Source organism: Priestia koreensis (assembly GCF_001274935.1).
Classification (GTDB): domain Bacteria; phylum Bacillota; class Bacilli; order Bacillales; family Bacillaceae_H; genus Bacillus_AG; species Bacillus_AG koreensis.
In genome coordinates this window covers 1-57,671 of sequence record NZ_LILC01000015.1, presented here as the reverse complement: position 1 = coordinate 57,671, position 57,671 = coordinate 1, and the positions used below count along the sequence as shown (strand labels likewise).

The window sequence follows — 57,671 nt, the reverse complement described above, 5'->3', positions numbered from 1 at the left end:
GAGCTTTTTCAAACGCGGTGGCTATAAGAAACTTAATGAAGAGCAGCAAAGAGGTTTATATGGGGAATTATGGTTTATGAGAGAATGGATGAAACAAAACCCTGATAAGCCCCCTCTCCTTTTGAATGGTTGGGGAGGTCCTCTTAGTGATCGAATTGACTTTCGAACTAGTGGCTGGGGAGTAGAAATAAAAACAGTTAAGGATCAATTAAACAAAAAAATTCGAATTTCTAATGAGAATCAATTAAAACTTACAGATGCTGTTTCAAGCATATATATATATGTTTGTTATTTAGAAACAAGCCGCAACTTTGGGCAAACTCTTCAGCAATTAGTGGATGACTTGCGTAATAAATTTAATACTTTCTCCCTCCAGTTGCTATTAAAATTTAATGATTCACTGTTGAAAGCTGGCTTTCAAGATAACGAATATACAGATATCTATATGAATGTTTTAGAAGAAGAAGTGTACAAAGTAAACGAAGAATTCCCAGTAATATTAAAAGAAAAATTGCCAATTGCTATCTCTCATATCTCTTATTCCATTGATTTAACACACTGTATAAAATTTAAAGTGGAATTAGATGAAATACTTAAATAGGTGGTTGATTTAGTTGAGCGTTAAATATGAGTTGCAAACTTTTTATCAGGAACTAATGAATGAAATTGAAAAACAGACGTCAAAAACATCTCCTTTTGAAGCTTTTCTCGAAGAATATCTTACATATATGGAAACTCCTCATTCTCCTACTTATGTAGAGTTCTATCGTCCAAACTTAAATATCCAAGTTGATGCTTATTCTTATGATGAAGACGAAAATGAGCTTAACCTCTATATCATGGATTTTGATGAATTTATGGAAGTACCCGAAGAAATATCAATGACTACTTTAAAAGATTTAGCTAACAAAGCCAAAAGATTCTTTAGTCAGTATTCAAGCATTCCGATCGACCCTTCTCATCCAATAATGGATCTAATAAAACTTTTAGACGATAATAGCATTGAAATTGAAAAGTTAACTATTACTATCTTCTCGAATAGATACTATAGATCGAATAAACTTATCGATATAACCTCAACAAAAGGAATTGAAACAGATGTACAGGTTTGGGATGTAGATCGAATTTATCAAGTAACTTCTTCCGATCAAGAATCTTCTAGTATTGTTATCGATTTTCAAAAGGAATTTGAGCAGGCATTTGAATTGATGTATGTTCCACAGCCAAAACAAACAAACTCGAACGGTACTTTTGACTGTTACATAGGGTTCATTTCTGCTGAGCTATTGGCTAAAGCCTACGATAAGTGGGGACCTAAACTAGTTGAAAGAAACGTAAGGTCATTTTTACAAGCTAAAGGATCAACAAATAAAGGTATCAGAGATACTTTAAAAAATGATAATGAAAAAGAAATGTTTGTTGTATATAATAATGGAATTTCTAGTGTAGCTCACAATGGTGATATTATTTCATCTCCAGATAGTAACTTAGTAAAAGTTCATTCATTGGAAGGTTGGCAAATTGTAAATGGAGGGCAAACTACAGCTTCCATTCATCAAGCTTATAAATCTGGAGTTGATTTGAGTGACGTATACGTTCAAACAAAACTTACCATTCTACGTGTTGAAGAAAACAGTGATAACGCTAGGCTAATCGAAGAAGATATGGTATCTAAGATCTCCAAATACGCCAATACTCAAAATAAAATTAATCAATCAGACCTTTTAGCAAACACAAGATTTATGTCTTCCTTAGAGCATTTTTCTAGATCTGTTTGGATTCCTTCACAAGATAAAAGAAAATCTGAATCTAAATGGTACTTCGAAAGAGCTCGCGGCCAATATATGGTAGATTTAAACCGTAGAAAAAAAGGAAAAGAACAGACAGAGTTCAAGAAAGAGTTTCCTAAAGACTTTTTGTTAAACAAAGTTGACTTGGCAAAAAATTTCATGTCATGGGAAGGTTTCCCTCATGTTTCAAGCAAGGGTGGAGAAGAAGCCTTTAAAAAATTTATGGAGTTCAACAAGTCTTATTGGAAATACGAACAAGGATCTGAAGATGACTTAAAGGAGTTAACAGGAAGCTTATATAAAGAGCTTATAGCACGAGTAATTATTAATAGAAAAGTACAGGATATAGTAAACGCTCTAGGTTTAAAAGGCTATAAAGCAAATGTCGTATATTATACTACAGCTATGCTTAAACTAGTTTATGGTGACTCAATTAATCTAACAGAAACTTGGGATAAACAGGGTCTTTCTGATAAGTGGGATGATGTAATTAAAGAAATTGCCCAGACAACCCTTGAATTCTTAAGAGATTCTGCTGGTGAACAAAACGTGACGCAGTGGGCTAAAAAGGAACAATGTTGGATTCAATTTCATAACAAATGTAAAAAACAACTACAATCAATTGTATAACCTAGTGGTTCTTACTTTAGTAAGAACCCTTTTTAATCATTCCTACACATCTTAAAAATAATATTTATTTCTTATTCTAATAAAATTTTTCAACTTTCTGATACATTTCATGCTACTATAATTATCAAAAACATATTTGAAAGGAATTATTCATATGCAACGAACACAAGGATATGCTTCAAACACAAAGACATTTGATTTAATTATTACGGCGATGCTAATTGCGCTTGTATTTGTGGCGACATTTTTTATAAATATTAGGCTGCCCATTACCGCAAATGGTGGATTGGTTCACTTAGGAACTGGGATGTTGTTTATTGCTTCGATCATGTTTGGCCCTAAAAAAGGAGCCATTTCAGGAGCAGTAGGAATGGCGCTATTTGATTATCTTAGCGGCTGGACGCTATGGGCACCATTTAGCTTTGTAACACGTGGCTTACAGGGGTATATTGTTGGGAAAATTGCCTGGTCAAACGGTCGCAGAGGTACAAGCTTTGCCTTTAATTTAATAGCTACGATCGTTTCTGTGCCTGTTATGCTAGCGGGTTACTATATTTGTGAGGGTATTCTATTCCATAACTGGATTTCCCCAGTAGCATCTATTACGGGTAATATCGTTCAAAACGTAGTCGGCATGGTGATTGCTATTCCTGTTTGTACTGCACTTAAAAGATCTTCCATTTTCCGATAATAAAAAAGGAGAAAATCGGTGTCGATTTTCTCCTTTTTTTGTTACGTAAACGTTTTAACTATATACTTCAGTTCCTACCTTATTCGAATGATCGGAAGTCTCTTTTTTTTTCACCAAACCAAGTGTTTCTGCTGTTGATTGATGAAGTTCTCGGAAAAGCTCAGGCTGGTCAGAAAGTGACAGTCCGTAAGATGGGATCATCTCTTTCACTTTTCCCTGCCAGTTTTTCATGTTTTTCGGGAAGCATTTTTCTAATACTTCAAGCATAACGTGAACCGCTGTAGAAGCACCTGGAGACGCACCTAGTAGGGCTGCGATCGTTCCATCTGAAGCTGTAACAACTTCTGTACCGAATTGTAGCGTTCCTTTTCCGCCTGCTTCTGTGTCTTTGATAACCTGAACGCGTTGACCTGCTATAACCACGTCCCAGTCCTCAAGCTTAGCTGTTGGAATGAATTCTCGTAGCTCTTCAAGGCGCTTTTCATTCGACAACAGTACTTGCTGAATAAGATATTTTGTTAATGACATTTCTTTCATACCTGCTGCTAACATCGTGAACAGGTTATTTGGTTTCACAGAACCAATTAAATCTAAATTTGATCCTGTTTTTAAGAATTTCGGCGAGAAGCCCGCAAATGGACCAAATAGGAGTGATTTTTTATTATCAATAAATCGTGTATCTAAATGTGGAACAGACATCGGAGGAGCTCCTACCTTTGCCTTTCCATATACTTTTGCGTGATGTCTTTCAATGACTTCAGGATTGTTACATACCATAAACAATCCGCTTACAGGAAATCCGCCAATCTGCTTAGATTCAGGAATACCTGTTTTTTGTAGTAGAGGTAGGCTTGCACCACCTGCACCAATGAATACAAACTTGGCCGTATGGTTTTCAATTTTACCGCTGTTCATGTCATGAACTTTAACTTCCCAAAGCCCATTGCTTGTGCGCTTAATGTCTTTTACACCATGGTTATAGTTCATTTCGACATTTTTTGTTTTTAAATAGTCAAATAACATACGTGTTAGTGCGCCGAAATTCACGTCAGTTCCTGAATCAATTTTTGTGGCTGCCATCGGTTCAGTAGAAGTACGTTCTTCCATGATTAAAGGCATCCATTCCTTCAACTTTTCAGGATTCTCTGAGTATTCCATACCTTGGAATAGCGGACTTTTTGATAACGCTTCCAACCGTTTTTTTAAGAACGTTACATCTTTTTCCCCTTGAACCAAGCTCATATGTGGAATGGGCATAATGAAATCTTCAGGATTGCGAATTAAGTTACTTTTTACTAAGTAGGACCAGAACTGTCTGGATAATTGAAACTGCTCATTGATTTTAACTGCTTTCGAAATATCGATCGATCCGTCCGACTTTTCTGTTGTATAGTTTAATTCACATAGCGCTGAGTGACCTGTACCTGCATTGTTCCATTCATTGGAGCTTTCTTCTCCAGCACTTGTGAGCTTTTCAAACACTTTAATTTCCCATTCTGGAGCTAATTCTTTCAGTAATGCCCCTAGTGTTGCACTCATTACTCCGGCACCAATTAAAATTACGTCTGTTTTGTTCGGTAGTTTACTCATGATAACCTTCCTCATCCCCTGTATTGGCAAAAAAGGAATTTTTGTTCTTTCTAGAATGTGAAAAAAGCTAGCCCCACATCCCCTTGGAACACACCTTTTCTGTCTCACTGATCTAACTAACTATATTATAAACCATTTTAATTATTTGGAGCTTAAAATATTTACTATTATCTGATAATTATAAACTATTTAAAGCGTTTTAAAAAGGGAGAAGTCTTGATTAATTTTTTAAAAAACATATGGGTTTCTCTGCTTTTATTGAAATGAAGCGAATTATCGCCCTTCATAGGTAAAATATCTTTATATAATTTTTTCGACTTTAAATGCACTAAGTTCCGTTCTTCACATGTAGTATACGTTATTTCTATTCGAAGATGACTGTTCCTATGTCTAGAATCATCAAATGGAAATTTTCTATGCGCCCACACAATACCTATTTACCCTAAATTATAGAAAAAACAGACGAAAAAAGAAAGAACGTATTGGTTACTGCAAATTTAACTCATATATTGATTTATTTTACTTTTTAAATTTAATTTGGAAAAAACTATCGCCTTTTTTCCTAGATTATTTTAATATAAAAAATGGATATTTCGGGTAAATAAGAATTTGTCATTATTTCTATGTTTATTTTACGACCCGTAATTTAATATTTAAGAGGAGTTATACAATATGAAAGTTACACTTACAAAAACTGGTGGTTTAAAAAAAGAAGTTAAAGTAGGATTTAGCTGGACTACTTTCTTTTTTGGTTTCTTCCCGGCATTATTCCGTGGGGATTTAAAATGGGCTGTTATTATGTTCGTCATTGAGGTAATCGTAGGAACCTTTACAGTTGGAATTGGATCATTTATTACGGGTATCATATTCGCATTTGTCTACAACAAAATCTATATTAAAGAACTAATTGAAAAGGGCTATCAACCTGCTACTGAAGAAGGTCGCGCCGTGTTACAAGATCGACAAATTATTTCTCATATTGCTTAAAATAAAAAGCCGCTACAAGATTTTATCTTGTAGCGGCTTTTTTCAACTTCATCTTAGACCTTGAGGAAAACGGAATACGTTATACGGATCGTATCTACGGTTTATCCGTTCTAATCGTTCAGCATTCTCTCCAAAGTATTCACGCTCATAATTTTGAAGGTTGCTGATGGGGAAATTAACATAGGAACCTTCTGTAATGCTTTTAATGTATTCAAAGCGTTCTCGTACCCACTTTTGATTGGCTGAGGCAGCGCTATTTTTGACCCAAACTGACTGAAATCCTAGGATATACCGCGCGTTTCTATAATAAAAGGCTGTGTCGGTGCTTCCAACTTCCTTTATTGCTCCTCCAAGAGCGTAAAAGGAAATCGCAGCATAGACAGATCCTTTAGCAGGTTGTTGGATGAGCTCTGTAATTGCTTGAAGTTCTTGTTTCGAATAATGTCGTTGCACAAACCGTCCGGTGGATTTAAATTTTTCAGACGGTGGATAGGTTTCCTCAATCTTTTTAACAGCATCAAGAAAAGGAAGCTCTTCTAATTCGAGTCGAAAACCTTCTACTTTCATAAAAGGCTCTAAAAGCTTCCTCGCTCTATTTGGTGAACCATAAAAGAAGCCGTTAGCGAAAATACCCAACCCTTCTCCGTCTGCACTATAAAAGCTTGTGACGAGCGTCATACGTTTGTCCAAGGTAGGCAACCACTTTTGCCAGATGTCCATTACCTTCTCTTGCTTTTTCTTCGTTGTTCCGACATAGAAGAATCGAACGAGGGTGATCGGTTTTGTTCGCGGTTTTGGTAACTGAAAGGTCATGCTTACGACTACACCAAAGTTTCCGCCACCAGCACCGCAACAAGCCCAGAAAAGATCTGGATGACAGTACCTACTGGCTTTGATGATGCCTCCTTCATAGTTGATTAGCTCTATTTCTAGCAATCTATCGCACCCCAAACCATAGCGTCTGCTAGAAAGTCCCCAGCCTCCTCCAAGCGTGAATCCTGACACACCAACCGTCGGACACGTTCCGCCTGGAAACACATAGCCTTTTGAACCAACAAAGTGATATACTTCTGTATTTTTAGCTCCTGCCTCCATTGTTAGGCGGTGGTGCTTCTTGTCCAGTGTTAGTCCATTTAGTCGACTAATATCAATCACCAGCACAAGATCACCTATCGAATACCCTTCATAATGATGGCCTCCTGAACGGATACGAATGCCTACACGACGTCTTTGCGCCCAACAAATCGCATTCACAACATCCTGTTTTCGTTCACAGTACACAATTACTAACGGGTACTTTTGAATAGCTCGATTCCATTCCTGACGAGAGGATTCGTAGTTAGGATCGTTTATCGTGACTACTTCACCTGTTAAACCCTTTAAAAAGAATGAGCTCATTTAGATAATCCCTACCTCTATTTTCAAATCAAAAGTAATCGTTTTTGTACTATTCTATTCCTAAAATAGAGATTGGTTCGGGTTTATTCAATGTCACACTCTTTTAGCACATACCCCATCTCAATCCGAACTTCCCTATTTTGGATGTCGTGATTGGCATAAGAAATGGTGTTCAAACCGACTGGTTCAAATCCATTTCTTATATAAAATTGGATCGCAGGATAATTAGACGTTTGAGTTTCCAATATGATCGACCTCACTCCTAGCGTAATAGCTCGCTGCTTTGCGAATTGGATCAGGCTTTGACCGATTCCGAGCCTTTTAAACGCAGACTCTACATACAAATCATGAATTAGCAATGTATGATTCCATTCCATTTCTTGAATAACCATAATAGCTGCTTCCTTACCTTCAAAAAAAGCGATGTAGACCTCTGAACCATCTTTATGAGGTTGAAAAATGTCTTCTTCTAGCTCTTTTACGAAAGGGGCAGAAAATCTTTTTTCCTGCATCGAAAAACACCATCCGTTTCCTATTTTTTCAACCTTCACTTCATAATACTGATCTGATGTATACTTATAATGAACGTTCTTTCCTTGAGGATAATGTTCTTTATGAATTTGTTGAATTGTAATCATGTTTTTCTCCCCTTGTTTATTTAGCGGGGTAGATGGATATTTTGTTAAAGAGTAGCGATCAAAACAAGTCGTCCACTTGCACTTTTTGGTTAATACTATTAAAGTATATACTGGTTGAAATTCATTCTAAAAGAGAATGGATAGGACTACAGATTTTTTCACTTTTTAATTTTGGGAACCTGTTTCCCTTAAAGAGAGGGTTTACTATATTATGAAAGATAATTTTTGGCATGAGTTGCCTCGGCCGTTCTTTATTCTGGCACCGATGGAAGCCGTGACCGATGTGGTTTTTCGTCATGTCGTGAGTAAAGCAGCGAGACCTGACGTATTCTTCACAGAATTTACGAATACAGAAAGCTATTGTCATCCAAAAGGACGAAATAGCGTACGTGGACGCTTAACGTTCACAGAAGATGAACAACCAATGGTTGCGCATATTTGGGGAGACAAGCCCGAATACTTCCGTGAGATGAGCATTGGGATGGCTGAGATGGGATTCCGCGGAATTGACATTAACATGGGTTGCCCCGTACAGAACGTGGCGGCAAATGGTAGAGGTTCTGGACTAATCCGTCGCCCTGATGTGGCTGCTGAAATCATTCAAGCTGCTAAAGCAGGCGGTCTTCCTGTAAGTGTGAAAACTCGTCTTGGATATACAGAAGTAGAAGAATGGCATGCATGGTTACGACACATTTTAGAACAAGATGTTGCGAACCTTTCCATCCACCTTCGCACGCGTAAAGAAATGAGTAACGTTGATGCTCACTGGGAGCTTATTCCTGAGATTAAGAAGCTTCGTGATGAAATTGCTCCTCAGACGCTTCTGACGATTAATGGAGATATTCCTGACCGTGAGAAAGGCCTTGAGCTAGCAGAGAAATACGGAGTAGATGGGATTATGATTGGACGCGGCATCTTCCACAATCCGTTTGCATTTGAAAAAGAGAAGAAAGAGCACGGTAGCCAAGAACTTCTAGATCTTCTAAGACTACAGCTTGATCTTCACGATAAATACTCAAACGAATTAGAGCCTCGTCAATTCAAACCACTGCGCCGCTTCTTTAAAATTTACGTTCGTGGATTCCGCGGAGCTGGTGAACTAAGAAACCTTCTAATGGAAACGAATTCCACAGATGAAGTTCGTACTCTTTTAGACGAATTCACCGAGAAATATGGCGTAAAAGAAGAAGAAGGATTTTCTGTTTCATAAATAAGAAAGCGAGAAGAGCATACAGGCTCTCCTCGCTTTTTTGCATTTAGATCAGTAAATGATCTTGTTTATTCAAATATTTTATATATAAAGTTTCCAGCCATCTTTTTAGGATTGTCCCGCCATCATTTCTTTAATTAATGCTCGGTTTCTCTTTTTGAAAACTTCATTATGCGAAGATACCATGGCGAACTTTTGAGCCGTTGGTTGAATGTACTGCTTTGCTTTATTGATGGCGCTGGCAGCATCTTGGAAACATCCTGCAATTAAGTGTAATTTGCCTTCATAACTGAGAATGTCACCAGCTGCATAAATACCTTCGATAGAGGACTCGCTATTAGAATTACCAGCGATATAATAATCGTTTGCCATCTTTATCTGTAACTCACTATTTTGGAGCAAGCTTGTATCTTGTTCGTAGCCATGATTGATAATCACATCGTCAATATCAAGGTAAGTAGTCTCACCCGTTTGTTGATCCGTCAGCTCCACTTTTTTAATTTCTTCGTGATTCTCGCAGGCGATGAGCTTTGTAATGCTCGTTTGTGGGAGACAATGGATTGAGCTATTTACTAACTTTGTGACCTGTGCCTCATGACCAGATAGATTTTCTTTTCGATAGGTAATGTATACCTTTTTAGCAACCGCCTCTAGCTCATTTGCCCAGTCAATAGCCGTGTTTCCACCCCCTGAAATAATCACGGTTTTATCCTTAAATTTCATAAGTGACGTAATTGTATAATGAATGTTCGTGACCTCAAATCGCTCAGCTCCTTCAATTTCAAGCTTCTTAGGATTTAAAATGCCACTTCCTACAGCAATAACCACTGTTTTTGTATAATGTTTTCGGCCAGATGTTGCTTGTAACAAGAAAGTTCCGTCTTGATTACGGGATATTGACTCTATTTTCTCATTTAGCACAACTGTCGGATCAAAGGTCAAGCCTTGCTTGACTAGATTCTCCATTAGCTTTGCGCCTGAAATAGGCGTTACTCCTCCAACATCCCAAATCATTTTTTCTGGGTAAACGTGAATTTTCCCACCAAGTTGGGGCTGATATTCGATCAACTTTGTCTTCATCTCTCTTAATCCGCTATAAAAAGTAGAATATAGCCCTGCTGGCCCTCCACCAATAACCGTCACATCAAATAAGTCCTGTTGGTGCATTCGCGTTCACTCCCTAATTTAATTCTCAAATGATTATCATTATCAATTGTAAGTGATTAGTCTTGTTTTCACAATAGCTATTTTTCTAAAAACCGCTTCCCCTTTATTACAAGCTACAAAAAATGTTATAGCGAAATCATATTAAACTTCCTCTCCTGCCTTACATTTTTCGTCATTTATTTTTATTGACAACTGTAAAAGTTAACTATATATTTAGATAGATAACTGATATCGATAATCATTCTCACTTATGATGTAATATATATTTTTCAATTATGGGGGGTCATAAGAAATGCTTCGCCTGTTAACGAATGACTTGAGTGTTGGCTATGGAGAACGTTTAATTGTTAACAACCTTAGTGTAACGATTCCAGATAAAAAAATCACAACCATCATTGGATCCAATGGTTGCGGAAAATCAACCTTATTAAAGGCTATTACGCGCATTATTCCACATCAATCAGGCTCAGTACTTCTAGATGGAAAAGACATTGCTAAAGAACAGACAAAAGCTTTGGCGAAGAAAATTGCCATTCTCCCACAAACTCCTGAAGGTGCTGCTGGGTTAACAGTCGGTGAATTAATATCATATGGACGTTTTCCGCATCAGACTGGGTTAGGTCGGTTGACGAAGAAAGATTACGAAGTTATTGATTGGGCGCTAGAGGTCACTGGTACCTCAGACTATAAATATCGTCCAATCGATGCCCTGTCAGGAGGTCAACGTCAACGTGTTTGGATTGCCATGGCTCTGGCCCAAGAAACAGAGATTATTTTTCTTGATGAACCAACAACGTATTTAGATATGGCTCATCAACTAGAAGTTTTAGAATTACTACAAACTCTAAACAAGGAACAGAATAGAACCATCATTATGGTTCTACATGATTTAAATCAAGCTGCTCGTTTTGCTGACTACATCATTGCCCTAAAAGACGGTGAGGTTGCAAAAGCGGGAACTTGTGAAGAAGTCATCGTTCCTGAAGTACTGCGAGATGTTTTTCAAATCGATGCTGTAATTGGGCGTGATCCAAGAACAGATAAACCAATGTGTGTTACCTACAATTTATTACGAGGAGAAAATGATGATGAAGAAACTATTAGCCCCACTCTTTCTACTGCTCATTCTTATTGTTAGTGCATGTGGCAACGACAACATAAAAACAGAAGATAACGGATCTAAAGATAAAGAATCAAAAACCATTACATATCAATCAGAAACAGGACCAGTCAAAGTCCCCGCTCATCCAAAGAGAGTAGTTGTGCTATCAGGCTATACTGGAGATGTTTTAGATTTAGGCGTTAACGTTGTCGGTGTAGATACTTGGTCTAAAAACAATCCAACCTTTAAAAAACAGTTGAAAGACGTTGAAGAGGTTTCAGAGGATAACCTTGAAAAAATTATTGAGTTAAATCCTGATTTAATCATTGCATTATCAACGGTCAAAAATGTAGATAAGTTAAAAGAAATTGCACCTACCGTTACGTATACATGGGGAAAAGTAGATTATTTAACTCAGCATGTTGAAATCGGAAAGCTGCTAAACAAGGAAAAAGAAGCTAAAGCGTGGACAGAAGACTTTAAGAAGCGTGCAGAAACAATCGGGAATGATATTCGAGCAAAAATTGGCGAAAAATCAACGGTATCTGTTATTGAAGCATATGGAAAAGATCTTTATGTGTACGGAAACAACTGGGCACGTGGCACAGAAATCTTATATCAAACAATGAAGTTAAATATGCCTGAAAAGGTAAAAAAAGATGCATTAAAAGCTGGGTATTACACACTATCATCTGAAGTCCTTCCAGAATACGCAGGAGATTATGTCATTTTAAGTAAGTACTCTGATTCCAACACATCGTTCCAAAATACAGACACATATAAAAACATTCCTGCTGTTAAAAATGGACACGTTTTTGAGATGCAGGGTGAAGGTGCTTCCTTTACTGATCCCATCACTCTTGAAAAGCAACTTACATTCTTTAAAAAAGCATTTTTAGAAAACTAACATTTTAAAAACAGCGTCTTGAAAGGGATGACCGAAAAAGGATCTTATTTCCTTTTTGGCCATCCCTTTTCTCATGCTAGGAAAGGAGAGTAATGAGCTCAATGACAAATAAAACTCGATCTTCTACTTCATTTATCATTACTTTTTTCATGGGAATTATCATTTTTATCGGCATGTTTTTTATCGCAATGGCCTTTGGAGCGGCAGATGTAGGAATGAAGGATGTATGGTTGGCGCTTACGTCTTCTGCCACTAGTGATCATATCTCCATTATCCGTGATATTCGATTGCCCCGGGAAATAGCTGCTATTTTTGTCGGCGCGGCTCTAGCGGTTTCTGGTGCAATTATGCAAGGAATGACAAGAAATCCACTTGCCGATCCTGGCTTATTAGGTTTATCTGCCGGCGCTTACGTTGCCCTGGCAGTTACAATTGCCTTTATGCCATCTGCTAATTACTTTTTGACCATGGTTGCTTGTTTTATTGGGGCGACAATTGGAGCTCTTTTGGTTTTTGGAATTGGGTCCATGAAAAGAGGCGGATTTTCCCCCCTTCGTATCGTTCTAGCAGGTTCAGCTGTTTCTGCCTTTTTATATGCGATTGCAGAAGGACTTGGCCTTTACTTTAAAATTTCGAAGGATATCTCAATGTGGACAGCTGGAGGAATGGTTGGAACGACCTGGACTCAGCTAAAAATTATTGTTCCTTTTATCGTGATTGGAATGATCATAGCCATTTTTCTGTCCAGACAGCTTACCATCCTAAGTCTAAATGAAGAAGTTGCGGTTGGATTAGGTCAGAACATCATAAAAATTAAAATCCTTCTCTTTATTGTTATCATCATTCTCTCAGGATCTTCTGTTGCTCTTGTTGGGAATATGACGTTTATTGGACTAATGATTCCTCATATCGTTCGAGCCATTGTTGGAACCGATTATCGCTTTATTTTGCCCATGTCCGCAACTGCTGGGGCTACTTTTATGCTATTTGCTGATACCATTGGCCGTACATTGAATGCGCCTTATGAAACACCTGTTGTAGCAATTGTGGCTATGTTAGGCTTGCCATTCTTATTGGTTATTGTTCGAAAGGGAGGAAACGCGCTCTCATGATACATCCATCATTAATTAAAAAACAGCGGATGATCTTATTGATTTCTCTACTCCTCATTATAGCTACGATGATTGTGAGTATGGGAATAGGATCTGCTAGTTTAGCATTTGATCGACTCATTCAAACTCTAATAGGTCACGGAACCTTTAAAGAAGAATTTATCTTATATTCGATCCGATTGCCTCGAATACTCATTACTCTGCTAGCTGGGATGGCACTTGCTTTATCAGGTTCTATTTTGCAGGGAATTACCCGAAATGATTTAGCTGATCCTGGTATTATTGGCATCAACTCCGGCGCTGGGGTTGCTATTGCCGTTTTCTTTTTATTCTTTCCGGTTGAGGCTGGTTCATTTGTGTATATGATTCCTGCTGTTGGATTCGTAGGTGCAATTATAACGAGTATTCTCATTTATTTATTGGCCTATAAACGAAATAGTGGACTGCAGCCTGTAAGTCTAATCCTTATTGGCGTTGGCTTCTCCACAGCGCTGTCTGGGGCTATGATTGTCATCATCTCCTCCGCTGATCGGACAAAAGTTGACTTTATTGCTAAATGGTTAGCAGGAAACATTTGGGGAACAGACTGGCCGTTCATTTGGGCGCTTCTTCCTTGGTTAGTCATTCTTATTCCATTCACCTTATACAAAGCAAACCGACTAAATCTTTTAGGATTAAGCGAATCTGTTGCTGTTGGAGTTGGGGTTTCTATCGAAAGAGAGCGAATAACTCTACTTCTAACAGCTGTTGCATTAGCCGCTGCATCCGTTTCTGTCACGGGAGGCATTACGTTTATTGGACTAATGGCACCACATATCGCAAAAGCATTAGTCGGGCCAAGAAACCAGCTATTTATCCCGGTTGCCATTTTACTTGGCGGTTGGTTATTATTAGTCGCCGATACCATCGGACGAAACATTATTGACACCACCATACCTGCTGGAATTATGGTTTCGTTGATTGGCGCACCTTATTTTGTTTATTTGTTGTTGAAAAAGTAACCTCACTGAAGGGAAGAAACGACAGACGTTTCTTCCCTTTTTATAGTGGTTTTTTCTGCTTACTTTATTGAAGTTGTTTATTATCTACATAACTAATAAAATCTCGTGCTTTAGCAAATTCACTTTGTAAATTTGAAGGGATATTTTCAGTGTCGTTATTGCTTTTTGCTAATATTGTTTCATACGTCATAAGTGCATGAATATAGTTCTCATATTCTTTAGATGTTAAGACTTCTTTACTTGATTTTAGCCCGTTCAATTGGTCAAAATATGGCTGTATTTCAAACATTACTTTCTTAATTTCATCGATCTTTGTAGAAGGAACTTGAGAATAATCGATATTACCATACTTATTTCCGTATTCAACTTTAGAAGCAGTAACTACTTTTAGTAACTCTTTGAATTGGTGAAACTCTTTCTGCTTCATGTCCCCCTTCGCTTGAGTTAATTTAGCATCTACCAGCAAATATTTCTCCATCGTGACGCTAGATATATGTTTTTTTACTTGTTCAAATGAACCATAAAATTCATCTGTAATAAGTGTTTGATAAGCAAAGGCACTTGTTGGAACAAGTAAGCAAGCTGCTAAAATGGCTGATACTAAACGTTTCTTTACGTATACTTTTATTTTAGCTTCCATTTCAGACTTTGCTTTTTTCACACCTAGTTTACTTCTTTCATGAAGCTCCACAGGAATGTCTATTTGTGCTAACTCTTGTTTTAGATTGTTACTCATAGTTACCAACCTCCTTAAAATTTTTACGAAGTTTATTTAATGCACGATATAACGTAGATTTCGCCGTTCCCAGTGGGATTTGTAGTAATTCGGATATTTCTTTTAAGGTATGGTCATGGTAAAACTTTAACAAAATAACGCTTTTCTCCTCTTCCTGCAAAGTGTTCATGAGTTCTTGTAATGATAATGAAAGTGAAAGATCTTCTTCCTCTGAAGTAATAAGCACTTCAAATTCTGGTTTTAGTTGAATAACCTTTTGGTTCTTTTTTATTACGTTTATTGCACAATTGATCGCTATTTTCATTAGCCACGTTTTAAAATATTCTGGCTTTTGCAATGTATCGATCTTTTTAAATGACTGATACGCTACTTCTTGAACGATATCTAAAGCATCGTCTTTATTCTTTACGTAAACATAAGCCGTTCGATAAATATCCTCTTCGTATTGTTGGAATAACTTCAAAAATGCTTTGTCATTACCTTTTTGAGCTTTTATCACTAAACGTCTAATAGTCATTCACCCTCTCTTGTTTGTCCTCTACCTATTAGACAAACAAAAGTTTAGTTTGGCTCAAATTTTTTTCTTATAAATAAAAAAACGTCCAAATCTTGGACAATTTTGGCGTGCTGGTTGTATTCATTCGACATTTCCTATTACATAAACTGCTTGAAATTACCTATGTACGTATTTATATAAGTCTCACCAGAATGGTTCAAAGTAAAAAAAGGCATTGCAAATTAACCCCTACCAACGCCTTTTTACTAAAAAATACTTATCTTAGGATAATATTCTCCTGTCCCCACAGTCGCCTAAACCCAACCAACGTAAACTCAGAATCAATGGTCAGTTTATATATATCTGGTTTTGTCGTGCTGTGCCAAAAATCAACGTCATATTTTTGATCAAAATAGCTAAGGATACACGTCATGATATTACCGTGTATACCGACAGCCACTCTTTTCCCTTTATACGTTGAAACAAGATCTCTTAACCCGCTTATTCCGCGCTCTTGAACCTCTCTGTTAGATTCCCTACCAGGATATTTAAACTCGGGATGATCAAATACATATTTGACTACTTCTAAATGGTTGTCAAAATGATAATCTCTTGCTGCTAAATCTCGTTCTCTAAACCGTGTATCTACTTCTATTTTCTTATGTATATGTTTTGATAATCCTTCTACTGTTTGGATGGCTCTTACATATGAGCTTGAAACAATATGGTCAATATCCTCTTTTACAAGGATTTCCGTAATTTTTTCTGCGTCTTCCCAACCCTTTTCAGATAACTCCCTCGTTTCTTCGTTTTCTAACGAAAAAACAGAATGAGCGTGCCTTACAAAATAGATCTCCGTTTCCATCTCTCCACACACCTATTGCTAAGACCTCTTGCAGTATTTTTCAATCAACATCATCCCTTAATAAATGAAAGGAAGCTTTATTCTTATAACTAAGTATGAAAGTCACTTCTGTCTATACTACTTCATAACTTTTTAGTGAGTTCCAATGCTTGTATTACCCTAGAGACATGTAAATCATCTTCCATCGATTCAAGCGAGTGCCATTTTACCTCAGATAACGTTTGGTGATCTTCAGCTTCCGGATCATAGCCAAGTACAGGCAAATTATCGTTAACTATGCGTGCTAAAAAACACTTTTCTTCTCCCAAACTGTATGTTCCTGTGAACAAATATCTGCTTATTTCTACATCCAAATTAACTTCTTCTTTTACCTCTCTTACAGCTGCATCTTCAAATGTTTCCCCGTCTTCTAAACCACCACCAGGTAAAGTCCAAAACGTTTTATCTGGATATACCTCTTTAACCATTAGGATGTGTTCATCTTTAATAATTGCTGCGCATGCTCTTTGTCTATTCATTGGATAGCTCCCTCTCCTTGTGTATGAAATTACTTCTGTTTTTAACAACTTCAATTGCTATGTTTTATTAATAAAATTGAGCCTACATTTGCTTTTTTATTGATATGAAAGTATCTAAAATTAGTTCTACAAACTGGTATAAAAATCCTTTTAAATGCCCTTTTCTAAACTCTCTCCTAGATGGAATGGTCGCTAATGGAGAATATTGAACAAAAAAGAAGCGTCAAAGATATTTGGGTATCTTTAACGCTTCTTAGAATACTAACTATGTGTTTATTTATGATACGGTTCCCCACGATTAATCCGAAATGCACGATATACCTGCTCGAGCAGGATCAGTCTCATGAGTTGGTGTGGGAAGGTCATGCGGGAGAAGGAGAGGGCTGCGTTTGAGCGCTTCATAACTTGGTCGCTTAGGCCTAGGGAACCGCCAATGATAAATGCAACCTTACTCTTTCCATATGTAGCAAGCTGGTCGAGGTCTTTGGCTAGTTCCTCTGAGGATTTAAGCTTTCCTTCAATGGCTAGGGCGATTACGTGTGTGTCATCGCTGATCTTCGCAAGAATGCGTTCTCCCTCTTTTTGCTTTACCTGCTCCATTTCTGCTTCACTTAAATTTTCTGGTGCTTTTTCGTCTGAAAGTTCAATCACTTCGACTTTTGCATAGGTAGACAGTCTTTTTAGGTATTCGGAAATACCTTGTTTTAAATATTTCTCTTTTAATTTCCCGATCGTAATAATGGAGATATTCACAATCCACACCCTTTAAAAATTGATTTACAAACACGTTATCCACAGTCTTTATCCACATATCCACAGAACATATCCACATCTTGTGTTCGAATGTTAGTTCCCTACAATATATACAGATTTATTGTCGCAATATTCACATGTGGATATCTCATCTTCTCCTGTTTTCTCTAGGGTCGGGAACGTTTCGCTTTCATCAACCATTACATCTAACGCTAGTTCTACGTGTTCTTCGCAGCATAAAATTTTCACTTTTTTCACCTCACTTATCCACAGTACTTTTAGCCTTATCCAGAAAGAAAGAACCGTTCAGCCAATATGCTGAAGAACGGTTCTTCATTTTTACATTCTAACTTATAGTGACTCTTTGATTAACTTCATTGTGGTGGTTTGTTTTTTACCATCACGATAATACGTCACTTTGAGTTTATCTCCAACTTCTTTTTGATTATACAGGACTTTTCGTAAATCAATAATGTTCGAAATTGGTTTGCCGTCTAGCTCAACAATGACATCATATTGTTTCAAACCTGCTTTTGCAGCTGGTGAAGAAGGTTCGACATCGATGACTGCTACACCCTTGACCACGTCTTTCGGCAATTTCAATGTTTCACTTAGGTGATAACTTGAGATTTCATCCAATGAACGAGAGGAAATTCCCATATACGGGCGACGTACTTCCCCAAATCGTTCTAAGTCATTAATCACTGGTCGAACGGAATTCGCTGGAATGGCGAGACCAATTCCCTCAACTTCCTCCTGAGCAATTTTCATCGAGTTAATTCCTACCACATCACCTTCAATGTTCACAAGTGCTCCACCGCTGTTACCAGGGTTGATGGCTGCATCCGTTTGAATAACCTCTGACTGCCAATCCGCTACCCCGTCACCGTTCAAATCTTGCGGGATAGCGCGGTTTGTACCAGATACAACACCTTGTGTGACAGATCCAGCAAATTCAAGACCTAATGGGTTCCCAATCGCTACGACTGGTTCACCGCGCTTTAGTGAATCAGAGTTGCCAAACGTCGCTACCTGTTTCACATGTTTGGCATCAATTTCTAATACTGCTAAATCAGTCAGTTCATCTGTTCCTAGCAAACGTGCTTTTACGCGAGTACCGTCGCTCATGCTTACCTCGATTTCGCTTGCACCTTCTACTACGTGGTTATTGGTCGCAATAAATGCTTTATTACCAGACTTTTTATAAATAACACCAGATCCCGTACCCGCTTCAGAAGATTTCCCACTATCCCAGAAGCTGCTTGATTTCTGTATATTTACTACGCCGACAACTGCATTATCGACCTTCGACACGGCCTTTGTGATATCACTCGTGACGTTCACAGAAACCGTCTTTTGAACGCCTGCTACTGTATTATCGCTTTGTTGAAGATCATTTTCTGAAGAAGTAGAAGGTAAAATTCCCCGATCTACTAGTGCTGGATACACCAATAAAATAATTAATGCACCGATAATTGCGCCGATCAAACCTGAGAAAAAGGCCCCTCTTTTTCTACGTGGTCGTCTTTGCTCTTGGTATTCGTCGTCATAATAGCCCACTCGTCTCATCCATCCTTTCCCTATACTGCGTTGTATTATAAGATCATGTAATAAGCTGAGCCCTCTATTATAGACTATTATACCCAATTCACTTTAAAATTCTAATTTTTAGCACAATGAACGTCCAAATTTTTTATCTGCTAGATGTAAACGAGCGGCGAAGCATTTTTCGGGTCTGTATCATACAGCTCAATTTGCTCACCGATTTCGAATCCTCTTTCTGTTAGGACTTGTTCCACTGACATGCGGGCTAGATCCTTCATGTTATTATCCTGACTAAGATGAGCCAAATAAATGCGCTTTGTCTGGTCACCAATAACGTCCGCTAAAGCAAGTGCCGCATCTTCATTTGATACGTGTCCCACATCGCTTAAGATACGACGCTTGATGCTCCACGGGTACCTTCCCATTCGAAGCATCTCAACGTCATGATTGCTTTCAAAAATGAACATATCGCTATCTTTAATAACGCCTTTCATGCGGTCACTCACATAACCGGTATCTGTGATTAACGTAAGTTTTTTACCATCTTGATGAAAGGAAAAAAACATTGGCTCTGCTGCATCATGAGAGACACCGAAGGACTCTACGTCCAAACCGTTGAATGATTTTGCCTCTCCAACATTAAAAACGAACTTTTGATCCGGATGAACCGTACCAATTAGTCCTTCCATCGCCTGCCACGTTTTCTCGTTCGCATAAATCGGTAAATCATATTTGCGTGCTAACACACCTAATCCCTTAATATGATCACTATGCTCGTGCGTAACTAAAATCCCTGAGAGATCTTTGATGTTGCGATCAATTTGTTGGAACAAGCCTTCCATGCCTTTACCGCTTAGTCCAGCATCGACAAGAATCGAGCCCTTCTCATTTCCGACAAATGTTGCGTTACCCGTGCTTCCGCTTGCGAGCACACTAAAGTGCAAGCTCATGTTACTCACTCCAATAATTAATTAGTCTTTCCTTTTACAATGTCTCCTTCAAAAGCGTTCATGAAATATTGGTCCTTCTTGTTCACAACGATGTGCCAAGCCGGAATTAAAATTTGCATTTGCGCCTCATCAGAATTTGCGATCACTGGGGAGAAATTGTAGTATCCTAATTTAACAGTGGTTATGTTGCTGTCAGGTTCAATTTCTTTATTTAAGTACAGGTTTTCAAGCACCTTAATCGGCTGCAGGATATCCTTATCAACCTCGATCTTATCCTTTACATCTAATAAAGTTTGCTCATAACCTGTCATTTCATTCTTATCATTAAGGTGAATAATGAGCTTCCCACCTTCATTGTTATAAATCGTGGCATCACCGATTTTTTGATAGCAAATAATCTGTTTTAAATCTTTATCCACATTCCATCGAATATAGGAAGAGCCCTTATAAATGTAATCTTTTAAAAATTGATTAAAGCGAAACGTTGCATTTGATCCGGAAATTGGAATCGACTTATTGAACGTCCCTTGAAGATGTGTCGCATCTAGCAACATGATCTTTTGATCCTTAAGACCATCTAGTTTGGTGTTCGTAAAATTATAATTGGTCACTCCTACGTAGCTTTCCTTAGAAGGTGGTGTCGGAAGATCTCCATATGTAATGTGATCATCCGCTAACAGCTCCTCAATACTTGCTTCCGTAATTGGATCAAGCTGACTACGTTCCTTTTTTTGATAAAGCTGAAAGCCAAGAAAAAGATTGAGAATCAGGAAAGTAATAATGAATGTATTTTTCGTTTTATTCCAATCCATTCGATGCACCTCCTGATTCCTTCAGACTTTCAACCTTGTTCCATTTGCCTTTGTATAAATAGAACCAAGCCGGTTGCAGGGCAATGCGACGCACCCCTAAACTGTCATTCTGTTGCTGAGGAACCAGTTCGTAACCAATCGCAATGTCTTGCAGCTGTGATCTATCTAGGTTTGGAATCTTCTCCACAGACTTAATAATATCTAAGCCAGATGAGAGTTTTACGGGAAAACTACCTGACGATGTACGGGAAATTTTATAAATAGGCCGGCGGTATTTGGCAACCTCTGCTTTCCCCCACTTCTCGTAGATCTCCGTTGTTGTTGGCGCACTCGTTGAAAAGACGGGATAATTATTCTCATGAAGCTGATACATAACCTCGCGCTTATCCGGATTCCATTTTGAAAAATAATAGGCGTCTGTCCAACCGCCATGATCATTAACAAAGTTGAAGCTCCGTTTTAAAATGCTCGTTACTTCAATAGCCTCGCTGTTAGATGTCCCTAAATTCGCCCAGTTGGCGTATTCAATTACGTCTTGATTACCGACGAACGCGAGAACGCTTGTCCCGTCGGTGTAAAATTCTTCGTTCGATACTTTTTCTTTCTTTACGTACGTTGGATTACCGAATAAAACGTTTTTGAACTTATCCACATCTAGAGGACTGCTATAATACATCAGGCTATCAAGCGTAACGGACTGCTTCGGAAGATAGATGTACTTTCCGTCACGAATTTTATACTTCGTATAAGGGGCGTACAGACTTTGCATTTTCTCTGCCTTTTTGTCAAAATCATGTTGCAAAAAGTTAGAGACAATCGCAACAAAGATTTGATGTGTCTTTGTATCCACAAAATAGGCATTAATAGCGGACTGTCCTCTTTTTTCTTTAAGAAAAATACGATTAAAATAAAAGTCAGGAACTGATTTACCCTCGACTTGAAACATATCCTTGAAGGCTTTCATGGAGATATTATCTGGATAAATCAATTCAATCGCGTTATCCATATGTAAAAAAGAGTCGAAGTCATTTGATGGAACATTTGACGTATAGTTATAGACATTCGCAAACTTCCATGTTTTGACTTCGTTTAGCCAATTATCGATGTTTTTTTCGATCGTTGCACCATAGTCCGAACCATTTCCATGATAAACGACTTGTGAAAACTTAATATGATCGATCAACTCTTTTTTTGATGCACTTTTCACTGGACTTACATACGTTTCATTTTGTAAGTATTTATTTTTTTCAAGTATTTTGTAATGAGGCTGGTACGTCCAGAGATTCCACGTTAAGACCAAGCTTAGTACTACCAAAAACAACAAAAGGAACGTTTTAAGCTTTTCGTATCTTATTCCCATTCGTCTTCGCGCTCACTTTCGACAGGAAGTGTGAAGAATATAATGGTTCCTTGCCCATCCTTACTCTTCGCCCAGATTCTTCCACCATGGGCTTGTACAATTTCCTTCGCGATGGCAAGACCAAGTCCTGTTCCGCCAAGCTGTCTTGATCGAGCCTTATCCACACGGTAAAAGCGATCAAAGATCTTCGAAATATTCTTCTTCGGAATTCCCACACCTTCATCTTGAACGCTTAAAATAACGGTCTCATCTTTTAATTTCAATGAGAACGTAATCGTACCGCCTTCTGGTGAGTACTTAATTGCGTTGGAAATAATGTTATCTAGAACCTGTGTAATTTTATCTTGATCAATTGATACATAGATTGATTGCTTCGGAAGCTTGCGAATAAACTTGATCTTCTGTTCTTTCGCCATTTCAAATCGATCAATAGTGTAATTGTATAACTTCACTAAATCGATGATATCCGTCTTAAAGCGATAATCCTTGCTATCAAGTTTTGACAACTGAAGAAGATCGTTTACGAGGCGAATCATTCGTTCCGTCTCTGTTTGTGTTACTTGTAGAAATCTCGGTGCAATATCTTGATCCTGCCAAGCACCTTCAGCTAATGCTTCTAAGTAACTTCGCATTGTTGTAAGTGGCGTACGCAGCTCATGTGATACGTTCGCAACGAATTCGCGGCGTTCTTGGTCAATTTTCTCCTGCTCAGTAATATCGTGTAGTACGATAATTAATCCGTTTACGAAGCCCGTATCCTTTTGAATAGAGGAAATCGTTGCACGGAGAATAAAATATTTATCCTTGTTACTAAAATCCAAAATGAGCGATTCTTGATTTTCAAGGAGACTTTCGAACGTATGCGTTCCCTCGAGATTCAATAACGAAATGATCGGTTCAGACAGTACCGTTTCACGGGAAACATCTAACATCTCACTCGCAGGGTCGTTAATAAGAATGACGCGGCCTTTTCGATCTGTTGCAATTACGCCGTCTGTCATATGGGCAAGCACCGAGCTTAACTTCCGTCTCTCCCCTTCTGTCGTCGCCTGGGCTTCTTGAAGCTTTCTCGTTAAGTTGTTAAACGTAAGAGCCAGCTGACCAATTTCATCATAGCCATATACTTTAGCTTTCCGAGAGAAGTTACCTTTTGCCATTTCAAGGGCTTGTCGGCGCATATCAGACATAGGTCTTGTGATCGTCTGTGCCAGGAAAATACCGAGTAATGCCGTAATCACAAGGGCGATCATCGTTCCTGTTGTGAAGATGCTATTAACCTCTTTTATTTGAGCGTATACGGGCTCCATGTTGGCCGTAAGGTATATTGCCCCTACAATTTCATCCTGTGACTTTATAGGCGCAATAAACTCCCTTACACGCATTCCTTTTGCTACTCTTGTTCGTTCTTCTGTAGCACCATACAGAAGTGCCCTCTTAATGGACACATCCGTTGTTTTTTTTCCAACTACGTATTCAGGGTGATCACTTGAACTTCCTAAAATTCGGCGGTTTGGATCAATTACCCGTATTTCCGTAATATCTTTTGATAGAGAATCTTTTAGCACATCGCTAATATCACTCTCAAGCGGGGGAGAATTCTCGTCTCGCTTCTTTTGCATTTCCTGGTCAATACTATATGAAAGTAAGTTGACGCGCTCATTAACAGAGGTCGAGAAGTTATTAATTAACTCCTTTTCTAATTCGCGTACAAAATACACGCTCATAATCTGCATGGCTAATAAAATAAGCAATACATAAATTAACACGAACTTAAAATGAATTGATTGAAAAAAGCGTACTTTCTTCATTTGCTCTACTCCTGTTCAGGATTTCGCAGGTAATAACCTACTCCTCGTCTTGTTACAATCCACGTAGGATGACTAGGATTATCCTCTATTTTCTCACGAAGTCGTCGTACGGTTACATCTACTGTGCGAACATCTCCAAAATAGTCATAGCCCCATACTGTTTGCAGCAAATGCTCACGTGTCATTACTTGACCGATATGCTTCGCCAAATAATGAAGCAATTCAAATTCACGGTGAGTCAGCTCAATTAAATCGCCGCGCTTTGAAACAATATACGCATCAGGATGAATGACCAATGAACCGATTGTAATTTCATTTGTTTCATTCTCATCTTCTGCTGTTGCCACCTGTTGATGACGACGAAGATTCGCTTTGACACGCGCGAGTAGTTCACGTGTGCTAAAAGGCTTCGTTACGTAATCATCAGCACCTAGCTCTAGCCCCAATACTTTGTCAATTTCAGAATCCTTAGCTGTCAGCATAATAATTGGCATATCATATTTCTTACGAATTTCACGGCAAACTTCCATTCCGTCACGCTGAGGAAGCATGATATCTAATAACACCAATTCTGGTTGAATTTCTTCTAATTTCTCTAATGCTTCAACGCCGTCATATGCGCAAAACACTTCGTAACCTTCTTTTTGTAAATTGAACTTCAAAATATCAGCAATTGGTTTTTCGTCGTCAACCACTAATATACGTTTATCCATGTTATCGTTCTCCTTTATCTTTTAAACGAAGAATTTTTGGTACTCATCCTATCTATTATACTTGAAAAGAAAAGAAAGTTCATGATTCTACTTTATAACATATATAGGTAAATCTGAAAAACCTCTACCAACGTGCTAGCGGTTATTATGGATTGTACAATTAATTATCTCGTTAAGCAAAGTAAATTCCAGTCTTTAGGCAAAATAAAAACTAGAGTTCTAAAACGAACTCTAGTTTTTTTGGATGGCTCGGGACGGAATCGAACCGCCGACACAAGGATTTTCAGTCCTTTGCTCTACCGACTGAGCTACCGAGCCATAGTTATGCGTGACTATGTCTATTATTTACTATACCATAACTTTCTTTTAAATCAATAAAAGAAATAAATGGCGGTCCCGACCGGGATCGAACCGGCGATCTCCTGCGTGACAGGCAGGCATGTTAACCGCTACACCACGGGACCTTAAACATCATTAAGCTATTAAAATAACATGGTGACCCGTACGGGATTCGAACCCGTGTTACCGCCGTGAAAGGGCGGTGTCTTAACCGCTTGACCAACGGGCCAGTTAAATTTAAAAGTGAGCCATAGAGGATTCGAACCTCTGACCCTCTGATTAAAAGTCAGATGCTCTACCAGCTGAGCTAATGGCTCATATGTATCTTAACGACGTTTTTTATAATAGCAGATATTTTTTTATTGGGCAATAGTTTTTTCAAAAAATGTTTAAAAAAAGAATTTTTTGAAAAAACATAAAAAATGCTTAAAGCTGACTGATGGTGTTTGTACCTGATGTCGAGTCGCAGCTTTAAGCATTTTATGATTATACAAAATCCATTTTACCCTACAATTATACGCGGTATACGTTACGGATTACGTTTGTTTGAGAACGATCTGGTCCTACCGAGAACACAGAAAGTGGAATACCTGTTAATTGAGATACGCGCTCTAGATAATGGCGAGCATTATCAGGAAGTTCATCAAGAGTTTTCATACCTGTAACGTCTTCTGTCCATCCTGGAAGCTCTTCGTATACTGGCTCACATTGAGCTAATACTTTTAAGCTAGCTGGGAACTCTTCTAGGATTTCCCCTTTATAACGATATGCAACACAGATTTTTAACGTTTCAATACCTGTTAATACGTCAATTGAGTTTAGAGATAAATCTGTAATTCCACTCACGCGACGAGCATGACGAACCACAACACTGTCAAACCAACCTACACGGCGTGGACGACCAGTTGTTGTACCATACTCACGTCCTACTTCACGAATTTGATGACCAATTTCATCGTTTAATTCCGTTGGGAACGGACCATCACCAACACGTGTTGTATAAGCTTTTGACACACCCACAACATGGTGAATTTTCGTAGGACCAACACCAGAACCAATTGTTACGCCACCTGCTACAGGGTTTGAAGATGTAACGAATGGATATGTTCCTTGGTCGATGTCGAGCATAACGCCCTGTGCACCTTCGAATAAAACGCGTTTTCCTTCATCAAGAGCATCGTTTAAGACAACGGACGTATCGCACACATACTTCGCAATTTGTTGCCCGTATTCATAGTACTCATCAAGAATGTCTTCAATTTTAAAGCCTTCTACTTCATAGAACTTTTCTAAAAGACGGTTCTTTTCTTCTAAATTACGCTCTAATTTTTCTTTGAACACTTCACGGTCTAATAAGTCTGCAATACGAATTCCCATACGTGCTGCTTTATCCATATATGCAGGACCGATACCTTTTTTTGTTGTTCCGATCTTGTTGGCACCTTTGCGCTCTTCTTCTACTTCATCTAATTTTAAATGATACGGAAGAATAACGTGTGCACGGTTACTGATTCGAAGATTATCTGTTGTAACATCACGCTCATGCAAACCACCTAATTCTTTTACAAGCGCTTTTGGATCTACGACCATTCCGTTTCCGATAACAGAAATTTTATCTTTATAGAAAATCCCGGAAGGAATTAAATGCAATTTATACGTTTCGCCATTAAATTTGATTGTATGACCTGCATTGTTACCACCTTGATAACGAGCAATCACCTCTGCATTTTCAGATAGAAAATCAGTGATTTTCCCTTTACCTTCATCTCCCCATTGAGTTCCAACAACAACAACTGAAGACATTCTAAAAGCACCTCCGCTTAGTAAACTACTGCTTACTACTTCATGTTTTCAACGTTATTAAGTGTATCAATTCACTACAGTAAAGTCAACCAAAATCCGAACAATTAATTAATAATTAATATATACGTTCGTATTATTATGATTATTATTTCCTAAACGGGTGCAGAATACACTCGTTTTTCACCATCAAAAAAAAAGCGACCTCCTGTGAAAAGAAGGTCGCTTTCTCTATGCACCTGGTGGTGGCATACTGGCGTCATCAAAACGCCGCTCAAGGTTAACGAATTTATTGTATTCCTTAACGAAGGCCAACTGTACAGTACCAACAGGGCCGTTACGTTGCTTGGCGATAATAATCTCAATGATATTTTTATTTTCACTTTCTTTATCATAATAGTCATCACGATATAAGAAAGCAACAATATCCGCATCCTGCTCAATACTCCCCGATTCACGGATATCTGACATCATCGGACGCTTGTCTTGACGTTGTTCTACGCCACGAGATAGCTGTGATAAGGCGATAACCGGCACTTTCAATTCACGCGCGAGCGCTTTAAGAGAGCGGGAAATTTCCGATACTTCCTGCTGACGGTTTTCACCGCTGCGGCCGCTACCTTGAATCAATTGTAGATAATCAATTAAGATCATTCCTAAACCGTGCTCTTGCTGAAGACGACGGCATTTAGAACGAATTTCACTAATACGAACCCCTGGCGTATCATCAATGAAAATACCTGAGTTTGATAGGGAACCCATTGCCATCGTAAGTTTTCCCCAATCTTCATCTGTTAATGAACCTGTACGAAGATTTTGTGCATTAATGTTTCCCTCTGCACAAAGCATCCTCATGACAAGCTGCTCAGCACCCATCTCCAGACTGAAGATCGCCACGTTCTCATCCGTTTTGGTTGCAACGTTTTGCGCGATATTCAAGGCAAAGGCGGTTTTACCTACTGATGGACGAGCTGCTACGATAATTAAGTCATTTCGTTGAAACCCAGCAGTCATTCGGTCTAGCTCAGTGAACCCAGTCGGAATTCCTGTGATGTCACCTTTTCGATTATGAAGCTGCTCAATATTATCGTAGGTTTGTACTAAAACATCTTTAATGTTCTGAAAGGAGCCCGTATTTTTCCGCTGAGAAACCTCTAAAATACTTTTTTCAGCTTCATTTAGTAACGCATCTACCTCATCTTCTCTTGCATAGCCCTCAGAAGCAATATCTGTTGCTGTTCGGATTAGACGACGAAGAATGGACTTCTCCTCAACGATTTTGGCGTAATATTCGATGTTGGCTGCAGTTGGAACAGCGCTCGCCAGATCACTTAAATAGGATACGCCTCCAATCTCCTCAAGAAGCTTCTGATCCGCTAATTCAGAGGTAACCGTGACAAGGTCAACCGGCTCCCCCTTGTCTGATAAGCGAAGCATATAGTTAAAAATCTTCTGGTGAGCAGCTCGGTAAAAATCTTCTGGAATAAGCATTTCAGAAGCCTGCGTCAGTGAAGATGGTTCAAGAAAAATAGCCCCTAAAACTGCTTGTTCTGCTTCTATATTCTGGGGCGGTAGACGATCAGAAAAAACATCACTCATATCGATAACGCCCCTTTACTGAAATTATTATTGCTCTGATACATGAACTTTAACTGTCGCCGTTACTTCAGGATGAAGCTTAACAGGAACGTTTGTGAATCCCAATGCGCGAATTGCATCATCCATTTCAATTTTGCGTTTATCTACTTTGATATTGTGCGTTTTCTTTAATTCTTCTGCGATTTGCTTACTTGTGATTGATCCGAATAGACGGCCGCCTTCACCAGATTTTGCTTTAAGCTCAACCGTTAGCTTTTCTAACGTTTCTTTTAGCTGTTTGCTTTGCTCAAGCTCTTCAACTGCTTCTTTTTTCTCTTTATTCTTTTGGCCTTCTAAAGCTTTGATGCTTGCGTTTGTTGCTTCTACAGCAAGGTTTTGTTTTAGTAAGAAGTTTTGAGCATAGCCGTCTGATACATTTTTAACTTCGCCTTTTTTACCTTTACCTTTAACGTCTTTTAAGAAAATAACTTTCATGATTTTTTTCCTCCCTCTAAATACTCATCAATGACTTGTTTTAATCTCTCTTCTGCTTCATCTAATGTTATATTTTGAAGCTGTGTAGCGGCATTTGTCAAATGTCCTCCGCCTTGTAAGCTCTCCATGATAACCTGAACATTCACGTCTCCGAGAGAACGTGCGCTAATCCCGATTCGATTATCATTTCGTTTTGAAATAACAAACGAAGCGACTACTCCGCTAATCGAGAGCAGTGTATCTGCCGCCTGTGCAAGCAGTACTTGATCATAGCTTTCAGACTCTTCCCCTCTAGAGATCGCAATGCCCGTTTTGTAAATATGCGCTTTTTCAATGAAACGTGCTCTCCTCACGTACTGATTAACATCTTCTTTAAGGAATTTTTGCACGAGCACTGTATCAGCACCTTGAGAACGTAAAAACGATGCTGCATCAAACGTACGTGATCCTGTGCGCAATGTGAAGCTCTTCGTATCGACAATAATTCCTGCAAGTAAAGCTGTCGCTTCAAGCATATCGATTTTAAATCGCTTTGGCTGATATTCAAGCAGCTCTGTCACAAGCTCTGCGGTTGAAGAGGCATAAGGCTCCATATATACGAGTAAAGGATCCTCAATAAACTCCTCAGCGCGACGGTGATGGTCGATAACAACAACATTTTCTACTTTGTTCAGTAATCGATCTTCAATAACTAATGAAGGCTTGTGAGTATCTACTACTACAAGCAGCGTATCTTCACTCACTAGATTCAGCGCCTCATCAGGTGAAATAATACGCGACCATAGATCAGAGTCTTTTTTAATCTCTGCTAATAAGCGCTTCACACCCTCATCAAGCTGCTCCGTATCTAGTACGATATAGCCATCTTTTTGGTTAACCTGGGCTACTTTTAAAATCCCAATGGAAGAACCGATTGCATCCATATCAGGATATTTGTGACCCATTACCATGACTTTGCTGCTTTCAGACACAAGCTCTTTTAAGGCATGAGAGATCACACGAGCACGAACCCTCGTACGTTTCTCCATCGGATTCGTTTTTCCACCATAAAACTTTACTTTCCCGTTTGTTTGTTTGATGGCTACTTGGTCTCCTCCCCTACCTAGGGCCAAATCTAAACTAGATTGAGCAAGGGCACCTAGTTCAGGTAAATTAGAAGATCCAATTCCAATCCCAACACTTAAGGTTAAGGGAATATTGTATTTTGACGTCTCTTCACGTACTCGATCTAAAATAGAAAACTTACTCTTCTCCAAATGAATCAAAATTTGTTCATTTAAAATCGCAATAAATCGGTCAGATGACGTACGCTTAATAAACAACCCATACTCTTGACCCCAGCTATTAACAAGAGACGTCACTTTGCTATTTAAATTACTTTTTAACTGATCGTCCATTCCCTGCGTAAGTTCATCATAGTTATCTAAAAAGATAACGCCTAAAACTGTCCGTTCATCTTCGTATAGCTTTTCGATTTCTACTTTTTCTGTTACGTCGAAAAAGTAGACCAATCGCTCCTCACGCTTTAAAATCACATTAAATTTGCGTTCATGAAGCGTAAAAACATCATTATCTACTTCTTGCTTAATAAGAGGAATGAGGCTTTCAGCGACATCATAGAGAGAACGCCCAACTAACGTATCTTCATTAAAACAGGATGCAAGGAATGGATTCGTCCATTCAATCTGATAGTCATCATTGAACAGCATAATTCCAATAGGCATTTCCATCAATGCCTCTTCCCCAACCTTTTTCAAGCGATGAGAGAGCATCGAAATATACGATTCTAATTCATCTGACATTAACCGTTCCAATTTTATATATAATACTAACGCTCCTATTAGTAGGACCACACCCACCACTCCAATGATCCAGTGATGGTACGCGACGATAGCTACTAAAAGAACCGCAAAACCGTACAGCAAATAAAATGGATAGCGAATAATGTTCTTTTTTGTAAAGACAGGCATCCATTTCAGCTCCTACTCTTCAAGTTAGCAATGTTCTTATGCTACTAAATATGTTGGTTTATTTAGGACTGTGTCTACGACGTAAATTAAACCCTAAATCAATTATACCCAATATGCGGACGATTTGAAGAAGTAAAGGGATGAAAAATGAGAAAAACATCAAAATAATCGGAATAAAAATCGGCATCTTTTTCTGCTTAAAAAATGAAAAGATTACCGCAAATCCCTGTAACAAAATTAAAATCTGTAATAAAAAGGCCACGTTATTAATAGCCATAAACATAAAGGACCCATCAGGAAATTGAATAAATGACAATAAGATTGAGATCAGATAAAACCATAGAATAATTCTTGGAAGCTGAAACTCCGAAAAAGGTCCCATTCGCGGAACGTCATGCTTTAAACGCTTTAAAATAGGACGAGCAACTATATGGTTCAAGAAAGTTAAAAGCATTCCGAACAGCAACATCATGGATGGCAAGATATATTTCATATCATTGAACTGTTTTTTCAACATGGCAATCTGCTTTTCTTCTTCTGAACGAATTTGCCCTGGTCCAATCTGACCGATAAGTCGCTGTGACTGATTAATGGATTGGTCTAAAGACTTGTCCATCAATGCTTGAAAATCAACATGAAAAAGCGACTTTGCAACAATAAAAAACAAAACTAGGTTTAAGCAGTATACAACCGTTCCATTCACTAAAGCTGCATAGCCACTTTCTTTCTTCTGATAAAAATATCCGAGCGTAATTCCACCTGTACCAGCCATAAACGTCACCGGTAGCGACAGAGGTGAAAGTAATACAGTCAGCAACAAGCTTGCGACTAACAATAGCAACGATTTCTTCCAATGATGGCGCATCGTATAGAAGATAAACGGTAGCGGTAATAGCAACATCACTATAATATTAATTACAGGTATGTATAAAGATATAAGAAGCATACACATATAGATTGCAAGCATTAGCGCACCTTCGGTTAAATAACGCATTCCCTTCACATTTCCACCTCATACATTCATTAGACTATTTCCTATTTTATCTATTCCAGACCTTATAATCAAATGTTACAGAAACTCGTCAAGAAAACGTCAATCTTATGCGTAAAAATGACGTATGAGGAGGATATATATTGATTCATGATCATATTCTATAAGGGAGAATAAAAAAAGACACTCATGTAAGAGTGTCTTTTTATAAACTATTATTCGCCTGAAACATATGGCAATAATGCCATTTGACGAGCGCGTTTAATAGCAATTGTTAATTTACGTTGGTATTTAGCGCTAGTACCTGTTACACGACGAGGTAAGATTTTACCACGTTCTGAAACGAACTTTTTAAGTAAATCTACATCTTTATAGTCGATGCGAGTAATACCGTTCGCTGTGAAGTAACAAACCTTACGGCGTTTTGCGCGTCCACCTCTGCGTCCTCCAGCCATTATAATACCTCCCTTTTATTTGTTATTTCAAAGATATACTCATACGTATAAGATCGATTCTTAGAATGGTAGATCGTCATCAGAGATGTCGATTGGCTTACCATCGTTTGCAAATGGATCATCATCCACACGTGTATAACCTTGGTTGTTTGAATTACGGTTCTGATCTTGTCCACCAAATGGATATCCACCTGAACCACCTTGATTTCCACTAGCAGCGTAATTATTATTACGTGGTGCTTCGTTTCCACCAGTTCTTGGTTCAAGGAATTGTACGCTTTCTGCTACAATCTCAGTGATGTAGACTCTTTTACCATCTTGACCTTCAAAGTTTCGAGTCTGTACACGACCGTCTACTCCAGCCAAGCTACCTTTTTTCAAAAAGTTTGCGACGTTTTCAGCAGGGCGACGCCATACCACACAGTTGATAAAGTCTGCTTCACGCTCACCTTGTTGGTTAGTAAAAGTACGATTCACTGCTAACGTGAAAGTTGCTACAGCTACTCCATTTGGGGTATAGCGTAATTCAGGATCTTTTGTTAATCGCCCAACTAGAATTACGCGATTCATCATCAGAACCACTCCTTCAGGAATTTAAAACTCTATTTATTTAAACGATTATTTATTAAGCTTCTTCACGTACTACGATATGACGAATGATGTCTTCGTTGATCTTAGCAAGACGGTCGAATTCTTGAATCGCTTCGTTACCAGCCTCTACTTTTAAGATCATGTAGTAACCGTCACGGAAATCGTTAATTTCGTAAGCTAAACGACGTTTACCCCACTCTTTAACGTTTTCGATTGTTGCACCGTTATCTGTTAAGATACCGCCGAAACGATCTACTACAGCTTTTTTAGCTTCATCCTCAATGTTTGGACGGATGATATACATAACTTCGTATTTTTTCATCCTTGTCACCTCCTTTTGGTCTAAACGGCCCTTAATGGGCAAGGAGCAATATAACTATTACTCACAAGTAAGAAGTATATCACACCTATATATCGAAATCAATATTAGTTACAGTAAGAATTAGACATTAAAGCGGAAGTGCATAACATCTCCGTCTTTTACTAAATATTCTTTACCTTCTAGACGGACTTTTCCTGCTTCTTTCGCTGCTGTCATGCTACCACTCGTTACTAGATCGTCATAAGCAACCGTTTCTGCACGAATGAATCCACGTTCGAAATCTGTATGAATAACTCCTGCACATTGTGGAGCCTTCATGCCTTTACGGAACGTCCATGCGCGCACTTCTTGCTCACCTGCTGTGAAATACGTTGCTAGACCTAATAAATGATAAGAAGCACGAATTAATTGATCTAATCCAGACTCTTCGATTCCTAACTCTTCTAGGAACATTTCTTTTTCTTCGCCTTCAAGCTCAGCAATTTCAGATTCAATCTTCGCACATACGACGATAACTTCTGAGCTGTCTTTTTCAGCGTATTCACGCACTTTTTGTACATATGGATTGTTTGAAGCATCTGCTACTTCATCTTCTCCAACGTTTGCTACATAAAGCATTGGCTTCACTGTTAAAAGGTGAAGACCTTTTACAATGCGCATTTGCTCATCTGTAAACTCTAATGCACGAGCTGGTTGCTCTGCTTCTAAGCCAGCTTTTACTTTTACAAGCACTTCATGCTCATAAACAGCATCTTTGTCTTTTTGTTTTGCTAATTTCGCCACGCGATCAACGCGCTTATCAACTGTTTCCAAATCAGCTAAAATTAACTCTAAATTAATCGTTTCAATATCAGCGATTGGATCTACTTTACCAGATACGTGTGTAATGTTATCATCTGCAAAACAACGTACTACTTGACAGATCGCATCCACTTGACGAATGTGTGATAAGAATTTGTTTCCTAGTCCCTCACCTTTACTTGCACCTTTTACAATTCCCGCAATGTCTGTAAATTCAAATGCTGTAGGGACCGTTTTTTTCGGGTTTACAAGCTCCGTTAATTTCTGAAGACGTTCGTCTGGTACTTCTACAATTCCAACGTTCGGATCGATCGTACAGAACGGATAGTTCGCAGATTCAGCCCCCGCTTGTGTAATTGCATTAAATAAAGTTGACTTTCCGACGTTTGGAAGTCCGACAATTCCAGCTGTTAATGCCATATATATTCCACTCCTCTATGTTTACCGTAAACAATTTAACCTTTCCCAATTATAGTGAGTCAAGGTTGAAAAAACAAGCCTAATCAATTCCTAATTATTAACACTTACACTCTCTACTTTTTTAATTCCCACTAAACAATCGTACAACGTGCTCCCTAACCCATTATCTGATTCTCCGTTCGGTGTAAGTAGATTCACACTTCCCCCGAACCGCTTCCATTGACCTTCGTCTACATTGATCGTTCCTGGATGAGCAATCTTCATGATCTTTACTTTCCCTTTGAGCGTTCCTCGGTCATTGAACAATTGTGCCGTATCTCCTTCTTCTAGACCCACATCAGTAGCCACGTCTTGAGATACTTCAATCTTTACTTCCTGCAATCCTTTGATAACAGGGTAATGCTGTGAATGATTTGAGCGCATCGGATGAATCGATAATAATTGATAAGGAAACTTACGTGCTAACTCCATGTTAGAAGCGGAAGATTCCTCGGGAAATAATAGCTGTAATTTCCCATTGTATCCCTTTTTTTCTCCTAACGTTGAAGTGAATTCATACTTACCACTCGGTGTCTTAAATTCGTAGGTAGACCACGGAACATCTTTAATAGGTAGTAAAAGGTGCTTTTCTTCTTTTAGTCTGTCGAGCGTAATGCCGTGATCCTTCAGCTTACTAAGACCCATCTCTAAAAACTCATCGACTGTGTAATCAAACACCTCTCCAAATCCAAGGCGCTTGGCAAGTTCTGTCCAAATCCATCGATCGGACTTTGCTTCACCTGGAGGCGTTACAGCCGCTTCCCCGTAGTTCATATAGCCGTGATACATAGATGCATAATAAATGTCTGTTTCCTCAAATACAGTCGTTGTCGGAAGAACATAATCAGCGAGCGCTGCTGTATCTGTCATAAACTGATCAATCACCACAAGCGTATTTACTGATGAGAAGGCTTTTTCGACAAGGTTCGTGTTCGGCACTTGCGTAACGGGATTTCCACATGTCACCATGATCATTTGAATTTCCGGATCGACCGCCTCTAATATCCCTTCCGCCTGCTTCATCATGGTAAAACTGCGCTTCTTTTGTTTTCTTTCAGGTAGTGTTAACGCATTTGAGTTAAAGCTTTGACCAACTTGAAGGTTACCAAAGTTCGCTCCCCCACCTTGAATGCCGATGTTACCACTCACTGCAATAAGCGCATCAATTAAACGAATCGTATTTCCACCATTTTTGTAGCGTTGCATACCAAGCCCTAGATAAGTAGTCACTGGACGTTCTGCATAGAGCTCTGCTAATCCCGTGATTCGGTCGTGTGGAATCTCCGTCATGTTCACGATCTCTTCCATACTAATCTCATCTACTAGAGCAACAAGATCTTCATAGCCGATGGAATACTGCTCGATAAAATGATGATTCTCCAAACCTAGGCGCCTTAGTTCCTTTATAATACCGATCGCTAAAATACCATCCATACCTGGTTTAATTGAAATATAATCGTGGGCAATCTTCGCTGTCGCATTATAGATAGGATCAATGACCGTTAGATGGATTCCGTGCTTTTTCGCTTCTTGAAGGTGTTGAAAGAGGTGCATGTTCGTTCTCGCAACATTCCGACCCCAGATGACAACGTGCTTACTGTGATAAATATCGTGCGGAGAATGGCTGTAGGAATCCCCAAAGTCCCATACCTGCGCCTCAATGCCCGCTCCCCAGCAAATACTACCTGTCAGTTCTGTCACGCCACCATAGCTGTTAAAAAAGCGTTGATCTAAATTTTTGAGCAGGCCGTTATTTGCATAATCATGGCTGTGCAGGACAGCTTGACTACCATATTTCTTTTTAATATCCGCCATCTTTTCTGCAATTTCCGCCAGTGCTTGCTCCCAAGAAATTTGCACAAATTGGCCGTTGATTTTTTTCAATGGATGAAGAAGACGATCAGAAGAATTCGCACGTGTTTCTAACGCCCTTCCCCTTCCGCAAATTTTCCCCTGCGTGATGGGATGGTTGGCATCCCCGTCCACTTTTATTACTTTATTATTTTCAACTGTTACATGAAAACCACAGCTGTCCCAGCAGTTCAAAGGACAAGACGATATAACCTCTTTTTTCACTATGCTCACCTCAACTATATATCACATGGATTATTCATTTTAATTTAGTATAAGTGAAAGCAAAAAAAAATGCATGAGGTTATTCCTCATGCTTAACTAACACCTTTTTCATTTTTCTCGCAAATTCTCGGCGTGGAATCATTACGCTATGTCCACAACCTTCACACTTAATTCGAATGTCCATTCCCATTCGAATAATTTGCCAGCGATTTACTCCACAAGGATGCGCCTTTTTCATTTCCACTACATCTTTTATACCGAATTCTTTTTCAATCATCATGATCTCCCTTTCAATCCTCTATCTAGCCATTATCTTTTACGTTAGGGGCATACTGCTCTTGGCCTGGTTTGTTATACATAGCCATACGCGGAATTGGAATTTCAATTCCATGCTCATCAAGACGCATTTTAATTTCTTTCCGAATTTCCCTTGCCATATAAAAATGACGCATTGGTTTAACTTCACTTACGACACGCATGACTACTTCCGACGGACCAAAGCTTTGAATACCTAAAAGTTCTGGAGGTTTCACCATATCTTCATATTTGTCTGGTAACTCTACAAGTAAGTCTTTAATAATTTGTTCAGCACGTTCGATATCTTCGTCATAGGAGATATTTACATCAACAAAAGCGGTGCTATTATGGAGCGAAAAGTTAGTGACTTCGTTAATATTCCCATTTGGTAATATATGTAATTCTCCTGTCCAACTTTTAATCTTTGTTGTGCGTAAACCAATTTCTTCGACCGTTCCTTCAAAATTCGTGATACGAACGTAATCTCCTACTGAGAATTGATCCTCAAAGATAATAAAAAATCCAGTGATGATATCGCGCACTAAGTTTTGGGCACCAAATCCGACCGCTAATCCGACAATTCCCGCACCAGCAAGTAGAGCTTGCACCTTAATACCAAGCGCTTCTAAGATCATCATGAGAGCAACAAAATATACGATGTACGACAAAACATTGTGAAGTAGCCGAATAAGAGTCGTCTCTCTCCGTTCAGAAATACGCAAAGGGCTTTTGCTTCTCATTTCAAAGATTTTCTGAAGGGCACTCTTTCCGACTTTAATACAAACACTGGCTAAAATGATAATCAGTAAAATCTTTAAAGCTCCTTCTCCTATTTTCGACCAAAGAGCTTCATTTAAAAATTTCTTCTGTAAGGACTCCATGACTCCTAGACTAAGTAGCAACATCATTCTGACCTACTTTTCAATATTTTTTAATTATAGAGCTTATTTTAACAAGATTTATGCATAATTTGTAGTTATTCATAATAGCATGATAAAAAAGAGAGGTTGTCCACCTTTCGTTTACTTAGTTATTCGATGAAAAAGGTTCAACTATGCGAAAATCGGTTATAACAAGCAGTAAGAGTAAAAGAACTTGTACGTATAATATTAGAATAACTCATTTCTCATAAAATTCATTCCATTCTTTTTTGGGCATATACATAGTGGATTGCTCATGCTCTTTCAATCGATCTCAGGGTCAATCTCTACCTTCTTAAATTTTCTCACTTTTAATGTATAGATCTTCCATAAAATTCGTATACTGTTAGTATTATTTAAAAGGAGTGGATCCTATGAATCTAAAATCCTCCTTTGTAGGAAAAAAGGAGCTAGGCGTTCGTGTGCTTCATGATGATCTAGATGCCACTACAACCCTATCGCAGAACTTAGTTAGTTTGCTTCCTGCCTTGTATGAACGAAATATCGTTATTGTATGTATTGGTACAGATCGATCAACAGGAGATTCATTAGGACCACTAGTCGGTACAAAACTAAAAGAAAAAGGCCTCACTTCCTTTCATGTCTATGGAACACTAGAAGAGCCGATACATGCCATTAATTTAAAAGAAACGGTTCAACGTATTTATCAGATGCACCAAAATCCTTTTATTGTCGGTATTGACGCTTGCTTAGGACGGATGAAGAGTGTCGGAAACGTCTGTATTGGAACAGGTCCTGTAAAACCCGGAGCAGGCGTGAACAAAGAATTGATACCTGTGGGAGACATCCATATTACAGGAATCGTAAATGTGAGTGGATTTATGGAGTTTTTTGTTTTACAAAATACCCGGCTGAGCCTAGTGATGAAGATGGCAGATCTTATCGCAGACAGCTTAATCGAAGCTAGTACTACGATGCAGCAAACGTATTCCATTCAACCTTTTTCACCTTTAAAACGTTTCTCAAAATACAAATAACCCTTGATCTTAGTGATCAAGGGTTATTTTTACATTTCTTCTCTACTTACACGTAGTAGCTCTAAAAGACGATCGAGATCTTCTTTTGAGAAAAATTCAATCTCAATTTTACCTTTTTTCTTCGTTTGTTTAATGAAAACGGAAGTACCAAGGCTTTCACGCAATACAGCCTCGCTTTGACGAATAAATACATCTTTTTCAGGCTTTTTGTTCTTGGTTTCACGTGAAACACTCTGATTAAGAGAAGAGACAAACTCTTCAAGTTCTCGTACACTCATTTTTTCCTTCTGAACTTTCTCAGCAATAGAAACAATTAATGTTTTATCTTTAATGGATAGCAACGCTCGGCCATGACCCATTGTGAGTTTACCATGCGAAATCCAATCTTGAATTTCTTCAGGAAGGGTAAGTAGCCTCAAGTGATTAGCAATATGAGGGCGACTTTTTCCAAGTCGTGCCGCTAGTTGCTCCTGAGTCATATGAAGCTGCTCTATTAACGTCTGATATGCCATAGCTTCTTCAATTGGCGTGAGATCCTCACGCTGTAAGTTTTCTAAAAGTGCTAACTCCATCATTTGCTTTTCAGAGAACTCTTTCATTACAACAGGAACAGTTGATAATCCTGCTTCCTTTGCTGCTCGGAACCTTCTTTCTCCCACAACAATCTCAAAGCCCTTAATCGTTTTACGAGCAATAATTGGCTGTAAAATACCGTGCTGCAGGATGGATTCCTTTAATTCCTGAATCGCTTCTGGATGAAAAATCTTTCTTGGTTGATAGGGGTTAGGCCTTAAATCAGTCACGCTAATCTCTTGAATAGTATCTTCGCTTTTTACATCTAAGCCTGAAAATAACGCATTAATGCCCTTCCCTAATCCTTTCGCCACTATATATCACTTCCTTTGCGAGTTCCGTGTAGACATTTGCTCCACGTGACTTTGGATCATACAAGATAATAGGTGCTCCATGACTCGGCGCTTCACTCAAGCGTACGTTTCTCGGAATAATCGTACGATAGACATGATCCTGAAAATATTTCTTTACTTCCTCTGTTACCTGTAGCCCCAAATTTGTGCGCGCATCCAACATCGTAAGTAAAACTCCTTCAATACGCAAATCTGAGTTTAAATGTTTTTGCACTAAACGTACAGTATTTAATAATTGACTCAGCCCTTCTAACGCATAGTACTCGCACTGTACAGGGATAAGAACAGAATCAGCAGCTGTTAATGCATTGAGTGTTAATAATCCTAAAGATGGCGGGCAATCAATAATAATATAGTCATAATCGTTCCGCACCTTTTCGAGCGCTCTCTTCAATCGAACTTCTCTTGAAATAGTGGAAACTAACTCAATTTCCGCTCCGGCTAACTGAATCGTAGCAGGAATAATAGACAAGTAATTGACGCCTGTTGTACAAATCACTTCTGATGCATCAGCATCTTCCACAATAACATTATAGATACAAGCATCTACTTCTGCCTTATCAATCCCTACACCGCTAGTGGCGTTTCCTTGAGGATCAGCGTCTACCATTAATACTTTTTTCCCCTGGTGAGCCATACAAGCTCCTAGATTTACTGCAGTTGTCGTTTTACCAACTCCGCCCTTTTGATTTGCAACGGCGATAACTTTCCCCACGGTGTGACCACCTACCCTTGTTTGCATCAATCTTTTCTTGCAAAATTGAAGGAATATTTAGATTTTTATTTCCTTGATAAAAAACCCCCATCCATTTCGATGAGGAATAGTTTATCGTTTATTTCTTTGGAATTTTAATTGTAATTTGATAATATTCATCAAACTCTTCTTCTTCAGAGTTAATACTGAGCCCACTATCCGTGACCATCGTCAATGATTGACGGATCGTATTCATAGCGATGCGCGCATCTTTACTAAAAGCCTTTCGCTTGGCTTTTGGCTTTTTCACAGGCTTCTCTATCAAACTCGTTACTCGATCTTCTGTTTGTTTTACGTTGAGGTTCTTTTCTAAGATTTCTTGTAGCACGGCTTCTTGCCTTTCAACATCTTTTAAAGGAATCAACGCACGAGCATGACGCTCCGTGATAAGCTTTTGCATAATTGCTTCTTGAATTGTAGAAGGTAATTTGAGTAAACGAAGCTTATTGGCAATGGTTGATTGACCTTTACCAAGACGCTGAGCAAGCGCTTCCTGAGTTAAATTATGTAACTCGAGTAATTTAGCATAAGCTAGTGCTTCTTCAATTGAAGTGAGTTCTTCTCGCTGAAGATTTTCGATCAGGGCGACAGAAGCTGTTTCTGCATCATTAAATGTTCGAATGATCGCAGGTATATGCTCCCAGCCTAGTGTTTGGACTGCGCGCCATCTACGTTCTCCAGCAATTAATTCATACTCGTCGTCTGAAATAGGACGAACCACGATCGGCTGAATGATACCATGGGTACGGATTGTAAGAGCCAGTTCGTGAATTTTATCCTCGTTAAATACATTACGAGGCTGATAACGGTTTGGAGTAATACTCTTTACCGCGATCTCTTTTACTTCATCCCTAATTTCTTGTTCCTTACCTTCTGGTTCGATTTCTCGATCATGATGCTCTATATCATCCGTTCGATCTTTTAAATTAAAAAAACGTGAAAAAGCAGATTTCACAGTTCTACACCACCTTCAGGAAAATCCCACCATAAATAAGTTCGATATGTCATATTGATCTCCTGCTTTTAATTGATAAAATTTCGTGAGGGAAGAAGAGGCTATACGTCCTTTTCTTCTTCTCCCACGACAAAAAAATCGTTAAATGAAGCAAAACAATAGCTAACTATTCGAGTGGAGCCTTGATTGGTGTACCTGGTTTTCGAGGATATTTTTTAGGTGTTTTCTTTATCTTGTTAATAACAGCGATGTAACGATCACTTTTCTCCATTGGAAGAGTTAAATGTTCCACGCGCTCTACCTTTCCACCTAAAGTCGTGATTGCTTTTTGACCAATTTCCAATTCTTCTAGAGCTGATGCTCCCTTCATGGCAACAAACTGACCATTTTCTTTTACAAGAGGTAAGCAAAATTCACTTAAAACGGAAATACGTGCTACTGCACGAGCTGTGACGACGTCAAACGCCTCACGAATTCCCTCTTTGCGCCCAAATGTCTCGGCACGATCATGACAGAGCGTAACATCACTTAAACCTAATTCAGTTACGAGGTGATTCAGGAATGTGATTCGCTTATTCAAAGAATCCACGATGGTAACGTGAAGATGAGGGAAGCAAATTTTTAGTGGAATACTAGGAAATCCTGCTCCTGCCCCTACATCGCAAACTGTTTTGACATTTTGAAAATCGTAGGAAAAGGCAGCCGTTACAGAGTCAAAAAAGTGTTTTTCGTACACGCCTTCTTCGTCCGTAATCGCCGTCAAATTCATTTTTTCGTTCCATTCTACTAAAATTTCAAAGTATTTTTTAAATTGTTGAAGCTGATGAGAAGAGAGGGAAATACCCTTCTCTTCTAACAGCTGTTGAAATTGTTCTTGGTTCATATCTCTTCCCTTTCTATACCTATGATTTACTCATTTGATACTTTAGCAATTTTCCCTTGCTCGATATATACAAGTAAAATCGAGATATCCGCCGGGTTTACACCTGAGATACGTGAAGCCTGAGCGACTGTTAAAGGACGAACTTGCTTTAATTTTTGACGCGCTTCGGAAGCAAGTCCATTAATTGCATCGTAATCGATTTGATCAGGGATTCTTTTATCTTCTAGCTTTTTCAAACGCTCTACTTGTTGCAGCGACTTTTGAATGTAGCCTTCGTATTTTGTTTGAATTTCAACTTGTTCCGCAACGTCCGAATCAATCTCACCATCCACAGGAATAATATGGGCAATGTGTGAATAATTCATTTCAGGACGTTTCAACAGATCCGACGCACGAATACCGTCCTTCAATTCGCTTCCACCCGCATCTTTAATGATTTCTTGAACCTCTGAAGTCGGCTTGATGATAATGCCTGCTAAGCGCTCTTTTTCAGCCTCAATCGCTGCTTTTTTACTTTGGAACTTGTCATAACGCTCATCAGAAATAAGACCTAAGTCGTATCCGATTTCTGTTAGACGTAAATCTGCGTTGTCATGGCGAAGTAATAAGCGATATTCCGCACGAGAAGTTAGCAAGCGGTATGGCTCGTTTGTTCCCTTTGTGACAAGATCATCGATTAGCACTCCAATATAGGCATCAGAACGACCTAAAATCATTTCTTCTTTATCGAGAGAACGACGACCTGCATTGATACCGGCTACGATACCTTGACCAGCTGCCTCTTCATAACCAGATGTTCCATTAATTTGACCAGCAGTGTATAGATTTTTAATAACTTTTGTTTCAAGCGTTGGCCATAACTGTGTTGGAACAATGGCATCATACTCAATAGCATATCCCGGACGCATCATTTGGACATTTTCCAATCCAGGAATTGTGGATAAAATGTCGCGCTGAACGCTTTCAGGTAAGCTTGTAGATAACCCCTGAACGTAAACCTCTTGTGTATTACGTCCTTCTGGTTCTAAGAAAATTTGATGACGCGGCTTATCGTTGAAACGAACAACTTTGTCTTCAATAGATGGGCAATAGCGTGGACCTGTTCCTTTGATCATTCCTGAGTACATCGGAGATAGGTGCAAGCTATTATCGATCAATTGGTGAGTTGTTTCATTTGTATATGTCAACCAGCAGGGAAGCTGATCAGTAATGTACTTCGTTGTTTCGTATGAGAACGCACGTGGAACATCGTCACCAGGCTGAATTTCTGTTTTACTATAATCAATAGTACTACTGTCAACACGTGGTGGCGTTCCTGTTTTAAAACGAACCAAGTCAAATCCTAGCTCTTCTAGATGCTCGGATAGGCGTACTGACGGTTGTTGGTTATTTGGACCACTTGAATATTTTAGTTCTCCTAAAATAATCTCTCCGCGCAGGAAGGTACCCGTTGTAATAACGACAGTCTTCGCTTTAAATACTGCTCCTGTTTGAGTGACCACACCTGTACAAACGCCGTCCTCAATAATTAAGCGCTCAACCATTCCTTGCATTAGCGTTAAATTTTCTTCGTTTTCCATCGTCTTCTTCATTTCATGCTGATAAGCAAACTTATCTGCTTGTGCACGTAATGCACGAACCGCAGGACCTTTACCTGTGTTCAACATTCTCATTTGAATGTGTGTTTTATCAATGTTACGGCCCATTTCTCCACCTAGTGCGTCAATTTCACGTACGACGATCCCTTTTGCAGGTCCACCTACAGAAGGGTTACAAGGCATAAATGCGACCATGTCTAAATTAATTGTGAGTGTAAGGGTTTTGGCGCCCATGCGAGCAGAAGCAAGCGCTGCTTCAACTCCGGCATGTCCAGCTCCAATGACGATTACATCATATGAACCAGCTTCATATTGCATGTTCAACTTTACCTCCCTTAATATAAAAACCGTTTATTTTCCTAAGCAAAATTGTGAGAACAACTGATCGATCAAGCTTTCATGTACAGACTCTCCAATAACTTCTCCGAGAATTTCCCACGTACGTGTTAAATCAATTTGAACAATATCAATTGGAATACCGCTCTCAATCCCAACAATCGCTTCCTCAATCGCCTGCTCTGCCTGCGATAGTAGACCGATATGACGAGAATTTGATACATATGTTAGATCCTGTGCCTCAATGTTCCCTTCAAAGAACAGGCTCGAAATCGCCTCTTCTAATTGATCGACACCTTGCTCTTGTACTAAAGCAGTTGTGACTACTGGATGTCCTGATGCTAATTCGTACACTTTATCTAAATCAATTTTCTTCGTAAGATCCGTTTTATTCACAATGACGATATAGTCCATACCACGGACAGCTTCAAATAACTGCTCGTCCTCATGTGTAAGTTCGTCATGGTAATTTAAAACAAGTAAAATGAGATCTGCCTCTTTTAAGTATTGACGCGAACGCTCGACTCCAATACGCTCGACAATATCTTCTGTTTCACGAATTCCCGCTGTGTCTACTAAACGCAACGGTACCCCGCGCACATTTACGTATTCTTCAATAACATCTCTTGTTGTTCCTGGAATATCTGTTACAATAGCCTTCGTATCTTGAACTAAGCTATTTAACAATGAAGATTTCCCAACGTTTGGTCTTCCCACGATAACCGTAGCCAGTCCTTCACGCAAAATTTTCCCTTGCTGGGACGTTTGCAACAGCGTTTGAATCTCGCTACGCACATTTGAGGCCTTTTCAATTAACATTCGATGAGTCATTTCTTCTACGTCATCGTATTCTGGATAATCGATGTTTACCTCTACGTGAGCAAGCGTTTCAAGAATTTCTTGTCGCAGACGGCGAATCAGGTTTGATAATCGCCCCTCCATTTGCTTAATGGCAACGTTCATCGCACGATCTGTTTTGGCACGAATTAAATCCATGACCGCTTCAGCTTGTGACAAGTCGATACGCCCATTTAAAAAAGCACGCTTTGTAAATTCACCTGGTTCTGCAAGTCTAGCACCATTGGTAAGAATTAATTGCAAGACACGATTAACGGAAACAAGTCCACCGTGGCAATTAATTTCAATAATATCTTCACGAGTAAATGTTTTTGGGCCTCTCATAACAGAAACCATGACTTCCTCTACCACATCGTTGGTTTTAGGATCAATGATATTTCCGTAATTAATTGTATGAGAAGCGACGGTAGAGAGCGTCTTACCAGAGGGACTTTTAAAAATACGATCAGCAATAGCGATTGCTTCTTCCCCACTTAAACGTACAATAGCAATAGCTCCTTCCCCCATCGGTGTGGAGATAGCTGCAATTGTATCAAGCTCTAACATCATTCTTTCACCTCTCTTTTTTTCTCTTACCTATCTTTATTTATAAAAACATCTTAAAGATGCAACGTTTTAACACAAAAGGTGTTAACCAAATTTAAAGCATAGCACAAACCATTCTTGAAAAAAATAGGTATTTTTTGAACAAACGGATTAAGTTATTCACATTTCTATAAAATGCGTACCTTTTATTTTAACTTATCCACATGTGAATAACAATTCTTACTAATCTTCTTCGAAGAGAACTATTATTTCAAAATAAAAAACGCTCAGTAAAAGCTGAGCGTTTGAGAAATTGTCTATTTTATGATTTTCTGCGCTTCACTTGGAGCGGTTCAATGACTAAGTGACGATTCGGTTCTGTTCCTACAGAATAAGTTCGAATAGACTTATTCCGAACGAGCGCTTGATGTAAAATTTTTCGCTCGGCGGAGTTCATAGGCTCAAGTTCGACTTTCGATTGCGATTTCAGTGCCTTCGCAGCAAGTTTCCCAGCTAAAACTTCCAATGATTGCTTCCTTTTTTCACGGTAGCCCTCTGGATTTAATTTAATATTTATATAATGAGTAGAAAAACGATTTGCTACTAGCTGAGTAAGAAGCTCCAGTGCGTTCACCGTTCCACCTCTTTTACCAATCAGCATAGAGGCATCTGTACTATTAATAATAAATTCAATGTCTCGACCTTGTGCTTTTTTTGTAATATCTGCTGTAATTCCCATCTCCGTAATGACACGTTGGAGATATTCTTCAGCTTCCTGCGCAGAATCAATTTTGCGTTTCATTTCAATAACTGCCGGTTTTTTATTAAAAACGCCTAAAAAACCTCTTTTTCCTTCATCAATTACAGATAAAATAACTTGATCTTCGTTAAGACCCAACTGCTTAAGACCATTTTGAGTCGCTTCTTCGACTGTACGTCCAGTGAACATTGTAGTCTCCAAATCAAACTCCTCCTTTTAAGAGTTTTCTGATTATTAAAACGTTATAGTCTATTATTAAGTATACGAACAATAAGAGGAGAAAAACAACGTATGAAAGGACATTATGTAGAAATAAATTGAAATCTAGTTGTTTTTTCATTAGAGGAATTCAAATTAGTAGTAATTTTGAAAAGAGGAACGTAAAATTGTGGATAGAGGAGATTATGAGCACCGATCCAAGCCTCTTCGCTGTAAGTAAGGGCTCTACATCAATCACTTAATTATGTAAAAGGCGAGATAGAACACGTCGTTTTAGGTGCAAAACCCTTTTAAAAACGGTCCTGTCCACTTTTAACTATTCCTTCGTATCCCCTCATCCTTCATTTTAACAAACAAAATACCTTCATTACTTTTTCAACACTTTAGATCTTCTCAGCACATGCTGCAAGCTTTTGCTCACTTCTTCATATGTCATTTCTGCCGTTGGATACCTTGCAATAATTACATAATCCCTATTTTGCTCTAGAGAACTTGATAACTCAAAGAAAACCTGGCGAATTAATCTTTTTACTCTATTCCGTACCACAGCGTTGCCGATTTTTTTCCCAACTGACAAGCCAATACGAAAATGAGGCTGATCCGGTTTTTCGATAGCGTATACCACAAATTGACGGTTCGCAACGGACGTCCCCTTTTTAAAAACATGCTGAAAATCTTTATTTTCTTTGATTCGATAACTTTTCCTCATTGTTTTAACAGCTCCTGTACCATTCCGTTCTTCTCACATTTTCTGCAACTTTAACCTGGTTTAAACCAGGTTAAAGTGTACAAAGAGAAAAAAAGACCACTGACAGTTCAGTGGCCATTATGCTGACAATACTTTTCTTCCTTTACGACGACGGCGTGCTAACACTTTACGTCCATTAGCAGAGCTCATGCGGCTACGGAAACCGTGTACTTTACTACGCTTACGTTTATTTGGTTGGTAAGTTCTTTTCATTTATCTACACCTCCTCGAGGAATATCTGAAAAAGACAGTCTTAATAATTATAGTGACATGTCTCCCATTCTGTCAACTTTATAATAAAAAAAGACGATTTTTATCTCTATTTTATCTCTTTTCATAATGAACGGTTTCATTTAACAAATCAGGTTTAGCTGCTTTTTGTATCCTGAAAATCACGTTTTGGCCTGCGCTGAATCAAATCTATCTCCAGATCTTCTTCTTAAGCATACACCTTAAGCAACAGATATAGACATTCAATTTTTTCAATACTACCTATCTTATCATTTTTTTACGTATCTGTCTTCATCACCTTCATAGTATACACAAATATTATCTAGTTGTTTACCCCATTCTTTCCCTCTTCATAAAATTATCTCTTTTTATTCAACGCTCCCTATTTTCCCTTTGTGGATAAGTTTTTTCGACATTTTTTTCTTATCTCCAGATTTATCGACAAGGGGTACACATTATATAGTGCTGTGGACAAATTATTTCCACAACCTGTAGTGATTGTGGATAAGTTTCGAAAATCCATTGCAACTATTGGTTTTCTTTGATATTATATTTTTGTTTTCACTCTTAATAAGCAAATTCTACTGGTTGAAATATCCACAGTTGTGGATAACTTGTGGAAATTTTATTCACCATGTGTGTATCTTTTTGTCCACTTCTTGTGGATTATGTCTAAAAGTCACTTTTCTTCTATATTATATATTTATCCACAATGTCTAAAATGTATATTTATGATTTTCTTATGCATTCCGTTGCATATAGTACTGTACAAAGGTTGTACAATGAATTTTCACACGTAAGGGAGGGGGATTGTTTTGGAAAATATCCATGATTTATGGACCAAAGCGCTGACTGAAATAGAGAAAAAATTAAGCAAACCTAGCTTTGAAACATGGTTAAAATCAACAAAGGCCCATGCACTGCAAGGAGACACCCTAATCATTACAGCTCCTAACGACTTTGCCCGCGACTGGCTCGAATCACGATACTCAGATTTAATTGCTGAAACTCTTTATGATTTAACAGGGGAAGAATTAGCCGTAAAATTTATCATTCCCCAAAATCAATCAGAAGAGGACTTTGATCTTAATGCTCCAAGAAAAAAAGTTCAAAAGTCGGATGAGACGAGCGAATTTCCTCAAAGTATGCTGAATCCTAAATATACGTTCGACACGTTTGTTATTGGCTCTGGAAACCGTTTTGCCCACGCAGCATCTCTTGCCGTTGCAGAGGCGCCTGCTAAGGCCTATAACCCTTTATTTATTTACGGGGGAGTTGGGTTGGGGAAAACTCACTTAATGCACGCGATTGGTCATTATGTGCTAGATCATAATCCGAACGCAAAAGTGGTGTATTTATCTTCTGAAAAATTTACCAATGAATTCATTAATTCAATTCGTGATAATAAAGCAGTTGAATTCCGTAACAAATATCGCAGTGTTGATGTCTTACTGATAGATGATATTCAATTTTTAGCTGGAAAAGAACAAACGCAAGAAGAGTTTTTCCATACGTTTAATACGCTGCATGAAGAAAGCAAGCAGATCGTTATTTCAAGTGATCGCCCACCGAAAGAAATTCCTACGTTAGAGGATCGCCTGCGTTCACGATTTGAGTGGGGGTTAATTACAGACATTACGCCACCGGATTTAGAAACACGTATTGCGATTCTGCGTAAAAAAGCAAAAGCAGATGGTTTAGTCATCCCAAATGAAGTGATGCTGTACATCGCGAATCAAATTGACTCGAATATTCGTGAGCTAGAAGGGGCTTTAATTCGCGTTGTTGCCTATTCATCTCTAGTAAACAAGGATATTAATGCTGACTTAGCAGCAGAGGCGCTAAAAGACATCATTCCAAGCTCTAAGCCTAAAATGATTACAATTCAAGATATTCAGCGGGTAGTAGGGCAACAATTTAATATTAAGTTAGAGGATTTTAAAGCCAAAAAGCGTACAAAATCTGTAGCTTTCCCAAGACAAATTGCTATGTATCTATCTCGAGAGCTGACGGATTTTTCACTACCGAAGATTGGCGAAGAATTTGGCGGCCGTGATCACACAACGGTCATTCACGCTCACGAAAAGATCTCTACACTTTTAGGAACAGATAATCAGTTAAAAAACCAAATCCAAGAGATCAAAGATATTTTACGTTAATCCACTTATCTCTTGTAACATGTGAATAATTCATATAGTATTATGCACAGTCTATCCACATGTGGATAGACTGTAATTATTGGGCTGCAGTATAGTTATCCACATACTCACAGCCCCTACGACTACTACTACTCTTTTAAAATAATAATAAAAGTATTCCTAAAACCATTTAGTCCATAGGAGGATTTCCATTATGAAGTTTATTATCGCGAAAGATGCATTAGTGCAAAGTGTTCAAGATGTTATGAAAGCTGTATCTTCTCGAACAACGATTCCAATCTTAACAGGGATCAAAATTGTAGCAACGGATGAAGGCGTAACTCTAACGGGAAGCGATTCAGATATATCTATCGAATCATTCATCCCAGTAGAAGAGGATGGAAAAGAGATTGTCGACATTCATCATTCTGGAAGTATTGTGCTGCCGGCAAGATTTTTTAGTGAAATTGTACGTAAATTACCAAAGGAGTCTGTTGAAATTGAAGTTCAACCTCATTTTTCGACGGTTATTCGATCAGGTAAGGCTGAATTTAACTTGAATGGATTAGATGCTGAAGAATATCCTCATCTTCCACAGATTGAAGAGGAGAATGCATTTAAAATTTCAACGGACCTTCTAAAAAACATGATCCGCCAAACTGTCTTTGCGGTGTCCACCTCAGAAACACGACCTATATTGACAGGTGTAAACTGGAAGGTAGAAGATAAAATTCTTACATGTATTGCAACAGATAGCCATCGACTTGCGCTGCGTAAGGCTCCAGTAGAAATTGATGCTGATTCGTCTTACAACGTGGTGATTCCAGGTAAAAGCTTAAGTGAATTCAGCAAAATCTTAGATGATTCTCATGACCTAGTAGATATTGTTATCACAAACAATCAGGTTTTATTCAAAACGAAGCATATCTTATTCTTCTCTAGACTACTTGACGGAAACTATCCTGATACGTCTCGTTTAATTCCATCTGAAAGTAAAACAGATATGACGTTAAATGTGAAGGAGTTTTTACAAGCAATTGATCGAGCGTCTTTATTAGCAAAAGAAGGGCGCAACAATGTGGTGAAGCTTTCAACACTTGAGGAAGGGGTTGTTGAGATCTCATCTAACTCACCCGAAATTGGTAAGGTAATCGAAGAGGTGCAAAGCCAATCAATTGATGGAGAAGATCTAAAAATCTCGTTCAGTGCAAAATATATGCTTGATGCACTAAAAGCCTTAGAAGGAACTGAAATTAAAGTTAGTTTCACTGGTGCAATGAGACCTTTTATTATTCGTACACCAGAAGATGATTCTATGTTACAATTGATCTTACCAGTACGTACTTACTAATCTAATCGATTGAACCATTAATTTTTATATAATCGCTCTTTTTCTGTAATTCTTGGTCTTCAGCTGAGGTTTGAAAAGGAGCGATTTTCTGCCTAAAAAGAGGGCTTACAAGGGTGCATACGTAGATTACGTGCCCTTGTCCTTTTCTCTTTTCGTTTTATTTAGTACAATATATAAGATACACAATTTGAAAGTGAGAGGTATTCGATGAAGGAAGTTCGCATCTCAACAGAAGTAATTACACTAGGTCAGTTTTTAAAATTAGCGGATGTGATCCAAACGGGTGGCATGGCTAAATGGTTTCTTCAAGAATATGAAGTATACGTGAACCAAGAACCTGAAAATAGACGAGGTCGTAAATTAAAAGATCAAGATATAATAGACATTCCTGATGTAGGGAAGTTTGTGGTGATTTCTTAAAGTTGGTGATCCCTTTTGTATATTAAAGAACTATCTCTGGTAAATTACCGGAATTATAATCGAACAACTGTTTCTTTTGAAAATAAAGTGAATGTGATCCTTGGGGAAAATGCTCAAGGAAAAACAAATGTCATGGAATCGATTTTTGTGCTGTCTATGGCCAAATCACATCGTGCATCAAATGACAAAGAACTTATTCAATGGGATCAAGAGTTCGCAAAAATTACAGGTCAGATTGAAAAGCAAAACGGACCAACCCAACTAGAATTAATCATCTCAACCAAAGGGAAAAAGGCAAAATATAACCATATTGAGCAACAAAAGCTTAGTCAGTATATTGGGGCTTTGAATACGGTCATGTTTGCCCCAGAAGATCTAAATCTCGTTAAGGGTAGTCCCCAAGTTCGAAGACGATTCATTGATATGGAGATTGGTCAGGTTTCTCCTGTATATATGTATGACTTAAGTCGTTATCAAAAAATTCTTCAGCAACGCAATCAGTATTTAAAACAACTCCAAACGAAAAAAACATCTGATATAACGTTTTTAGAAATTATGACAGAACAGCTATGTGAAGTTGCTGCTCGTGTTCTAAAGAAACGATTTGAGTTTTTAGACTTGCTACAAAAATGGGCAGAACCGATCCATGATGGCATAAGTCGTGGAAAAGAAACGTTAAAAATTACGTATAAAAACTCAATAGATGTATCAGACAAAGAAGACTTGTCGAAAATGATAGAAGAATATGCAAAAAAGTTTGAACAGATTCAATCAAGAGAAATCGATCGGGGAGTTACACTCGCTGGTCCACATCGAGATGATTTGATTTTCTACGTAAACGATAAAGACGTTCAAACCTTTGGCTCTCAAGGTCAACAGCGTACAACCGCTTTGTCATTGAAATTAGCGGAAATTGAGCTTATTTACTCGGAGGTAGGGGAATATCCCATTCTTTTATTGGATGATGTTCTGTCAGAACTAGATGATTATCGACAATCACACTTACTCAATACCATTCAAGGTAAAGTTCAAACTTTTGTTACGACCACAAGCATTGATGGTATTCATCATGAAACATTAGAACGTGCTGCTACCTATGAGGTAACAGCTGGAGAGATTCAGCGTATTAAATAGTTTTTTGCACCACTTTCTATCCTTGTAACAATCATTATGAGTTCGCTAGAAAATGGTAGGTAAGGAAAGATTCATTCAAATATATTTTTTAAAAACATCTAACAGCTCTACTTGTAGAGTATGTAATAAAAAGTGTAGGTGAGAGACAGTTGCCAATGGAACAGAAAGAAGTACAACAATCATATGATGCAGATCAAATACAGGTATTAGAGGGCTTAGAAGCGGTACGTAAACGTCCAGGTATGTATATTGGATCTACGAGCGGAAAAGGTCTTCACCATTTGGTATGGGAAATTGTAGATAACAGTATTGACGAAGCTTTAGCTGGTCATTGTTCAGAAATTGGAGTAACCATCGAAAAGGACAATAGCATCACTGTCACTGATGATGGTCGTGGAATTCCCGTAGGTATGCACGAAAAAATGAAACGCCCAGCTGTTGAAGTTATTATGACAGTGCTTCATGCCGGCGGTAAGTTCGGTGGAGGAGGCTATAAAGTTTCTGGTGGTCTCCATGGCGTAGGGGCTTCAGTTGTTAATGCCCTGTCGGAATTTCTAGAAGTATTTGTTCACCGTGATGGAAAAATCCATTATCAAAAATATACACGTGGCGTTCCAAATGAAGATCTAAAGGTGATTGGTGATACAGATAAGACTGGTACAATCACACACTTCAAGCCAGACCCAGAAATCTTTAAAGAGACGTTAGAGTATGACTATGACACGCTCGCAAATCGAATTCGTGAGTTAGCGTTCTTAAACCGTAATATCAAGATTACAATTACGGATAAACGCGAAGAGCCTGAAAAGCATAAAGCTTATCACTATGAGGGTGGAATCAAGTCCTATGTTGAGCATTTAAATCGCTCAAAAGAACCTATTCATGAAGAGCCTATCTATATCGGTGGAGAAAAAGATGGAATCTCAATCGAGGTAGCGATGCAATATAACGAAGGATATATTAGCAACATCTATTCTTTCGCTAACAACATCCATACTTACGAGGGCGGTACACATGAATCTGGATTTAAAACGGCTTTAACACGCGTTATTAATGATTATGCTCGAAAGAATAATCTTTTTAAAGATAGTGACGCAAACCTAACTGGTGAAGATGTTCGAGAAGGTTTAACGGCAATTGTCTCAATTAAGCATCCTGATCCACAGTTTGAGGGACAAACGAAAACGAAGTTAGGAAATAGTGAAGCACGTACAATCACTGACTCGCTATTTTCTGACCACTTAGAGCGATTTTTACTTGAAAATCCGAACGTTGCTCGCAAAGTAGTGGATAAGGGAACAATGGCCTCTAGAGCCCGTCTAGCAGCGAAAAAAGCACGTGAACTTACTCGACGTAAAAGTGCTTTAGAAATCTCTAGCCTTCCTGGGAAACTAGCGGATTGTGCATCAAAAGATCCTTCTATTAGTGAACTATACGTAGTAGAGGGAGATTCAGCGGGTGGATCAGCGAAGCAAGGTCGTGATCGCCATTTCCAAGCTATTCTGCCGTTGCGTGGAAAAATTATCAACGTGGAAAAAGCTCGCCTTGATAAAATTTTATCTAATAACGAAGTTCGCTCCATCATCACGGCTTTAGGAACGGGAATTGGTGGAGACTTTGATATTACGAAAGCTCGTTACCATAAGCTTGTCATTATGACAGATGCTGATGTTGATGGTGCGCATATTCGTACGCTGCTATTGACATTCTTCTATCGTTATATGAGACAAATCATTGAGCATGGTTATATCTACATTGCGCAGCCACCTTTGTATAAGGTCTCTCAAGGTAAACGTGTTGAATATGCGTACAATGATAAACAGCTAGAAGAAGTATTAGCTACCTTGCCAGCTACACCGAAACCTTCTCTTCAACGTTACAAAGGTCTAGGAGAAATGAATCCCGACCAACTTTGGGAAACAACAATGGACCCAACAAATCGTACATTGCTTCAAGTGAGCTTAAAAGATGCGATTGAAGCGGACGAAACGTTTGAGATCTTAATGGGTGATAAGGTAGAACCGCGTAGAAACTTCATTGAAGAAAACGCTAAATACGTTAAAAACCTAGATATCTAAGTTCGTTTATGGAAATATTCATCATTAAACAAAGTAAGTCATCACAGGATAGAAGAAACTCTATCCTGTCTTTACTTATTGAACGGCTGTATTTTATGAACGAGCTTTTTAAAGGAGGTTCTGATGTATGTCAGATAAGCCAGTTTCAAATGTAAAAGAGATTAATATTAGTAAAGAAATGAGAACATCATTCTTAGATTATGCGATGAGTGTAATCGTTTCACGTGCCTTGCCTGATGCTCGTGATGGATTAAAGCCTGTTCATCGCCGTATTTTGTATGCAATGAATGATCTAGGGATGACATCAGATAAAGCACATAAAAAGTCAGCACGTATCGTTGGTGAAGTAATCGGTAAGTACCATCCACATGGTGACTCATCCGTTTATGAAACAATGGTTAGGATGGCGCAGGATTTTAGTTATCGCTATATGCTTGTAGATGGGCACGGAAACTTTGGTTCTATCGACGGTGACGGAGCTGCGGCTATGCGTTATACCGAATCTAGAATGTCCAAAATCTCTATGGAGCTCTTGCGTGACATTAACAAGGATACGATTGACTACCAAGATAACTATGATGGTTCAGAACGTGAACCAGTTGTTCTTCCTTCTCGTTTCCCGAACCTTCTAGTGAACGGATCATCTGGGATTGCAGTAGGGATGGCGACTAACATTCCTCCTCATCAACTAGGTGAAGTTATCGATGGTGTTTTAGAGTTAAGTAAAAATCCAGATATTACGATTCCTGAATTAATGGATATTATCCCAGGACCTGATTTCCCCACAGGTGGACAAATTTTAGGACGTAGTGGAATTCGTCGAGCGTATGAAACGGGTAAGGGTTCGATTACAGTTCGTGCGAAAGTAACAATTGAAGAAAAACCAAATGGAAGAGAAACCATTCTCGTTTCCGAGCTTCCATATCAAGTGAATAAAGCAAGATTGATTGAGAAGATCGCTGAATTAGTGCGTGATAAAAAGATTGATGGAATTACAGACTTACGTGATGAATCTGACCGAGAAGGTCTACGTATCGTCATTGAAGTTCGTCGTGATGCAAATGCAAATGTTCTACTGAACAATTTATATAAGCAAACAGCTCTTCAAACAAGCTTTGGTATTAATACACTAGCATTAGTTGAAGGGCAGCCTAAAGTGCTGAACTTGAAGGAATGCTTACATTATTATCTTGAGCATCAAGTAGTCATTATTCGTCGCCGTACTCAATTTGAATTGCGAAAAGCTGAAGCAAGAGCTCATATCTTAGAAGGTTTGAAGATTGCCCTTGACCATCTCGATGAAGTAATAGCCTTAATCAGAAGATCTCAAACAGGAGAAATTGCAAAACAAGGTTTAATGGAGAACTTCTCATTAAGTGAAAAACAGGCCCAAGCAATCCTTGATATGCGTTTGCAACGTTTGACAGGTTTAGAACGTGAAAAAATTGAAGAAGAGTATCAGGCTCTTGTTGCTTTAATTCAAGAACTAAAGGCGATTTTAGCTGATGAGGAAAAGGTACTTGAAATCATCCGCGAAGAATTAATGGATATTAAAGAACGCTACAATGATGAGCGACGTACTGAAATTGTACTAGGTGGACTAGAAACGATTGAGGATGAGGACTTAATTCCTCGCCAGGATATTGTTATCACACTAACACACAATGGATATATTAAGCGTCTTCCTGTTTCTACCTATCGAAGTCAAAAGCGTGGCGGTAGAGGAATACAGGGAATGAACATGCATGAGAATGACTTTGTTGAGCAGCTCTTAACCACTTCTACACATGATACGATCCTGTACTTTACAAACAAAGGTAAGGTTTATCGTACAAAAGGTTATGAAATTCCTGAGTTTAGTCGTACAGCTAAGGGTCTTCCAATTATTAATTTACTTGAGGTGGATAAAGACGAATGGGTAAATGCGATTATTCCAGTTGAGCAATTCGTCGATGACGCTTATCTGTTCTTCACAACAAAACAGGGCGTTTCAAAACGTACGCCTCTTTCTTCTTTTGAAAATATCCGTACAAGTGGATTGATTGCTCTAGGATTGAGAGAAGAAGATGAGCTGATCTCTGTTAAGCTGACAGACGGTAAAAAAGAGATTCTCATTGGTACTCAAAACGGAATGCTAATTCGTTTCCCTGAAGATGATGTTCGGTCAATGGGACGTACTGCAACCGGAGTAAAAGGAATTACGCTTGCAGATGATGATGAAGTCGTAGGGATGGAAATTTCCGACGATGAATCTGACATTCTCATCGTAACAAGAAATGGATATGGGAAACGTACGAAAACATCCGAATATAGAATTCAGTCTCGTGGTGGGAAAGGTCTTCGAACATGTAACGTTACAGAGAAGAACGGTAAGATCGTTTCACTTAAAACGGTAACTGAAGAAGAAGACATTATGTTGATCACGGTGAGCGGGGTTTTAATACGTGTTGCCACTAAAGATGTTTCTCAAATGGGACGAAATACGCAAGGTGTAAAATTGATTCGCCTTGGAGATGAAGAATTTGTTTCGACTGTAGCGAAAGTAGAAGTTTCAGAAGAAGATTCGGATGACATTACAGATGAAGAAACAGCAATAGAAGCAGAAGTAGTAGATACTGAAGAGTAAAAACAAGGGGACACAGATCTATAAAAGATACGTGTCCCTTTTTTATATTGAAGATGGTTTATTCTTTTTTATTTTTTTTGGTTTTCTATTGAACTAAGAAAGAATATCTGATATTATATTAAAAGTCAGCAAAACACATACATAAGTCGGAACGAAAACTTAAAAAAGTGGTTGACATAAAAGTTCGAAAGTGATATATTAAAGAGGTCGCTTTTGGGACAAGAGTTCTTTGAAAACTGAACAAAACAAGCAAAACGTCA

The 57,671-nt window shown here is 38.6% G+C and carries 53 protein-coding genes and 4 tRNA genes (1 of these 57 running past the window's edge); 16 read left to right on the top strand and 41 right to left on the bottom strand.

What is annotated here, in order from left to right; translation table 11 throughout:
• From AMD01_RS12865 to AMD01_RS12855, 3 genes are all read left to right on the top strand, one after another.
• Window positions 1-601, top strand: partial view of a PD-(D/E)XK motif protein gene (locus AMD01_RS12865; RefSeq protein ID WP_053401831.1) — the 3' portion only. Its footprint begins 410 nt before the window's first position; 601 of the gene's 1,011 nt are visible here — the last part of the coding sequence; its start codon lies off the left edge, out of view; the stop codon is at window positions 599-601.
• Window positions 602-656: 55 nt separating this feature from the next.
• Complete coding sequence (locus AMD01_RS12860; RefSeq protein ID WP_053401854.1) at window positions 657-2,420, top strand: AIPR family protein; 1,764 nt, start codon at window positions 657-659, stop codon at window positions 2,418-2,420.
• Window positions 2,421-2,574: 154 nt separating this feature from the next.
• Window positions 2,575-3,111: an ECF transporter S component gene (locus tag AMD01_RS12855; protein ID WP_053401830.1), complete on the top strand. Its 537-nt coding sequence runs from the start codon at window positions 2,575-2,577 to the stop codon at window positions 3,109-3,111.
• A 54-nt stretch (window positions 3,112-3,165) separates the two neighbouring features.
• On the opposite strand, the gene AMD01_RS12850 is transcribed toward AMD01_RS12855, so the two are convergent.
• Window positions 3,166-4,701: a malate:quinone oxidoreductase gene (locus AMD01_RS12850; RefSeq protein WP_053401829.1), complete on the bottom strand. Its 1,536-nt coding sequence runs from the start codon at window positions 4,699-4,701 to the stop codon at window positions 3,166-3,168.
• Window positions 4,702-5,373: 672 nt separating this feature from the next.
• Here AMD01_RS12850 and AMD01_RS12845 point away from each other — a divergent pair.
• Window positions 5,374-5,688: a hypothetical protein gene (locus AMD01_RS12845; RefSeq protein WP_053401828.1), complete on the top strand. Its 315-nt coding sequence runs from the start codon at window positions 5,374-5,376 to the stop codon at window positions 5,686-5,688.
• Between the two features lie 48 nt (window positions 5,689-5,736).
• Here the strand turns inward: AMD01_RS12845 and AMD01_RS12840 are convergent, their stop codons facing one another.
• On the bottom strand, window positions 5,737-7,086 hold the full coding sequence (locus tag AMD01_RS12840) for an FAD-binding oxidoreductase (RefSeq protein ID WP_053401827.1): 1,350 nt from the start codon (window positions 7,084-7,086) through the stop codon (window positions 5,737-5,739).
• A gap of 83 nt (window positions 7,087-7,169) precedes the next feature.
• Window positions 7,170-7,724, bottom strand: a complete 555-nt coding sequence (locus tag AMD01_RS12835; RefSeq protein ID WP_053401826.1) for a GNAT family N-acetyltransferase — start codon at window positions 7,722-7,724, stop codon at window positions 7,170-7,172.
• Between the two features lie 211 nt (window positions 7,725-7,935).
• Here AMD01_RS12835 and AMD01_RS12830 point away from each other — a divergent pair, with 211 nt between their 5' ends.
• Window positions 7,936-8,934, top strand: coding sequence for a tRNA dihydrouridine synthase (locus tag AMD01_RS12830; protein ID WP_053401825.1), 999 nt, complete (start codon window positions 7,936-7,938; stop codon window positions 8,932-8,934).
• Between the two features lie 108 nt (window positions 8,935-9,042).
• On the opposite strand, the gene AMD01_RS12825 is transcribed toward AMD01_RS12830, so the two are convergent.
• Entirely contained in the window at window positions 9,043-10,101 is a 1,059-nt protein-coding gene (locus AMD01_RS12825) for an NAD(P)/FAD-dependent oxidoreductase (RefSeq protein WP_053401824.1), read from the bottom strand.
• Window positions 10,102-10,393: 292 nt separating this feature from the next.
• Here AMD01_RS12825 and AMD01_RS12820 point away from each other — a divergent pair, with 292 nt between their 5' ends.
• The 4 genes from AMD01_RS12820 to AMD01_RS12805 all read left to right on the top strand — a co-directional run bounded on the left by AMD01_RS12820 (window position 10,394) and on the right by AMD01_RS12805 (window position 14,223).
• Entirely contained in the window at window positions 10,394-11,239 is an 846-nt protein-coding gene (locus AMD01_RS12820) for an ABC transporter ATP-binding protein (RefSeq protein ID WP_053401823.1), read from the top strand.
• Window positions 11,190-12,110: an iron-hydroxamate ABC transporter substrate-binding protein gene (locus tag AMD01_RS12815; RefSeq protein ID WP_053401822.1), complete on the top strand. Its 921-nt coding sequence runs from the start codon at window positions 11,190-11,192 to the stop codon at window positions 12,108-12,110. Before AMD01_RS12820 ends, AMD01_RS12815 begins: the two co-directional genes overlap by 50 nt.
• A gap of 101 nt (window positions 12,111-12,211) precedes the next feature.
• On the top strand, window positions 12,212-13,222 hold the full coding sequence (locus AMD01_RS12810; protein WP_053401821.1) for a FecCD family ABC transporter permease: 1,011 nt from the start codon (window positions 12,212-12,214) through the stop codon (window positions 13,220-13,222).
• Entirely contained in the window at window positions 13,219-14,223 is a 1,005-nt protein-coding gene (locus AMD01_RS12805; protein WP_053401820.1) for a FecCD family ABC transporter permease, read from the top strand. Before AMD01_RS12810 ends, AMD01_RS12805 begins: the two co-directional genes overlap by 4 nt.
• Before the next feature lie 64 nt (window positions 14,224-14,287).
• On the opposite strand, the gene AMD01_RS12800 is transcribed toward AMD01_RS12805, so the two are convergent.
• The 28 genes from AMD01_RS12800 to AMD01_RS12670 all read right to left on the bottom strand — a co-directional run bounded on the left by AMD01_RS12800 (window position 14,288) and on the right by AMD01_RS12670 (window position 37,834).
• Window positions 14,288-14,959, bottom strand: coding sequence for a DUF3600 domain-containing protein (locus tag AMD01_RS12800; RefSeq protein WP_083446541.1), 672 nt, complete (start codon window positions 14,957-14,959; stop codon window positions 14,288-14,290).
• A complete protein-coding gene (locus AMD01_RS12795; protein WP_053401819.1) occupies window positions 14,952-15,476 on the bottom strand; it encodes a sigma-70 family RNA polymerase sigma factor in 525 nt (174 codons plus the stop codon). The genes AMD01_RS12800 and AMD01_RS12795 overlap by 8 nt, the downstream gene beginning before the upstream one ends.
• Before the next feature lie 256 nt (window positions 15,477-15,732).
• On the bottom strand, window positions 15,733-16,320 hold the full coding sequence (locus tag AMD01_RS12790) for a histidine phosphatase family protein (RefSeq protein ID WP_053401818.1): 588 nt from the start codon (window positions 16,318-16,320) through the stop codon (window positions 15,733-15,735).
• Between the two features lie 122 nt (window positions 16,321-16,442).
• A complete protein-coding gene (locus AMD01_RS12785) occupies window positions 16,443-16,838 on the bottom strand; it encodes an NUDIX domain-containing protein (protein WP_053401817.1) in 396 nt (131 codons plus the stop codon).
• Between the two features lie 273 nt (window positions 16,839-17,111).
• Window positions 17,112-17,591, bottom strand: coding sequence for a 23S rRNA (pseudouridine(1915)-N(3))-methyltransferase RlmH (rlmH, locus tag AMD01_RS12780; RefSeq protein ID WP_053401816.1), 480 nt, complete (start codon window positions 17,589-17,591; stop codon window positions 17,112-17,114).
• Between the two features lie 93 nt (window positions 17,592-17,684).
• Window positions 17,685-17,840 carry a CxxH/CxxC protein gene (locus AMD01_RS23525; RefSeq protein ID WP_083446540.1) on the bottom strand — a complete coding sequence of 52 codons (156 nt, stop codon included), beginning with the start codon at window positions 17,838-17,840 and terminating at the stop codon, window positions 17,685-17,687.
• 102 nt (window positions 17,841-17,942) lie between these two features.
• Entirely contained in the window at window positions 17,943-19,151 is a 1,209-nt protein-coding gene (locus tag AMD01_RS12775) for a S1C family serine protease (protein ID WP_053401815.1), read from the bottom strand.
• Window positions 19,152-19,291: 140 nt separating this feature from the next.
• Window positions 19,292-20,086, bottom strand: a complete 795-nt coding sequence (locus AMD01_RS12770) for an MBL fold metallo-hydrolase (RefSeq protein WP_053401814.1) — start codon at window positions 20,084-20,086, stop codon at window positions 19,292-19,294.
• A 17-nt stretch (window positions 20,087-20,103) separates the two neighbouring features.
• Complete coding sequence (locus AMD01_RS12765; protein WP_053401813.1) at window positions 20,104-20,898, bottom strand: two-component system regulatory protein YycI; 795 nt, start codon at window positions 20,896-20,898, stop codon at window positions 20,104-20,106.
• Window positions 20,885-22,213, bottom strand: a complete 1,329-nt coding sequence (locus AMD01_RS12760; protein ID WP_169775962.1) for a YycH family regulatory protein — start codon at window positions 22,211-22,213, stop codon at window positions 20,885-20,887. The genes AMD01_RS12765 and AMD01_RS12760 overlap by 14 nt, the downstream gene beginning before the upstream one ends.
• A gap of 35 nt (window positions 22,214-22,248) precedes the next feature.
• Window positions 22,249-24,066, bottom strand: coding sequence for a cell wall metabolism sensor histidine kinase WalK (gene walK, locus AMD01_RS12755; RefSeq protein ID WP_053401811.1), 1,818 nt, complete (start codon window positions 24,064-24,066; stop codon window positions 22,249-22,251).
• Between the two features lie 5 nt (window positions 24,067-24,071).
• A complete protein-coding gene (gene yycF / locus AMD01_RS12750) occupies window positions 24,072-24,779 on the bottom strand; it encodes a response regulator YycF (protein ID WP_053401810.1) in 708 nt (235 codons plus the stop codon).
• A gap of 245 nt (window positions 24,780-25,024) precedes the next feature.
• Window positions 25,025-25,097 (bottom strand) — tRNA-Phe (locus AMD01_RS12745).
• A gap of 70 nt (window positions 25,098-25,167) precedes the next feature.
• A tRNA-Asp gene (locus AMD01_RS12740) sits at window positions 25,168-25,243 on the bottom strand.
• 29 nt (window positions 25,244-25,272) lie between these two features.
• Window positions 25,273-25,347 (bottom strand) — tRNA-Glu (locus AMD01_RS12735).
• A 15-nt stretch (window positions 25,348-25,362) separates the two neighbouring features.
• Window positions 25,363-25,435, bottom strand: a tRNA-Lys gene (locus tag AMD01_RS12730).
• 196 nt (window positions 25,436-25,631) lie between these two features.
• The gene (locus AMD01_RS12725) at window positions 25,632-26,921 is read right to left on the bottom strand and encodes an adenylosuccinate synthase (RefSeq protein WP_053401809.1); all 1,290 of its coding nucleotides are present in this window, start codon (window positions 26,919-26,921) and stop codon (window positions 25,632-25,634) included.
• 228 nt (window positions 26,922-27,149) lie between these two features.
• Window positions 27,150-28,517 (bottom strand): replicative DNA helicase, encoded by a 1,368-nt coding sequence (gene dnaB / locus AMD01_RS12720; RefSeq protein ID WP_053401808.1) that lies wholly within the window; start codon window positions 28,515-28,517, stop codon window positions 27,150-27,152.
• Window positions 28,518-28,544: 27 nt separating this feature from the next.
• The gene (gene rplI / locus AMD01_RS12715) at window positions 28,545-28,991 is read right to left on the bottom strand and encodes a 50S ribosomal protein L9 (protein WP_053401807.1); all 447 of its coding nucleotides are present in this window, start codon (window positions 28,989-28,991) and stop codon (window positions 28,545-28,547) included.
• Window positions 28,988-30,961 (bottom strand): DHH family phosphoesterase, encoded by a 1,974-nt coding sequence (locus AMD01_RS12710; RefSeq protein ID WP_053401806.1) that lies wholly within the window; start codon window positions 30,959-30,961, stop codon window positions 28,988-28,990. The genes rplI and AMD01_RS12710 overlap by 4 nt, the downstream gene beginning before the upstream one ends.
• A gap of 58 nt (window positions 30,962-31,019) precedes the next feature.
• Complete coding sequence (locus AMD01_RS12705; RefSeq protein WP_245638943.1) at window positions 31,020-31,955, bottom strand: YybS family protein; 936 nt, start codon at window positions 31,953-31,955, stop codon at window positions 31,020-31,022.
• A gap of 212 nt (window positions 31,956-32,167) precedes the next feature.
• A complete protein-coding gene (gene rpsR, locus AMD01_RS12700; RefSeq protein ID WP_053401804.1) occupies window positions 32,168-32,407 on the bottom strand; it encodes a 30S ribosomal protein S18 in 240 nt (79 codons plus the stop codon).
• Between the two features lie 60 nt (window positions 32,408-32,467).
• On the bottom strand, window positions 32,468-32,980 hold the full coding sequence (ssb, locus tag AMD01_RS12695; protein ID WP_053401803.1) for a single-stranded DNA-binding protein: 513 nt from the start codon (window positions 32,978-32,980) through the stop codon (window positions 32,468-32,470).
• A 52-nt stretch (window positions 32,981-33,032) separates the two neighbouring features.
• A complete protein-coding gene (gene rpsF, locus AMD01_RS12690) occupies window positions 33,033-33,320 on the bottom strand; it encodes a 30S ribosomal protein S6 (protein WP_053401802.1) in 288 nt (95 codons plus the stop codon).
• Between the two features lie 120 nt (window positions 33,321-33,440).
• Window positions 33,441-34,541 (bottom strand): redox-regulated ATPase YchF, encoded by a 1,101-nt coding sequence (ychF, locus tag AMD01_RS12685; RefSeq protein ID WP_053401801.1) that lies wholly within the window; start codon window positions 34,539-34,541, stop codon window positions 33,441-33,443.
• A 90-nt stretch (window positions 34,542-34,631) separates the two neighbouring features.
• Window positions 34,632-36,656 carry a molybdopterin-dependent oxidoreductase gene (locus AMD01_RS12680; protein ID WP_053401800.1) on the bottom strand — a complete coding sequence of 675 codons (2,025 nt, stop codon included), beginning with the start codon at window positions 36,654-36,656 and terminating at the stop codon, window positions 34,632-34,634.
• A gap of 79 nt (window positions 36,657-36,735) precedes the next feature.
• Window positions 36,736-36,933, bottom strand: coding sequence for a DUF951 domain-containing protein (locus AMD01_RS12675; RefSeq protein WP_053401799.1), 198 nt, complete (start codon window positions 36,931-36,933; stop codon window positions 36,736-36,738).
• Window positions 36,934-36,958: 25 nt separating this feature from the next.
• Window positions 36,959-37,834, bottom strand: coding sequence for a mechanosensitive ion channel family protein (locus AMD01_RS12670; RefSeq protein ID WP_083446539.1), 876 nt, complete (start codon window positions 37,832-37,834; stop codon window positions 36,959-36,961).
• Between the two features lie 413 nt (window positions 37,835-38,247).
• Here AMD01_RS12670 and yyaC point away from each other — a divergent pair, with 413 nt between their 5' ends.
• Window positions 38,248-38,871, top strand: coding sequence for a spore protease YyaC (yyaC, locus tag AMD01_RS12665; protein WP_053401797.1), 624 nt, complete (start codon window positions 38,248-38,250; stop codon window positions 38,869-38,871).
• Between the two features lie 29 nt (window positions 38,872-38,900).
• Here yyaC and AMD01_RS12660 read toward each other — a convergent pair whose 3' ends face one another.
• The 9 genes from AMD01_RS12660 to rpmH form a co-directional block, all read right to left on the bottom strand.
• A complete protein-coding gene (locus tag AMD01_RS12660) occupies window positions 38,901-39,758 on the bottom strand; it encodes a ParB/RepB/Spo0J family partition protein (RefSeq protein WP_053401796.1) in 858 nt (285 codons plus the stop codon).
• Entirely contained in the window at window positions 39,730-40,512 is a 783-nt protein-coding gene (locus AMD01_RS12655) for a ParA family protein (protein WP_053401795.1), read from the bottom strand. The genes AMD01_RS12660 and AMD01_RS12655 overlap by 29 nt, the downstream gene beginning before the upstream one ends.
• 118 nt (window positions 40,513-40,630) lie before the next feature.
• Window positions 40,631-41,434 (bottom strand): nucleoid occlusion protein, encoded by an 804-nt coding sequence (gene noc, locus AMD01_RS12650; protein WP_425415138.1) that lies wholly within the window; start codon window positions 41,432-41,434, stop codon window positions 40,631-40,633.
• Between the two features lie 238 nt (window positions 41,435-41,672).
• Entirely contained in the window at window positions 41,673-42,389 is a 717-nt protein-coding gene (rsmG, locus tag AMD01_RS12645; protein WP_053401793.1) for a 16S rRNA (guanine(527)-N(7))-methyltransferase RsmG, read from the bottom strand.
• A 26-nt stretch (window positions 42,390-42,415) separates the two neighbouring features.
• Window positions 42,416-44,305 (bottom strand): tRNA uridine-5-carboxymethylaminomethyl(34) synthesis enzyme MnmG, encoded by a 1,890-nt coding sequence (gene mnmG / locus AMD01_RS12640; RefSeq protein WP_053401792.1) that lies wholly within the window; start codon window positions 44,303-44,305, stop codon window positions 42,416-42,418.
• Between the two features lie 33 nt (window positions 44,306-44,338).
• Entirely contained in the window at window positions 44,339-45,727 is a 1,389-nt protein-coding gene (gene mnmE / locus AMD01_RS12635; protein WP_053401791.1) for a tRNA uridine-5-carboxymethylaminomethyl(34) synthesis GTPase MnmE, read from the bottom strand.
• A 301-nt stretch (window positions 45,728-46,028) separates the two neighbouring features.
• Window positions 46,029-46,655, bottom strand: coding sequence for an RNA-binding cell elongation regulator Jag/EloR (gene jag, locus AMD01_RS12630; RefSeq protein ID WP_053401852.1), 627 nt, complete (start codon window positions 46,653-46,655; stop codon window positions 46,029-46,031).
• A 397-nt stretch (window positions 46,656-47,052) separates the two neighbouring features.
• A complete protein-coding gene (gene rnpA, locus AMD01_RS12625) occupies window positions 47,053-47,394 on the bottom strand; it encodes a ribonuclease P protein component (protein WP_053401790.1) in 342 nt (113 codons plus the stop codon).
• 117 nt (window positions 47,395-47,511) lie between these two features.
• On the bottom strand, window positions 47,512-47,646 hold the full coding sequence (gene rpmH, locus AMD01_RS12620) for a 50S ribosomal protein L34 (protein ID WP_053401789.1): 135 nt from the start codon (window positions 47,644-47,646) through the stop codon (window positions 47,512-47,514).
• An 833-nt stretch (window positions 47,647-48,479) separates the two neighbouring features.
• On the opposite strand from rpmH, the gene dnaA reads away from it, so the two are divergent.
• From dnaA to gyrA, 6 genes are all read left to right on the top strand, one after another.
• Entirely contained in the window at window positions 48,480-49,823 is a 1,344-nt protein-coding gene (gene dnaA, locus AMD01_RS12615) for a chromosomal replication initiator protein DnaA (protein WP_053401788.1), read from the top strand.
• Between the two features lie 193 nt (window positions 49,824-50,016).
• A complete protein-coding gene (gene dnaN / locus AMD01_RS12610; RefSeq protein WP_053401787.1) occupies window positions 50,017-51,153 on the top strand; it encodes a DNA polymerase III subunit beta in 1,137 nt (378 codons plus the stop codon).
• 207 nt (window positions 51,154-51,360) lie between these two features.
• Window positions 51,361-51,573: a S4 domain-containing protein YaaA gene (gene yaaA / locus AMD01_RS12605; protein WP_053401786.1), complete on the top strand. Its 213-nt coding sequence runs from the start codon at window positions 51,361-51,363 to the stop codon at window positions 51,571-51,573.
• Between the two features lie 15 nt (window positions 51,574-51,588).
• Window positions 51,589-52,707, top strand: a complete 1,119-nt coding sequence (gene recF / locus AMD01_RS12600; protein ID WP_053401785.1) for a DNA replication/repair protein RecF — start codon at window positions 51,589-51,591, stop codon at window positions 52,705-52,707.
• A gap of 155 nt (window positions 52,708-52,862) precedes the next feature.
• The gene (gene gyrB / locus AMD01_RS12595; protein WP_053401851.1) at window positions 52,863-54,785 is read left to right on the top strand and encodes a DNA topoisomerase (ATP-hydrolyzing) subunit B; all 1,923 of its coding nucleotides are present in this window, start codon (window positions 52,863-52,865) and stop codon (window positions 54,783-54,785) included.
• Window positions 54,786-54,912: 127 nt separating this feature from the next.
• Window positions 54,913-57,411, top strand: coding sequence for a DNA gyrase subunit A (gene gyrA, locus AMD01_RS12590; RefSeq protein ID WP_053401784.1), 2,499 nt, complete (start codon window positions 54,913-54,915; stop codon window positions 57,409-57,411).
• Window positions 57,412-57,671 lie beyond the last annotated feature (260 nt).

Excerpts from the sequence above, each read along its gene's own strand:
- AMD01_RS12860 (WP_053401854.1), top strand. The coding sequence starts at position 657 with ATGAATGAAATTGAAAAACAGACGTCAAAAACATCTCCTTTTGAAGCT.
- AMD01_RS12855 (WP_053401830.1), top strand. The coding sequence starts at position 2,575 with ATGCAACGAACACAAGGATATGCTTCAAACACAAAGACATTTGATTTA.
- AMD01_RS12850 (WP_053401829.1), bottom strand. The coding sequence starts at position 4,701 with ATGAGTAAACTACCGAACAAAACAGACGTAATTTTAATTGGTGCCGGA.
- AMD01_RS12845 (WP_053401828.1), top strand. The coding sequence starts at position 5,374 with ATGAAAGTTACACTTACAAAAACTGGTGGTTTAAAAAAAGAAGTTAAA.
- AMD01_RS12840 (WP_053401827.1), bottom strand. The coding sequence starts at position 7,086 with ATGAGCTCATTCTTTTTAAAGGGTTTAACAGGTGAAGTAGTCACGATA.
- AMD01_RS12835 (WP_053401826.1), bottom strand. The coding sequence starts at position 7,724 with ATGATTACAATTCAACAAATTCATAAAGAACATTATCCTCAAGGAAAG.
- AMD01_RS12830 (WP_053401825.1), top strand. The coding sequence starts at position 7,936 with ATGAAAGATAATTTTTGGCATGAGTTGCCTCGGCCGTTCTTTATTCTG.
- AMD01_RS12825 (WP_053401824.1), bottom strand. The coding sequence starts at position 10,101 with ATGCACCAACAGGACTTATTTGATGTGACGGTTATTGGTGGAGGGCCA.
- AMD01_RS12820 (WP_053401823.1), top strand. The coding sequence starts at position 10,394 with ATGCTTCGCCTGTTAACGAATGACTTGAGTGTTGGCTATGGAGAACGT.
- AMD01_RS12815 (WP_053401822.1), top strand. The coding sequence starts at position 11,190 with ATGAAGAAACTATTAGCCCCACTCTTTCTACTGCTCATTCTTATTGTT.
- AMD01_RS12810 (WP_053401821.1), top strand. The coding sequence starts at position 12,212 with ATGACAAATAAAACTCGATCTTCTACTTCATTTATCATTACTTTTTTC.
- AMD01_RS12805 (WP_053401820.1), top strand. The coding sequence starts at position 13,219 with ATGATACATCCATCATTAATTAAAAAACAGCGGATGATCTTATTGATT.
- AMD01_RS12800 (WP_083446541.1), bottom strand. The coding sequence starts at position 14,959 with ATGAGTAACAATCTAAAACAAGAGTTAGCACAAATAGACATTCCTGTG.
- AMD01_RS12795 (WP_053401819.1), bottom strand. The coding sequence starts at position 15,476 with ATGACTATTAGACGTTTAGTGATAAAAGCTCAAAAAGGTAATGACAAA.
- AMD01_RS12790 (WP_053401818.1), bottom strand. The coding sequence starts at position 16,320 with ATGGAAACGGAGATCTATTTTGTAAGGCACGCTCATTCTGTTTTTTCG.
- AMD01_RS12785 (WP_053401817.1), bottom strand. The coding sequence starts at position 16,838 with ATGAATAGACAAAGAGCATGCGCAGCAATTATTAAAGATGAACACATC.
- AMD01_RS12770 (WP_053401814.1), bottom strand. The coding sequence starts at position 20,086 with ATGAGCTTGCACTTTAGTGTGCTCGCAAGCGGAAGCACGGGTAACGCA.
- AMD01_RS12765 (WP_053401813.1), bottom strand. The coding sequence starts at position 20,898 with ATGGATTGGAATAAAACGAAAAATACATTCATTATTACTTTCCTGATT.
- walK (WP_053401811.1), bottom strand. The coding sequence starts at position 24,066 with ATGAAGAAAGTACGCTTTTTTCAATCAATTCATTTTAAGTTCGTGTTA.
- yycF (WP_053401810.1), bottom strand. The coding sequence starts at position 24,779 with ATGGATAAACGTATATTAGTGGTTGACGACGAAAAACCAATTGCTGAT.
- AMD01_RS12725 (WP_053401809.1), bottom strand. The coding sequence starts at position 26,921 with ATGTCTTCAGTTGTTGTTGTTGGAACTCAATGGGGAGATGAAGGTAAA.
- dnaB (WP_053401808.1), bottom strand. The coding sequence starts at position 28,517 with ATGAGTGATGTTTTTTCTGATCGTCTACCGCCCCAGAATATAGAAGCA.
- rplI (WP_053401807.1), bottom strand. The coding sequence starts at position 28,991 with ATGAAAGTTATTTTCTTAAAAGACGTTAAAGGTAAAGGTAAAAAAGGC.
- AMD01_RS12710 (WP_053401806.1), bottom strand. The coding sequence starts at position 30,961 with ATGCCTGTCTTTACAAAAAAGAACATTATTCGCTATCCATTTTATTTG.
- AMD01_RS12705 (WP_245638943.1), bottom strand. The coding sequence starts at position 31,955 with ATGCGTTATTTAACCGAAGGTGCGCTAATGCTTGCAATCTATATGTGT.
- rpsR (WP_053401804.1), bottom strand. The coding sequence starts at position 32,407 with ATGGCTGGAGGACGCAGAGGTGGACGCGCAAAACGCCGTAAGGTTTGT.
- ssb (WP_053401803.1), bottom strand. The coding sequence starts at position 32,980 with ATGATGAATCGCGTAATTCTAGTTGGGCGATTAACAAAAGATCCTGAA.
- rpsF (WP_053401802.1), bottom strand. The coding sequence starts at position 33,320 with ATGAAAAAATACGAAGTTATGTATATCATCCGTCCAAACATTGAGGAT.
- ychF (WP_053401801.1), bottom strand. The coding sequence starts at position 34,541 with ATGGCATTAACAGCTGGAATTGTCGGACTTCCAAACGTCGGAAAGTCA.
- AMD01_RS12675 (WP_053401799.1), bottom strand. The coding sequence starts at position 36,933 with ATGATTGAAAAAGAATTCGGTATAAAAGATGTAGTGGAAATGAAAAAG.
- AMD01_RS12670 (WP_083446539.1), bottom strand. The coding sequence starts at position 37,834 with ATGGAGTCCTTACAGAAGAAATTTTTAAATGAAGCTCTTTGGTCGAAA.
- yyaC (WP_053401797.1), top strand. The coding sequence starts at position 38,248 with ATGAATCTAAAATCCTCCTTTGTAGGAAAAAAGGAGCTAGGCGTTCGT.
- rsmG (WP_053401793.1), bottom strand. The coding sequence starts at position 42,389 with ATGAACCAAGAACAATTTCAACAGCTGTTAGAAGAGAAGGGTATTTCC.
- mnmG (WP_053401792.1), bottom strand. The coding sequence starts at position 44,305 with ATGCAATATGAAGCTGGTTCATATGATGTAATCGTCATTGGAGCTGGA.
- mnmE (WP_053401791.1), bottom strand. The coding sequence starts at position 45,727 with ATGTTAGAGCTTGATACAATTGCAGCTATCTCCACACCGATGGGGGAA.
- jag (WP_053401852.1), bottom strand. The coding sequence starts at position 46,655 with ATGTTCACTGGACGTACAGTCGAAGAAGCGACTCAAAATGGTCTTAAG.
- rnpA (WP_053401790.1), bottom strand. The coding sequence starts at position 47,394 with ATGAGGAAAAGTTATCGAATCAAAGAAAATAAAGATTTTCAGCATGTT.
- rpmH (WP_053401789.1), bottom strand. The coding sequence starts at position 47,646 with ATGAAAAGAACTTACCAACCAAATAAACGTAAGCGTAGTAAAGTACAC.
- dnaN (WP_053401787.1), top strand. The coding sequence starts at position 50,017 with ATGAAGTTTATTATCGCGAAAGATGCATTAGTGCAAAGTGTTCAAGAT.
- yaaA (WP_053401786.1), top strand. The coding sequence starts at position 51,361 with ATGAAGGAAGTTCGCATCTCAACAGAAGTAATTACACTAGGTCAGTTT.
- gyrB (WP_053401851.1), top strand. The coding sequence starts at position 52,863 with ATGGAACAGAAAGAAGTACAACAATCATATGATGCAGATCAAATACAG.
- gyrA (WP_053401784.1), top strand. The coding sequence starts at position 54,913 with ATGTCAGATAAGCCAGTTTCAAATGTAAAAGAGATTAATATTAGTAAA.